Below are 57,671 nucleotides of genomic sequence, written 5' to 3'. Positions count from 1 at the left end.
GCCGACCAGGAAGGCATTGACGCCCGCGGCGCGCAGCGTGGCGACGTCCTCGCGCGTGGCGATGCCCGATTCGGTCACCGGCAGGCGGTCCGCCGGCAGCTTCGGCAGCAGATCGATGGTGGCCTGGATCGACACCTCGAAGTTGCGCAGGTTGCGGTTGTTCACGCCGATGAGCGGCGTCTTGAGCTTCAGTGCGCGATCGAGCTCGGCCGCGTCGTGCACCTCGACCAGCACCGCCATGCCCAGCCCGCGCGCGATGGCCTCGTAGTCCTTCATCTGCGCGTCGTCGAGGCAGGCAGCGATCAGGAGAATGGCGTCAGCACCCATCGCACGCGACTCGTACACCTGGTAGGCGTCGACGATGAAATCCTTGCGCAGCACGGGCAGGTCGCACGAGGCGCGCGCCTGCTTCAGGTAGTCGACGCCGCCCTGGAAGAACTGCTTGTCGGTCAGCACCGAGAGGCAGGCCGCGCTGACCGAGCCGTCACCCTCGGCATAGCTTTGCGCGATGTCGGCCGGAATGAAGTCTTCGCGCAGCACGCCCTTGCTCGGGCTGGCCTTCTTGACCTCGGCGATCACCGCCGCCTGGCCGGCCGCGATCTTGGTGCGCAAGGCGGCCTCGAAGTCGCGCGTGAGCACGCGGCTTTCGGCGTCGAAGCGCACGGCTTCGAGCGGGGCGCGCTTCAGCGCGGCGGCAACTTCCTGGCGTTTGACGGCGACGATCTTGTCGAGAATGTCTGACATGGCTTGCTCTGCTTTCGATGGCACGACGGCCTGATTCTCAGAAGGAGGTGGAGGCCTTGACCAGCTCGGCGAGCTTGGCCTTGGCCGCACCGGACGCAATGGCCTGGCGCGAACGCTCCACGCCCGCCAGCACCGAGTCGACCACGTTGGCCGCGTACAGCGCCGCGCCCGCGTTGAGGAGCACGATGTCCAGCGCCGGACCGGCCTGGTTGTCCAGCACGCCGATCAGCATGGCCTTCGACTGCTCGGGCGTCTCGACGCGCAGCGAACGGTTGCTCGCCATCTGGAAGCCGAAGTCTTCCGGGTGCAGCTCGTACTCGCGGATCTCGCCGTCCTTGAGCTCGCCGATCATGGTGGCCGCGCCCAGCGAGATCTCGTCCATGCCGTCGCGGCCGTAGACCACCACCGCATGCTCGGCACCGAGGCGCTGCAGCGCGCGCACCTGGATGCCCACGAGGTCGGGGTGGAACACGCCCATCAGGATGTTCGGCGCGCCGGCCGGGTTGGTCAGCGGGCCGAGGATGTTGAAGATCGTCTTGATGCCGAGCTCCTTGCGCACCGGCGCGACGTTCTTCATCGCGGGGTGGTGGTTCGGCGCGAACATGAAGCCGATGCCGACCTGCGCGATGCACTGCGCGATCTGCTCGGGCTTGAGGTTGATGTTGACGCCCAGCGACTCCAGCACATCGGCACTGCCCGACTTGCTCGACACGCTGCGCCCGCCATGCTTGCTCACCTTGGCGCCGGCCGCGGCCGCGACGAACATCGAGCAGGTCGAGATGTTGAAGGTGTGCGAGCCGTCGCCGCCGGTGCCGACGATGTCCACGAGGTTCGTGGTGTCGGCCACGGGCACCTTGGTCGACACCTCGCGCATCACCTGCGCGGCGGCGGTGATCTCGCCGATGGTTTCCTTCTTCACGCGCAGGCCGGTGATCAGTGCGGCCATCATCACGGGCGAGCACTCGCCGCTCATGATGAGCCGCACGATGTGCAGCATCTCGTCGTGGAAGACTTCGCGGTGTTCGATGGTGCGCTGCAGCGCTTCCTGGGGGGTGATCATGAAGGGTCTCCTCGGTGTGTGCGTATAGCCAGGCTTCAGAAGGTGTGAATGAATCCGGCGTGGCCGAGCAGCCCGCTCAGGCGCGGCCCCTCAAGGCGCAAAGCGCAGCCATAGCTCGGGCTATGGCGAGCATTTGCAACGCCGAGGGGGCGTGTCTGGGCGGGATGAGCGGACATGGCGGGTTCGTTCACACCTTCTCAAGCCTTGAAGAAGCCGCGGATCGCCGCGACGGCGCGGTCGACGCCCGCGGCATCGACATCCAGGTGCGTCACGAAGCGCAGGCGGTACAGCCCGGTCGCGAGGATGCCCTGCTCATTGAGGCTGGCGAGCAGCGCCGCGGAACGCGCCTGCGCCGCCCCCGTGAGATCGACGAACACGATGTTCGTGTGCGGCGCCTCGACCTTCAGGCCTTCAATGCCCTCGAGCCCCTGTGCGAGGCGCTGCGCCAGCGCATGGTCGTCGGCCAGGCGGTCGATGTGGTGGTCGAGCGCATGCGAGGCCGCGGCCGCCAGCAGGCCAGCCTGCCGCATGCCGCCGCCCGCCATCTTGCGGATGCGGTGGGCGCGCGCGATGAACTCGCGCGAACCGACCAGCGTCGAGCCGATGGGTGCGCCCAGGCCCTTGCTGAAGCACACCGACACGCTGTCGAAGCACTGCGCGATACGGCGGGCTTCGGCGCGGATGTCGGTTCGCTTGTTCAGCGCAGCCTGTGCGGTGGCGGCATTGAAAAGCCGCGCGCCATCGAGGTGCCGCTGCAGCCCCTTGCTTTTCGCCAGGTCGGTCGCGGCCTGCACGTAGTCGAAGGGCAGCAGCTTGCCGCCCAGCGTGTTTTCCAGCGCCAGCAGCTTCGTGCGCGCGAAGTGCGCGTCGTCGGGCTTGATGGCCGCCTCGATCTGCGCGAGCGGCAGCGTGCCGTCGGGCGCATGGTCGAGGGGCTGCGGCTGCACGCTGCCGAACACCGCGGCGCCGCCGCCTTCCCAGCGGTAGGCATGCGCCTGCTGGCCGACGATGTACTCGTCGCCGCGGCCGCAGTGCGACAGGATCGCGCACAGGTTGCTCTGCGTGCCGGTGGGCACGAACAGCGCCGCCTCGAAGCCCAGCAGCGCGGCGATCTTCTCCTGCAGCGCATTGACGCTCGGGTCGGTGCCGAAGACGTCGTCGCCCAGCGGCGCAGCCGCCATGGCCTCGCGCATCGCGGGCGTGGGCTGCGTGACGGTGTCGCTGCGCAGGTCGACGATGGGAGTGCGTTCGGTCATGGTGGGTCAGTCCAGAAAGTTCTTGAGCATGGCGTGGCCGTGCTCGGTGAGGATCGATTCAGGATGGAACTGCACGCCTTCGATGCGCACGTCGTGCGCAAAGCCGGTATGCCGCACGCCCATGATCTCGCCGTCGTCGGTCCACGCGGTGACAGCCAGTTCTTTCGGGCAACTCTCGCGCTCGATCGAGAGCGAGTGGTAGCGGTTGACGATGAACTTCTGCGGCAGCCCCGCGAACACGCCCTCCTGCGTGGTCGTGATCTCGCTGGTCTTGCCGTGCATGAGCTGCTGCGCGCGCACGATCTTGCCGCCGAAGGCCGCGCCGATGGCCTGGTGGCCCAGGCACACGCCCAGGATCGGCAGCTTGCCCGCGAAGGCCTCGATGGCCGCCACCGACACGCCCGCCTCGGCCGGCGAACATGGACCCGGCGACACCACCAGCCGCGTCACGCCCGAAGCAATCAGCGCGCCAATCTGCTCGACGGTGATCTCGTCATTGCGGTGCACCTGCACGTCCGCCCCCAGCTCGCCGAAGTACTGGACGATGTTGTAGGTGAACGAATCGTAGTTGTCGATCATCAGCAGTTTCATGGCTTGCTCACAATCCGGTGCACGCCCTTGACGACGGGGAACACGTTGAAGTTGATCAGGAGGCCCAGCTTGAGGCCCGACAGGCGCAGTGCGGCGAGCACCTGCGCGCGGTGCAGGTCGGTCAGCACATCGACCGCGCGCAGCTCGACGATGACCGACTGCTCGATCACGAAGCCCGCGCGGTACACCTCGCCCAGCGACCGGCCCTTGTAGCTGGCCGACAGCGCCACGTCGCGCGCGAAGCCGATCTCGCGCTCGGCGAGTTCGATGGCCAGTGCCGCGGCGTAGGCGCCTTCGTCGAGCCCCGTGCCGAGCACGCGCTGCACCTCGACGGCGGCGCCGATGATCTCGTGCGAGAAGTCGTTCTGGATGTCCGGTGCGTTGCTCATTCCAGGCCTTCCTCGACCAGTTCGGCGGCACGCAGGAGTGCGCGCGCCTTGGCTTCTGTTTCCTTCCACTCCAGCTCGGGCACCGAGTCGGCCACCACGCCGGCCGCGGCCTGCACGTGCAGCATCTGGTCCTTCACGATGCCGGTGCGGATCGCGATGGCCACGTCCATGTCGCCCGCGTAGCTGATGTAGCCGCAGGCGCCGCCGTACAGGCCGCGCTTGGTGGGCTCCAGCTGGTCGATGAGTTCCATCGCATGCACCTTGGGCGCGCCGGTCAGCGTGCCGGCGGGGAACGTGGCCTTGAGCACGTCGATGGCGGTCATGCCGTCCTTCAGCGTGCCTTCGACGTTGCTCACGATGTGCATCACGTGGCTGTAGCGCTCCACCGCGAAGGCCTCGGTCACCTTCACGGTGCCGGTCTTGGCGATGCGGCCGATGTCGTTGCGCGCCAGGTCGATCAGCATCACGTGCTCGGCGCGCTCCTTCGGGTCGTTGATGAGTTCCACCTCGGCCGCCTTGTCGAGCTCGATCGACGCGCCGCGCGGGCGCGTGCCGGCCAGCGGGCGGATGGTGATCTTCTGCTCGCCGTCGCCCGCGTTCTCCTGGCGCACCAGGATCTCGGGCGAGGCGCCCACCACGTGGAAGTCGCCCAGGTTGTAGTAGTACATGTAGGGCGACGGGTTCAGCGAACGCAGCGCGCGGTACAGCGACAGCGGCGATTCGGTGTAGCGCTTGCTGATGCGCTGGCCCACCTGCACCTGCATGAAGTCGCCGGCGGCGATCATCTCCTTGGCGCGCTCCACGGCCGCGAGGTAGTCGGCCTTGGCGAAGCTGCGCTCGGGCGGATGCGCCTGCGTGGGCTTCACGACGGGCGCGCTCACCGAGTACTTGAGCTTGTCCTTGAGCTCGCGCAGGCGGCGCTTGCCCACGGCATAGGCCTCGGGCTGCTTCGGATCGGCGTAGACGATGAGGTAGAGCTTGCCCGACAGGTTGTCGATGACCGCGAGTTCTTCGCACTGCAGCAGCAGGATGTCGGGGCAGCCCAGCGTGTCGGGCGGGCAGCTTTTTTCGAGCTTGCGCTCGATGTGGCGCACGGTGTCGTAGCCGAAGTAGCCGGCCAGGCCGCCACAGAAGCGCGGCAGGCCGGGCCGCAGCGCGACCTTGAAGCGCTTCTGGTAGTCGGCCACGAAGTCCAGCGGGTTGCCCTTGGCGGTCTCGACGACCTGGCCGTCGGTCACGACTTCGGTGACGGCCTCGTCGCCGAAGCCGCTGGCGCGCAGCAAGGTGCGCGCCGGCAGGCCGATGAAGCTGTAGCGCCCGAAGCGCTCGCCCCCCACCACCGATTCGAGCAGGAAGCTGTGCTTGCCGCCGCCCTGCGAATGGGCGAGTTTCAGGTAGAGGGAAAGAGGCGTTTCGAGGTCGGCAAAGGCCTCGGCCATCAGCGGGATGCGGTTGTAGCCCTGGGCGCTGAGGCTCTTGAATTCAAGTTCGGTGATCACGGATCGTTCTCCAGTTGCCTGCCGACGCTCCTTTGGCCGGTGGCAAGGTCATTCACGAGAGTGGCCCGGTGCCGGCATGCGTGCCGGCTCGGAACCGCGGGCGCACGGCGTGCGCCGCGCAATCAAACAGTCAGCGATGTATGGCGACGCCAGGGCCAGGCTCCCCGGCTGCCTTCACCTGTTTGAATGATGTGATGAACGAACATGGAGCGCCGAGTTTAGCCCACGAAAACCAGGCCTTGTGCAACCGCAGGCTTCAGGGTTCCCCCGGAGCCTCTCGGATAAAACGAAAAGATACATTCGCACGACCGTTCGCAAATTCAAGGAGACTCACTTGCTCGCACCCCTGCTCCCGGCCGTGTTCTCCCGCCTCGCGGCGCTCGCTGTCCTCTCGGCCGCGCTCTGCGGCAGTGCCTTCGCGGCGCAGGTCGAGGTGGCGGGCGTCAAGCTCGACGACCAGATGGACCTGCGCGGCGCCCCGCTGGTGCTCAACGGCGCGGGCATCCGCTACAAGACCATCATCAAGGTCTACACCGCCGGCCTGTACCTGGGCAAGAAGGCCTCGACCACCGAAGAGGCGCTGGCGGTGCCGGGCCCCAAGCGCGTGGCGATCACCATGCTGCGCGACATCGACGCCAACGAGCTCGGCAAGCTCTTCGTCAAGGGCGTGGAAGACAACTCGCCCAAGAGCGAAATGGTCAACCTGATCCCCGGGCTGCTGCGCATGGGCCAGATGTTCGCGGACCAGAAGCAGCTCAAGGCCGGCGACACCTTCACCATCGACTGGGTGCCCGGCACGGGCACGCTGATCACGGTGCGCGGCGTGCCGCAGCCCGACCCGGTGAAGGAAGTGGCGTTCTTCAATGCGCTGATGCGCATCTGGCTCGGCCCGAACCCGGCCGATTGGAAGCTGAAGGACGCGCTGCTCGGAAAGCAGTAAGGGGCAGTCCGTCCGTCAGGCCGCCGCGAGGTCGGCCAGCGACGCCACGAACCCGTCCGCATCCACGCCGCGCACCGGCTCGCCGTGGTTGTAGCCGTAGGTCACGAGCACCACGGGGCAGCCGGCGGCGCGCGCGGCACGCGCGTCGTTGCTCGAATCGCCGACCATCAGCGTGCGCGCGGGCACCGTGCCCAGCGCCTCGCAGGTCTTCAGCAGCGGCAGCGGATCGGGCTTCTTGCGCTCGAAGGCATCGCCGCCGAACACCTGCTCGAAGAAGCCGTCGAGCCCCTTCGCGGCCAGCAGCGGCTTGGCGAAGGAGGTCGGCTTGTTCGTGAGGCAGGCCAGCCGCAGCCCGCGCGCGCGCAGCGCCTTCAGGCCCTCGACCACGCCGGGGTAGGCGGCCGAGTACCGGCCGTTGATCTCGAGGTAGTGGTGCTGGTAGCGCTCCCACGCGCGATCGAACAGCGCCGCCGGGGCCGGCGCACCCACGTGCGCCAGCGCCGACAGGATCAGGTGCTCCGAGCCCTTGCCCACCATGCGCTCGATGGCGGCGGGTGTCACCGGCGGTAGGTCGAGGTCGCGCAGCATGCGGTTCAGGGCCTCGGCAAAGTCGCCGAGCGTGTCGACCATGGTGCCGTCGAGGTCGACGATGGCGGCGTCGAAGCGGGAGAGATCGGTGCGAAGAGTGTCCAAAACAGGCGGCTCCCAGGGAGCGAAGTGGGTGGTGGATGCGCGAGGCACGCATTGTCCCCCGGCCGCAAAATAGGCGCCCATGACCCCCACGACGCCCCCGCCCTCCGCCCCTCGCCCCATCCGCACCGCCGCCACGCTCGTCGTCCTGCGCGACGGCCCCGAAGGCCTCGAAGTGCTGAAGCTGCGGCGGGCAGAAAAGGCCAACGACCAGAACAGCGGCGCCAGCGTCTTCCCGGGCGGCATGGTCGATGCGCACGACCGCCTGCTGCACCCGCTGTGCGCGGGCCTGGACGACGCCGCCGCGAGCGCGCGCCTGGGCCTGCCCGAAGGCGGGCTCGACTTCCACGCAGCCGCGATCCGCGAATGCTTCGAAGAGGCCGGGCTGCTGCTCGCGAACGATGCGCAGGGCCGGCCGGTCGAGCTGCTCGCGCTCACCTCGGGCGAGCTCGACGCCATGCGCGCGGCCGCCGAGCGCAGCACCGACGCCCTGCTCGCCCTGTGCGCCGAGCGCGGCTGGTGCCTTGCCGTCGACCGCATCGCGTACTTCAGCCACTGGCTGACCCCGCCCGGCATGCCGCGCCGCTTCGACACGCGCTTCTTCGCCGCCGCGATGCCCGCCGGCCAGGACGTGCGCCCCGACGGCCGCGAGACCGTCGAGCACCTGTGGCTGAAGCCCGCCGACGCGGTCAGCCCCGAACGCGGCCTCAAGCTGCTGAACGTGACGCGGCGCGTGCTCGAGCACCTGGCCACCTTCGCCCGCGTCGACGACTTCATGGCCCATGCGCATGCACTGCGCCGCATCCCGCTGACCATGCCGCGCCTGGCCGACGGTCCCAAGGGCCGACGCCCGGTGAACATGGAAGAGCCCGCCTACGACGAGATCGGGCACCTCGATCCCGACGGCCAGGGCGGCGGACGCTACGCGCTCGAAGCGGGCCTGGTCACGCCGCTGTCCGCGCGCGTGGTGCGCGTCGTGCACGACAGCGGCCTCAACAGTTTTCTCATCGGCGGCACCGAGGGCTGGGCGCTGATCAACCGCGCGCCCGGCGATGCGGCGCACGAGGCCGCGCTGCGGACGGCGGCGCCCGGGCCGGTGCGGTGGGTGTTGTCGGCGGACGCTGCGCCGCAGTCCCTGGACCTCGGCGGCGCCACGCTCCAGGTGCTGGGCGCACAGCGCTTCCTGCTGGCCGAGGAGCGCATGCTGTTCACGGAGGACGCAACGACGCTCGCGCCCGAAACGGATCAGATCGTCGAATGGATCGTGCCCGCGCGCGGCTTCATGCGCCGCCCGGCGTCGGCGCTCGCCGACTGAGCCGCGTCTTCAGGCCTGCTGCGCTTCCGTCAGCGCCTGCGCCGCCACCACCGCCTCGGTGCGGTTGCGCACGTTGAGCGCGCGGAAGATGGCTGCCAGGTGGATCTTCACCGTGCCTTCGCTGATGCCCAGGCTGCGCCCGATCAGCTTGTTCGGCTTGCCTTGCGACAGCAGCTGCAGCACCTCGACCTGCCGCTCGGTGAGCACGCTGCGCAGATGTTCGAGGGTCTGGGTGCCGCCACCGCCGTTGCCGCCACCGCCGCGCGCAAAGGGTTCGCCCGCCGCGGCAGACGACGGCGACACGCCGGCCACGATGCCCGGCGGCAGCGCCGTGAGCATCATCGGCGGCACGTACACGCCGCCCGCCAGCACCAGGCGCACCGCCGACAGCATGACGTCGGGCGAATAGGCCTTGGGAATGAAGCCGAGCACGCCGCGTTCGAGCGCGCTGCGCATGATGGACGGGTCTTCGTAGCCCGACAGCACGATCACGGGCACGGCCGGGTGTCGTCGCCGGATCTCGTCGATGTGGGCCTGCCCGTCCGCACCGGGCATGTTGAGGTCGATCAGGGCCAGGTCGAGATCGTCGGTCGCGCCGGCAAGCAGTTCGTCGACGCTCAGCGCCAGGACGAACTCGATGCCAGCTCCCAGCTCCGACAACTTGGCTTTGACCGCCTCGATGACGAGCCGGTGGTCGTCGGCGATCAGAATTTTCATGGCATACCCCGGTGTCCCAACGTCAATGTGCATTGGATTCTTCTGCGACTGCGAAGATAACGGCGATTGCCCCGTCCAGCAAGGCCGCCGCGCCCCACCAACGGCATAGACCCCAAGCGGTATGGCGGCCCCGTGGGCCCGTTGAAAAAATGAACGCCCACTCCAACGACCGGGGACATGGGCATGTGCGATCGCTGCAGACGCCGGTGCAAGGCATGCTTCGCAATGCACGCTTGAGAAGCGGGCATCCCTCATGGCCCGCCTGCTCGACTGCTTCTCGCCCTTCATTGCCTTCGGTCTCGGCCTGGACGCATCGATCGCGGCCGGCCACCCCACCCTCACCCACGGCGACGCCCAGCGCGAGGCCCTGCGCCTGCTGGACATCGCACGCGCCGACGCCGACGTGGCGGGCGCCACCGCCACACAGATCGAATCGGCCGCCTTTGCCATGGTCGCGTGGCTCGACGAGATCCTGGCGCGCCACCCCGACGCCGTGGACGGCGCCGCGCCGCTGCAGGTGCAGCTGTTCAACTCCAACAACGCGCACAGCGAGTTCTTCCACCACCTCTCGGCGCTCGGCGCGCAGGACCATGCGGTGCGAGAGGTCTACTGGCACGCGCTGGCGCACGGCTTCAAGGGCCAGTACTACTTCGAGTCGGGCGACGAGGGCGAGCTCGGCAAGCTGAAGGACCTGCACGGCCGGCAGCTGCAACCGCCGCCGCTCGAACTCGGCAGCCTCGCGCAGGACCACATCACGCCCCAGCCCTACGGCGTGCCCGACCCGCGCGGCCCGGCCGACATGCGCCGGCGCGACCGCACCGTGCTGCGCACCGGCACCGCGCTGGCCGTGCTGGTGCCCGCGCTCTTCCTGCTGTGGCACTGGCTGGCGGGGCCGCCGACCGCCGGCACGGCGCTCACGCAGCGCATCGACCGGCAACTCGCCAGCTACGCCTGCGCCGACCTCGAGGCCTCGATCGACCCCGACGGCCGCCCGCGCGTGACCGGCTTCGTCTCGCAGCGCGACGACCTGCTCAAGGTGGCGGAGGACGTCGCGGCCATTCCCGGCGTGCGCGCGCCGCAGTTCGACATCGGGCTGCGCGTATGGCCGCACTGCGAGGTGTTCGCCATCCTCAAGCCCTCGCAGGCACGCAACCGCCAGAAGAACCACGGGCTGAGCGTGAGTGCGCCGTCCGCGCGCGACGGCCGGCTGCGCGAGGGCGACGCGGTGCGCGTGCAGGTGGTGGCGCCGCGCCACGAGAGCTACATCTGGGTCGACTACTACACCGCCGACGGCTCCGTGATGCACCTGAACACCGGGCCGGCCCCGACGCGGTTGCGCGCGGGCGAGTCGCTGGAACTCGGGTCCGACATCCCCTCGAGCTGGCTCGTGAGCCCGCCCTTCGGCAACGTGCTGATCACCGTGCTGTCGGCGCCGATGCCGTTCAGCGAAACCTCCGACCGCCCGCCGTACGAGATGGCCTCGGCCTACCTGCTGCGCCTGCGCGAGGCGCTGGCGGCCAGCAGGAACAGCGAACGGCTGATCGCCGACTTCATCTCCCTCGAAACCGTGGCGCGCTGACCTCGCCCTTCCCCACCATGTTCGACACGCTGTCACCCGTGCACCTGTTCTGGCCGCTGCTCGCGGTCTGCCTCGCCGGCCTGGCGCTGCTGTACGCCGCCGTGCGCGACGCCGGCCGCGGCGCGCGGCGACGGGGACTGCTGCGGCGCGTCGACGCCCTCGGCGCGCCCGCCGACCACGCCGCCGTCGACGCGCTGAAGGAGGCCATGGCGCAGGCGCGCACCTCGCTGCGGCAGGCGCCGCGCACGCGCGCGACGGCGCCGTGGTTCCTCTTCATCGGCGGCCCGGCCACCGGGCTGCCGGGGCTGCTCTCGGCGGCCCGCGCCGAGTGCGTGGCGCCGCCGCCGCACGAGGCACCCGGCACGCCCTGGTGGCGCTGGTGGACCACCGGCGCGCTGACGGCCATCGAGCTGCATCCCGACGCCATCGGCGACCAGGCCGGCACGGCGCCCGCGCGCGGGCTCTGGCTGCAGTCGCTGCTGGCGCTTGCCGAGCGGCGCGAACGCCTGCCGCTGCACGGCGTGGTGGTGTGCGTGGCGGCCGGCGACCTGCTGTACGGCGACCCGGCGCTGCGCAAGCGCGCTACCGCGAACATGCGCCGCCTGCTCGACGAAGCCAGCGACACGCTGCGCCTGCAGCTGCCGGTCTACCTCGTCGTGACGGGCCTCGAAGGCCTGAAGGGCTACGCCACGCTGCGCGCCGCGCTGCCGCCCGAGGTGCTCGCGCAGGCGCTCGGCCACCGCGTGGAGCACCCGTTCGCGGCGCACGCAGCGCGCGCCGCCGACCGGCTCGATGCGCTGTTCGATCCGCTCGTGGCGCAGCTGCACGGCCTGCGCATGGCCCTGTTGCGCGAGCAGCCGGGCCCCGCGGGACGGCTCGCGCTGCATGGCTTCGTGGAGAGCGTGCGTACCTTGCAGCCGGCCTTGCGGCAGGTGGCGCAGGGGCTGTTCGAGGGGCACGGCAAAGGGGTGCGCGCGCCGCGCTGGCGCGGGCTGTACCTCACGGCGACGGCGTCGGAGAACGGCACGGGCGCCGCGTTCGTGAGCGACCTGTTCGGCCGCTTCCTGCCGGCGGACCAGCCGCTGGTGCGGCCGGGGCGCTTTGCGCCCACGGTGCCGGCGGAACTGCGCTGAGGCCGCCGTGCAGCTGGCGCTACTTGGCCGCAGCGTCCACGCGGATCTGCCGCGCGCCGAAGGTCACGGTGAGCACCTGCGCCTGGCCCGGCACGACCGCGCGCACCTCGCGCCAGCGCGCGCGGTCGAGGTCGCGGAACGCGGCCATCACGCCGATGGCCTTGGCATCGGCCGGCAGGGTGAGGTCGAGCTTCTTGCTCTCGCCGGGGCGCAGCAGCATCTCTTCGCGCTGCACCAGTTCGGCGCCGAGCGTGGCCTGGTCTTTCTCGAACAGCGAGAAGAAGTCGGCGCCTTCGAAGGGCCCCGGTGTCTTGAGCGCATAGACGCGCACCGTGAGCGGCGAGGCGCGCCCGCGCGCATCGGGGTTGGCATCGGCGCCGGCCGTGAGCGTGATCGACACCGGCGTGACCACCGGTTTGCTCGCGCAGCCCGCCATCAGAAGACCCGCTGCAGCAAGGCCAAGGGCTGCGATACGGCGTCGCGATGCGACAGCAAGGAGGCCCTCATAGGACGAATGGTGTGTACCCAGCGTGCGCATGCTATTCCCTTCGTTGCATTGACCGGTCCTGACGCATCTTTGATTATCACCAGCGAACTCGAACAGGCAACATGCTGACTCCCCAACTCGTCGACGCACTGCTCACGCCCATCGGCGAGGCCTCGCCTTGCGGGGACGACCTGGAGTACGACGCGGACTTCATGGCCCTCACGACTGCGGCGCAGGGCAAGGCCGAGCAGCAGTTCGGCGACACCGTGATCCCCGCCGTCGAACCCGACTGGCGCGACGTGGCCGAGCGCGCCGATGCGCAGCTGCGCCGCAGCAAGGACGTGCGCGCCGCCGTACTGCTGCTGCGCGCCGCGACGCGCCTGCAGGGCGTGGCCGGCTTCACGGCGGGCCTGCAATTGCTCACCTCGCTGCTCGACACCTTCTGGGACGGCATACATCCAAAGCTGGATGCGGACGACGACAACGACCCCACCATGCGCCTGAACGCGCTCGCGCCCTTGAGCGACGACAGCATGGTGCCGCGCGACCTGTACGACGCCTCGGTGGGCAACGCGCCGGGCGTGGGCCCGATCCGCGTGCGCGACATCGCCATTGCGCACGGCGTGCTCAACGCCGTCGGCGGCGAGGCCTCGTATTCGCCCGCGCAGGTGCATGGCGGGCTCGAGGCCCTGCACGCCGCGCACCCCGACCAACTGCAGGCCGCCATCGGCCTGCCTGCACTGCTCGACCGCCTGCAGAAGCTGCTGGGCGAGCGCACCGGCCGCACCGATGCGGTGGACCTGGGCACGCTGCGCACCGTGTCGCGCGCGGTCGCCAAGGCCTGCACGGCGGCAGCCGGCGCGCCCGAAGCCTCTGCCGACGAGGGCGCAACAGCCGACAGCGACGCCCCCTCCGGCAACGCGGCCCGCCCGGCCGCGCCGCGCGGCGAGATCCAGAACCGCCAGGACGCGGTGCAGATGCTCGACCGCGTCATCCGCTACCTCGAACAGGCCGAGCCCGGCAACCCCGCGCCGCTCCTGATCGAACGCGCCAAGAAGCTCATCGGCGTGAGCTTCCTGGACATCATGGCCAACCTCGCGCCCAACGCGATGGACACCATCGAGACCGTGACGGGCAAACGCCAGTCCGAATGACCGCCGCCGTTTCCACCCGTCCCCTTTCATTCCCGCAAGGAGCATCGCCATGGCCAAGAGCAGTCAGAAATTCATCGCACGCAACCGCGCGCCCCGGGTCCAGATCGAATACGACGTGGAGCTCTACGGCGCCGAGAAAAAGATCCAGCTGCCCTTCGTGATGGGCGTGCTGGCCGATCTGTCGGGCAAGCCCGCCGACCCGCTCGCGCCCGTGGTCGACCGCAAGTTCCTCGAGTTCGACGTCGACAACTTCGACGCCCGCATGAAGGCCATGAAGCCGCGCGCCGCCTTCGCGGTCGAGAACTCGCTCACCGGCGAGGGCGACCTGAAGGTCGAGCTCACCTTCGACAGCATGGACGACTTCTCGCCCGCCGCCGTGGCCCGCAAGGTGGGCGCGCTCAACAAGCTGCTCGAAGCGCGCACGCAGCTGTCGAACCTCGTGACCTACATGGACGGCAAGGGCGGCGCCGAAGACCTGCTGGCCAAGGTGCTCGAAGACCCGGCCCTGCTGCAGACGCTGGCCGCCAGCAAGAAGCCCGGGGACGGCGAAGCCGCCGCCTGAGCCTCACCCCCCGATTCCTGACAGACACACACCGGTACACGAGGAGAAACCATCATGGCCGACGCACTCGAGCAGAGCGCACTGAAAGACGTTGCGTACGCGGGAAGCGACTTTTCGTCGCTGCTGCAGAAAGAATTCAAGCCGCGCAGCGACGAAGCCAAGAGCGCCGTCGAAGCCGCCGTGCTCACGCTGGCGCAGCAGGCGCTGAGCAACAGCACCGTCATCGGCAAGGACGTGACCAAGTCGATCCAGGCCATGATCGCCGCGATCGACGCCAAGCTCACCGACCAGGTGAACAAGATCATCCACCACCCCGACTACCAGAAGCTCGAAAGTGCGTGGCGCGGCCTGCACTACATGGTGAACAACACCGAGACCGACGAGAACCTGAAGATCCGGGTGATGGACATCTCCAAGCAGGAGCTGGCCAAGAACCTCAAGAAGTTCAAGGGCGCGGCCTGGGACCAGAGCCCGATGTTCAAGAAGATCTACGAGGAGGAGTACGGCCAGTTCGGCGGCGAGCCCTTCGGCGCGCTGGTGGGCGACTACCACTTCGACCAGAGCCCGCCCGACGTCGAGATGCTCGGCGAGATGGCCAAGATCGCCGCCTCGGCGCACGCGCCCTTCATCACGGGCGCGAGCCCCAACCTCATGCAGATGGAGTCGTGGCAGGAGCTGGCCAACCCGCGCGACCTGACCAAGATCTTCTCCACGCCCGAGTACGCCGGCTGGCGCAGCCTGCGCGAGTCGGACGACTCCAAGTACCTGGGCATGTGCATGCCGCGCTTTCTGGCGCGCACGCCCTATGGCGCCAACACCAACCCGGTGGAAGAGTTCGACTTCGAGGAAGACACCGCCGGCGCCGACCACAGCAAGTACGCCTGGGCCAATGCCGCCTATGCGATGGCGACCAACATCAACCGCTCGTACAAGCTGTACGGCTGGGGTTCGCGCATCCGCGGCATCGAGTCGGGCGGCGCGGTGGAAAACCTGCCGCTGCACACCTTCCCCAGCGACGACGGCGGCGTGGACCAGAAGTGCCCCACCGAAATCGCCATCAGCGACCGGCGCGAAGCCGAGCTCTCGAAGGCCGGCCTGCTGTCGATGATCCACCGCAAGAACTCCGACTTCGCCGCCTTCATTGGCGCCCAGTCGCTGAACAAGCCGGCCGAGTACGACGACCCCGACGCCACGGCCAACGCCAACCTGGCGGCGCGCCTGCCTTACCTCTTTGCCTGCAACCGCTTTGCGCACTACCTGAAGTGCATCGTGCGCGACAAGGTCGGCAGCTTCAAGGAGCGCGAGGACATGCAGCGCTGGCTCAACAAATGGATCATGAACTACGTGGACGGCGACCCCGCCAACTCGTCGGAAACCACCAAGGCCCAGAAGCCGCTGGCCGCCGCCGAGGTGATCGTGGAGGAAGTCGAGGGCAACCCGGGCTACTACACGTCCAAGTTCTTCCTGCGCCCGCACTACCAGCTCGAAGGCCTCACGGTCTCGCTGCGGCTGGTGTCCAAGCTGCCGACGGCCAAGGGCGCCGGTTGAAAAAAATCTGCGGATTCTTCTTGAATTCCCGGTTCCGTTTCGTTCTATGAGTAGCTGCCGGGCATCGGAACTTTTCTCCCACCGCCGGCAGCCATTTTTTTCGTTTCGATCATCAACCGCCCGAATGCAATCGGGTTCCAAGGAGTAGGAACATGTCATCTGACTTTCACATCAAGCTCGACGGCGTCAAGGGCGAGTCTTCTCACAAGGACCACAAGGACGAGATCGAGATTTCGTCGTGGTCCTGGAACGTGAGCAACGCATCGGGCGCGGGATCGGGTGGCGGTTCGGGCAAGGGCAAGGCCTCGCCGGGTGAATTCAACTTCACGCACGTCTACGACAAGGCATCGCCCGTGCTCGCCAAGAACTGCGTGAGCGGCAAGCACTTCAAGGACATGGTCATGACCTGCCGCAAGTCGGGCGAAGGTCAGCAGGAGTACCTGAAGGTCACGCTCAAGGAAGTCTTCATCTCCAGCGTGGGCCCCGGCGGCGCACAGGGCGGCGACGTGCACGAGCAGGTGTCCTGCAGCTTCAAGGACATCGAGTTCGCCTACAAGGGCCAGGACGACAAGGGCGCCGGCGGCGGCGAGGTGAAGTTCGGCTGGAACGTGGCCACCACCGAAACCCGCTGACGGGCGACGGACTCGCCAGCCCCGTCCGCCCCAGGCACCGCACGGTGCCGGGGCCGGTCCCTGCCCGTGTCCTCACCGGAGCAATGCCATGGCATTCAGCACCACACTCATCGGTACCAGCGGCAAGCTGCACACGACCTACAACTCCGATTGGTCGGTCGGACGGATCGGCTCCAACACGCGTGAAGACGTGATGCTGGTGCAGGCCCTGTTCAAAATCTTCTACTACGAGCTGCTCGGCTTCAACCACGACTTCGACCCGCCCCCCGGCGCGACCGAGGTGATCGTGGTGGACGGCTACTACGGGCCGGTCACGCAGAAGCACATCACGCACTTCCAGGAACAGGCGATCGCACGCGGGCGCAAGGTCCTGCCGGACGGCATCTTCGATCCGTTCCGCGAGCCCGGTGCGTCCAGCACGATCAGCAAGACGCGCTACGCGCTCGACCTGCTGAACAACGGCTGTGCCAACAGCTGCGAAGAGCAGAACATCAACAACTACAGCAACCTGCCGAACCGGGAAGACATGCCCGCGTTGCTGCGCAGCGCGCTGAAGAAAGTCAAGAAGAAGGCCAGCAAGTACAGCTGAACAGCCTCAGCGGCCCCAAGCAAAACGCCCATCCATCGGATGGGCGTTTTGCTTGAAAGATGGCGCCACGCTCAGGGGTCTGTCGACGCGACGTTCTCGGGCAGCAGCCGCGTCATGTCGTCGTCGGCGTCCTCGATCACCCACAGCGTGAGCGCCGTGTAGTTGTCGTGGCCCGGCTTGGCGTTGGCCTTGATCTGCGCGTCGAGCAGCTCGGTCCACTGGCTGGGCGTGCGCGATGCGTGCAGCGTGTCGACCAGGCACTCGTCGCCCAGCGGCTCCCACACGCCGTCGCTGCACAGGAGCAGCACGTCGCCGGGCAAGAGGCGCATGCGGTCGGACACCGCGATGTCGGGCGCCTCCTCGATCGAGCCCAGTGCCGACAGCAGCATGTTGCGCTGCGGATGCAGGCGCGCGCCCTCCTCGTCGAGCATGCCGCCCGCGACCATCTGCTGCACCAGGCTGTGGTCGGTGGTGCGCGCCACGATGGCACCGCCGCGGAACAGGTAGGCGCGGCTGTCGCCGCTGTGCACCCAGGCCAGCACCTCGCGCTCCAGATCGATCACCGCGAACACCACCGTGGAGCGCATGCCGGCGAGCTTGCCGCCTTCGGCCTGGCGCGCCACCACGTCCAGGTTGGCGCGCTCGATCAGCGCGCGCAGCGCGGCCTCGTCCAGCGACGGCGCCCCCGAGAAGCCGCCGAGCACGCTGGCGCGCACCGTGGCCGCCGCCACGTCGCCGCCGCCGTGGCCGCCCGCGCCGTCGGCCACCAGGCAGGCGACGTAGCGCTCGTCGTGCCAGTGGCCGTGCACGTCCTCGTTGTAGGTGCGCCCGCCCTGCCGGGAGAGCGTGACGATTTCGATTTCCAAGCGGGGTGCCTCGCGAGTGCTGGGGGTTGTTCTGGTTGTCTTCTCAGGTGTCGGACTTCAGGCGCGCCATCTGCTCTTCGTAGGCCGCGAGGAAGGCCTTGCCGAAGAGGCTGTGGAAGTCGTCCTCGGCCTCGCTCGCGATGCCGCCGTACAGCGCCACGAACTGGTCCCAGAGCTTGGCCTTGCGGTTGGCGGCAAAGAGCGCGTCGAGCGCGGTCTTCGCGCTGATCTTCTTCTCGAGCTCGGCCGGCTCGAAGCGCCCGATGACATGGGCCAGCGCCGCGCGCATGCCCACCATCACGCCGAACTGGTGCGCGCGCAGGTCGTCGAAGGCGTCGCGCATCGCGGCCTCGGGCAGCATGAAGCCGCGCACGCCGGGCCCCAGCAGATGCGCCAGCGCGACCTCGACGGTGGGCGAGAACTTCAGCGGGTTGTTGGCCTGCGACGCGATCATCGTGACCTCGGCGCGCACCTCGCGCTTGAATTCCTGGCGCGTGAGCAGCAGCTGCAGCGTGCCCTCGGTGGCGGTGCGCAGCATCGAGCCGATGCGCTCCATGAGCCCGGGCGTGAGCATCTCGGGCGGCTGGTGCGTGCTGGCGAGGCCGCGCAGGAAGGCGGCGAGCAGCTCGTCGTCGGAAGCGGTACGCGGGGGCGAGGCTGCTGCGGGGGCTGCCGGCGGCGCGACATGCACGGGCGGCGGCGGTGGCGGAGGGGGCGGCGGCTCGGTGACACGGCCGGCGTTCTCGGGCCCGCTGATGCGGATCGGCTGGCCGGTCACGTCGTCGAACTTCGCAAGCGGAGCCACGGGCGCAGGCGCAGGAGGGGGCGGCGGCGGTGGCGGCGTGATGGCCTTCGGCGGCTCGAAGCCGAACTGGTCGATCGGCAGATGATCGGAACGTGGCACCGGCGTGGCGGGCGCGGTGCGCTGCAAGGCGGCCAGCGGGTCGGCGTCCGACGCGGTGTTGGGCTGCAGCAGCGGATCGGCCAGCGGCGACAGCGCGAGCGGATCGCCGCCGATGCCGCCGGCGCCCGGCGAACCGCCGAACAGGTCGTCGATGCTCGCGGCCTTGCCGTGCGCGGGCGGCGCACCCAGGTCGGAAAAATCGTCGAGCGCGCCGAGTCCGGCAGAGGGCGCGGCCGACGGCGTGGGGCCCAGCAGGTTCGCGAACGGGTCGACCTGGTCGGCCTGCGCATTGCGCGAGCCGCTGGCCATCGGGTCGGGAAAGAGCAGCGACTCGGCGGGCGCGGCGGCGACGCGGGCTGCGGCAGGCGCGGGCGCGGGCGGCGATCCCAGCCCCGCGAGCAGGTCGGCGAACGGATCGTCGCTGCTGGCGGCGGGCGCGGCGGCCGGCGCCGACATCACGGTGTTGGGGATGACCGGTGCACGTGGCGCCGCCGCAGCGGCCATCACACGCACCGAGAGTTCGAAGCTCCCGATGACGAGCCGCGCGCCGTCGGTCAGCGCCGCTTCCTTGCCCGCGCCCAGCGACACGCCGTTGCATTGCATCGCGTTGCTGCCGCGGTCGACGATGAAGTACTGGCCGTCGCGGCACAGCACCTGTGCGTGCACGCGCGAGACGGTGCGGTCGGGGTCGTCGAGCACCAGCGTGTTGGTGTCGGCACGCCCGATCGTGCCCCCGCTGGGACCGAAATCGGCGGCAATGGCCGGCCCTGCCGGGGCGCCTTGCCGTGTGATGACAGCGATATGGATCATGAGTCGGCCCCCGGGGCGGTTACGCCCGAACACGGCCCGCGCGTGCGCGGGCGAAGTCCAAAGGAGTATTCATTCCGGGGGGCGGGTTGGCAATCTCGCCGGAAGAGGTATGCCGTAGCGGCGCGGTGATGCCAAGGTGCGCACGGCATGCACCTCAGGGCGCCAGCAGGAGCACCAGCGTCTGGCTCGGCACCGTGCGCACGCCGGGGCAGTTGGTGCTGTTCTGCAGCGAGGTGCTGGTCAGGCGCGTGGCGGGCATGCTGTTCAGCAGCACCGTGAAGGCGCCTGTCAGATGGCGGCTGGGCCCCATGACCGTGCCGGACGCCACCCCCAGCAACACGCCCGGGTTGTCGCCGTTGGTCATGGGAATGACCGTGCCGAGGTTGTGGGCCGGCGTGCACATGAACAGGATCGTTGGGCAGTTCGGAATGGCCATCGGCCCCATCGCGATGTTCGGATAGGGCACCGGGATCGGCGAGGGCGCGGCGGGCGTGATGCAGACATCGGGAAACCCCATGTCCGTTCCCATCATCTGGCAGTTGGCGAACATGGTGCTGCCTCAGCCAAAGTGGATTTGCGCGCCGCGCGTCTTCACCAGCTTGGCGCCGTTGATCAGCGCATGCTCGCCGCGCAGGTGCAGCAGCTCGGTTGCATCGCATTCGATGTGGGCCGCATTCACGCGGTCCAGCCCCTTGGTCGTGCGCAGGTAGTGCTGGCTGAAGTGGTTTACGCGGTCCACCACCGTGCTCAGCAGGCTGCCCACGAGCTTGACCGTGCCGGCGATCATGCGCACCCGTTCGCCGATGAACTCGGTCGAATCGAGCGACACGGTGGCGGTGGCGGCGCGCACGCCCAGGCGGTGCGACGCCAGGTGCAGTTGATCGGCCTCGATCGCGAGCTGTCCGCCCTCCACCACGAGCCGCGTGTCGCCGCTGCACCGGAGCACGCGCTCCTGCGTGCCGGCGCAGCGCTCCAGCACCGAGAGCACCCAGATGTCGCCCGGTGCCGTGCCGAAGCACAGCACGGTGTCGCCGGCCGCCGGCACCAGCAGGCAGCCCGCGGCCGTTCGCACGGCCGCGACCTGCGCGCCCTGCCGGACACACAGCGTGCCGTTGCGTCCCGCCTCCAGCAGCGCGGTCCAGCAACGCTCGGGCGATCCTGCCGGCGGCACGGGCTCGGCGTCGATCGGCCTGGCGCCGCGCGGGGCGGCGACGGGGCGGCGGACGGGGTGGTGGGCGATGGTTGTCATGGCAGGGCTTCCAATGGAAAGAAGGGGCATCGGCCGGCAGCGTCTCAGGCCGGCAGGGGGCGCCAGTCCTCGGCTTGCGCCAGCTCGGGATCGGTTTCGATCGCACGGGTGCGATCTTCGATCTGCGCCTCGTCGGTCAGGGCCCGGTGCAGGCAGGTGCGCGCGAGGGTCGCACCGCGCAGGTCTGCCTGGTGCAAGTGCGCGTGGCGCAGGTCGGCGTACGTGAGGTCCGCCCCGTTGAAGCGCGCCCGGTCCAGCACGGCGCCGGCGAAATGGGCCTGGTGCAGGCGTGCGCCACTGAAGTTCGCCTGCGGCAGCCTGGCGCCGGTGAACAGTGCCTGCGTCAGCACGGCACTGGAGAAATCGACACCGGCCCCTTCGGCCTCGCAGAACAGGGCCAGGGGCGCGTCGATGCGGTCGAAGCGCGCCTCATCGAGCGTGGCGCCCTGAAAGTTGCACTGGCGCAGCGGCGCCCCGCTGAACTGGGCACCGCGCAGGTCGGCGTTCGCGAACTGGCAGCTCTCGAGCGCGACGCCGTCGAACGACACGCCGGCCAGCTGCGTGGTGGAGAACGCCACGCGCAGCAGGTGGGCGCCGCGCCACGCCACATGGCGCAGATCGCAGCCGGCCACGGTCACGTGTGTCCAGCGCGTCGATTCGGCCCCCAGGTCGATCAGGCTGCTCTCGGTCAGCACGCAGGCGTCCAGCAGCGCACCGCGCAACATCGCGTGATCGAGGCGGGTCTTGGTGCAGGCGAGCATGCTCAGGTCGGCATCCGACAGGTTCGCATGCGGCGCCTGGCATTCGCTGAACACGGCCGCGTGCAGGCCGGCTCCGTGCAGGTCGACGTGGTCCATCAGGCACTGGTTGAAAACGGCGCGCTGCAGCCGCGCCCCGCCCAGCAGCGCGCCGCGCAGGTCGCACTGGTTGAACACGACCTCGCGCAGGTCGGCCCCGCGCAGATCGGCCTTGGCGAAGTTCACCCGGTCGAACAGCCCCCCCGCCAGCTGTGCATTCGAGAAATGACCGCCCGACAGGTCGAGCCCGGCAATCGACTCGCCGAGCAGCACGGCCAGGGTCAGCGTGGTGGTGTTCATCATGGCGCCGTCCTCCTCATGCGCCTGCGGCCTGCTGCTCGGGCGTGAGCCGCGGCCATGTGCGCGCGCGCTGCAGCAGGGCCCCATCGAAGCGTACGTCGCCGTCGAGCCGGGCGCGCGACAGGTCGGCAGCGAACAGGTTGCTGTTGCGCAAGTCGCAGCCGCGCAGGTCGGCGTGCTGCAGGATCGCCTCGCTGAAGTTCACGCCCGCCAGCCTGGCGCCCCGCAGCACGGTCCGGCGCAGCAACGCGCCCTTGGCCGAAGCCAGCCGCCAGTCGCTGTCGGGCAGCCGGGCCTCGCACAGGTTGGCGCCGTCGAGCACGCTGCCGAGCAGCCGCGCGCGCGACATGTCCGCAGCGCCGAAGTTGGCACCCTGCATCCACGCCCCGGAAAAATCCGCGTCGGCCAGGTCGCAGTGCTGGGCGAACACCATGCCCATGCCGCGTGCACCGCCGAAGCGGGCCCCCGTCAGCTTGCAGGTGATCAGGTTGGCCTGGGCCAGGTGGGCTTCGCGGAAGTCGGCCTCCGTGAGGTCGCATTCGACGAACTGGCAGCCCGCGAGATCGGCCTCGGCGAGCGAGAGACCCGGCAGCGACAGCCGGTAGAAAAGCTGCTCGGGCGCCTGCAGCCCGTGCGCATCGGTGCCGTCCCAGCGCGTGCCGATCAGCATGGCGCCCTTCATCTTGGCGCGTCGCAGCGAGAGGCCCCCCAGGTCGGCATGCGACAGCTGCGTCGCGCTGAAATCGGCCTCGTCGAACACCGCGCCTTGCCAGCGCGTGCAACCCAGGTTGGCGCCCTGAAGGATGGCCCGGATGCCGATCGCGCCGTCGAGGTTCGCATGCGCCAGCACCGCCGCCGTGAAGTTCGCGCCCGACACGTTGGATTTTCCGAAGTCCACGCTCTCGAGCCACGCGCCGGCGAAGTTGACATCGCGCAGGTCCAGCCCCGAGAAGTCGGCGCCGGTGAAGTCCATGCCGCCGAAGAACCGCAGTCCGCCGGCCAGTGCCTGCTTCATGCCGTCCTTCAGTGTCTGGGCCTGCGCCGCCTGCATCGCGGGTGCGGGCTGCTGCGCGTGTGCGCCCTGCAGATAGCCAAGCCGCTCCATCGCTTCCTGCTGCAGCAACTGGCCATGCACGGCCGCGAGGTCGAACGCACCGGTCGCGCCGGCGTTCGCGCCCTGGAGCTGCGCCAGCGCCACGTCTGCATTGAAGAGCGGCGGCCCCCGATGCTCGATGGGCTTCATGGCCGGGTTCGCCTTGCGCGCCGCCACCGCCTGCTCGAGGGCATCGAGCGCATCGTCGACGGCCGCCAGCTTCTGCGCTTCGGCCTCCTGCAGCTTCTGCTTCAGGTGGGCCACGCGCTGCGCCGGCGCTGGGGGCGCTTCGCGCGACGGCATGACGATGCCCATGGCATCCGGGTCGCGGCCGCTGGCGCGCACCTCTTCCCGCGCGAGGGCCACGTCGATCTCGGCGCGGCGGTACTGCGCCTGCGCCTGCAGGCCCTGGCTCGCGAAGGCCTCTGCGGCCCGCTCGGCCTCGGGGTCCACCGCGTCCAGTCCCTCGGGCAGCAGGTCGCTGTCGTCCAGGCATTCGACCCCGCCCCATCGCGGGTCGGCGCGTCGCGCCAGCGCATCGAGGTAGTGGGTGTCGGGCCGCGACGCATCGACGCGCTCGACGGCGCCGAGCAGCCCGTGCACGTCGGAGCCGTCGTCGGTGGCCACCTCGGCCAGCCCCTGGAACAGCAGCAGCGCCCGCTCGGCGTGCGGAAAGAACCAGACCGTCGTCAGGCGCAGCGGCACTTCGCGCAGGCGCGGCTCGGCGGCGCCGACGGCGCGGTAGTCGGCGAACACACGCGCACGCAGGCCGGGCAGCCGGCCTTCGAGCCGCGGCTTCTGCGGATGCATGTGATCGAACTGGAAAGGCTCGTCGCCGCGCAACGGGGCGTCGAACCACTGGTCCTCGGGGGCGAGATTGAAATAGCGCCAGTCCAGGTCGGGCGCGAAGCCCGGCGCATGCGCCTTGAGGTAGTCCGCGTCGTAGGTGCCGCGAAAACGCGCGCGCTCCGGATGCATCGGCCCCCGCAGGCCGAAGCCGGCGGGCGCCACGGGCTGTGCCGGATCGCGCAGGGGCTGGTCGGGCCGCTCGATGTTGGGCAGCCGATGGAACCCGCCTTCGGGCGCCGCGCCGATGCCCTCGGGGTTGGCCGGCACCGCGGCGCCCCCGTAGGCATGCGTGGCGTCGATGGGCATCGCGTCGAACGGCAGCGGCGCACTGGCCTTCGTGCCCTCCCAGTGGCGATCGCCGAAGACGAGCAGGGTCTTGCTGCGGCTGCCCAGCCGCGCGCGCACCGCGCAGGCGCTCGGGCTTTCAGCGGGAGGAAAGGCTTGGCCGTGCACGAGGAACTCGGGCGTGAGCTTGGCCACGCCCTCGTCGACCAGCGGCACCGCCATCTCGCGTCCGATGAAGTTCCAGGCCGACTGCTCGCCCCACAGCGTGCCGCCCTCGGCCTGCTCGAACGGCACGTGCAGCATGGCCGTCACGCACAGGCCGAAGCGCTTGCGGTACTCGATCGGCCGGGTGCTCAGGCAGACAGCCTGGGGTTTGACGACTTGCATGATGATTCGCGCGCTGGCCTTCTTCCCGATCAGCCGTTGGGATGGGTGGGGTTGCCGGCGTCATCGCGGCCGAGCAGCTCGCCGGCGCCGCGTTCGCTGCCCACGGCGTCGACGCCGGGGATCATGCCCAGCAGTGCCAGCACCGCGCCGCCGGTGCCCACCGTCGCGACCGTGAGGGCGCCGTCGTTGAGATTGGTGCTCACCAGATTGCGCATGCGCTCCAGCCGTCCGCGCATGCCGGGGATGCGGTCGATGTCGCTGCTCGAGAGAATTTCGTTCATCAACTTCCTCGCGTCGGCGTACTGGGAACCCAGGGACGCCGCGCCGCTGATCATGGAAACGGCACCGTACGCAAGGCTCGCGACTGCCCCCACCGTCCCGGCGGTGGCCATGGCGCCCGTCGCGGCGGTGCCCGCCCCGGCCCCGGCGCCCGGCATGATCGAATGCAGCGGGGCCTGCCGCACCGAGGTGCCGTCCCGCTCGATCTTGAGGCCGGCCACCGATTCCATGCTGATGGCCAAGGTGTTGTCGACCTTCAACCCGAGGAAGTTCGACATCGCGATGCCCAGCGCGTTGTCCATGCTCAGCCCCATGAAGGTCGAGCGGGCGACGCCGAGATTGAAGTCGGTGTTGTTGCCGATGTAGCCGCTGGTGTTGGGGCCGAGCACCGTGGTGTTCGAGCCCACCGACACGGTGTTAATGTTGCCGATGGCCACCATGTTGAGCTCGGTGTTGCTCACCAGCGTGTACTTCTGGAACGCCGCGGCATACGGTGCGGCATTGGCATCGATCTTCATCGAGTTGCCGCCGGTCACCTTGAACTCCATGTGCCCGGCCTCGAAAAGCATGGTCGGGGCCTTGTACTTCACCCCGCCCTTCACCGTGACGGTCTGCGTGCCCGTGACCGTGCGCGTCTCGTTGCCGCCCGTGATGTCGGTGCGGTTGCCGTCGGACTGGATCTTGTGATGGCCCTTCACCAGCAACGCATGGTCGATGTCGACATTCGTGGTCTGGTAGCCCACCACATGGTTGTCCTGGTTCTTGCCGACCGTGAGCTTCTGGAACTTCTGGATGATCGTGGTGTCGTTGTTCTCCACCGTCGTCTTGCGGTCCCGCACGACCGTGGAGGTCTGGTCGCGCTTCACGGTCACGGTCTGGTCGCGGTCCACCGTGGTGGAGTCGTCCAGCTCCACGCTGCGGCTCATGTTCTTCTCGGCGTGGATGTTGATGTTCTCCTCGCCCTTCTTGTCCTCGAACATGATCTCGTTGTAGTTGTTCACGCCGCCGCCCGGCGTGGACCGGGTCCGGAAGCCGCTCTGCGTGGGCGACTTGTACGGAATGGGCTGGTCGTCGTTGTAGACGCGGCCCACGATCACCGGCCGGTCGGGGTCGCCGTTGAGGAAGTCGACGATCACCTCCTGGCCGATGCGCGGCGCGAAGTAGCCGCCCCAGCCCTTGCCGCCCCAGGGCTGCGACACGCGCACCCAGCAGGTCGACTTCTCGTTGCTCTCGTCGTAGCGGTCCCAGTGAAAGTGCACCTTCACGCGGCCGTGGTCGTCCACGTGCAGCTCATCGCCCTTGGGGCCGACCACGATGGCCGTCTGCGGGCCGGGCATGGTCACGCGCGGCGTGAGGCGCGGCGCGCGGAACGGGCGGTCGACCGGCATCACGGTGAGCAGGAACAGGCTGCTGCCGGTCTGCGCGGCGGCCAGCGCGGGCGTGGCGGCGATGAGCTCTTCCAGCACCGGCAGGGTGTCGGCATTCACGGCGTCGTCGCGCAGCACCTCGGCCAGCGCGCGCTGCACGGGCTGCGCCGGTGCGCTGGCGCTCACGCCTTCGTAGCCGCGGTGGCTGGCGATGAAGGTGCAGGCGGCGATCACGTAGTCGCCATTGCGCGTGCCGTCGGGGTCGTCCTCGAACTTGAAGCTGCGCCCGGCCGCGACGTCGGGCCACGGCGTGAGCGCCCAGTGGCGGTCGCGGCGCGCATTGAGTTCGTCGCCGCGCAGCTTGGCGCGCGTCTCGGCGTCGTCGCCGCTGAAGTAGCCGCCGGGAAATTCGAACATCTCGAACTCGGCGAGCTCATGCTGGTCGGAGCTGTCGATGTCGGCGCCCAGCTTCTTCTTGATGGCCTTGAAGTCGCTGTCGCGCGACGAGTGCTTGCCGGTGTCGAACTGCCGCGCGCTGACCCAGCGCGAGATCTCGTTGAAGCGCGGTTCGGCCGCGTGGACCGCCATGTGGCGCAGCGTGTCGGTCGCGGGCAGCTTGTCGTGCGCCAGGTCGCTGGCGTCCGACAGGTGCATGGTGCCGGGCGCATCGTGCGCGTCGAACCAGTAGTAGATGCCCTCGTCCTCCAGCAGGCGCGACAGGAACTGGTAGTCGCTCTCCTGGTGCTGCACGCAGTAGCGGCGCGGGTTGTGCGTGCCGATGACGTTGGTGGCCTTGGTCTTCTTGAAGCGCTTGATCGGGCTGTCCTCGAACACCGCGTCGAGCACCTCGAGCACCTTCTTTTCCTGGTGGATGCGCGAGTTGGCGCGCTTGGTGAGCAGCCAGAACCACGAGCGCAGCGCGATGCGGTACTCGTAGTGCCGCCCGATGTGGCCCGCGCGCACGAAGCGCACCGCGTGGCCCTGGCAATGCCGCTCGTGCGCGCCGCCGTCGGCGTCCTTGAACTCGATGACCACGTCGAAGGCGTGGCCCAGGATGTCCTTGGCGGCGAGGTCCTTGTTCTTGGACAGCACGGTGAGCTCGTAGGCCGCGGGGCGCGCCAGCGCCTCGTGCCCGACGATGCGCCAGAACATCAGGTCGTCCTTGGCGGGCGAATCGCTCTCGATGCGGAACTCGTGGTCGGCCATCTTGGGTCTCTCGGAAGTGGGGCGTCGCGCTGCGGGGTCGGTCAGTCGAACGCGTAGGTGAAGTCGGCGTCCTTCACGTCGAGCGCCACGCGGCGGATCTCGCCGCCGGAGGCCAGGCGTTGCAGGTATTCGACGGAAATCGTGGGCAGCACGGTGTTGGTGAGGATCGCGTCGATCACGCGCCCGCCCGACTCCGGGTCCTGGCAGCGCGCGACGACCTGCTCGATCACCGCCTCGGTGTACTCGAAGGGCACGCCGTGGTTGGTCTCCACGCGCTTCTTGATGCGGCCCAGCTGCAGCCGCACGATCTTCTTCATCATCTCGGGCGACAGCGGGTAGTAGGGAATGGTGACGATGCGGCCCAAGAGCGCGGGCGGGAACACCTTCATGAGCGGCGCCTTCAGCGCGTCGGCCAGCGCGTTCGAATCAGGCAGCAGCTCGGGGTCGCGGCACATGCTCATCACGAGCTCGCTGCCGGCGTTGGTGGTCAGCAGGATGATCGTGTTCTTGAAATCGATCATGCGGCCCTCCCCGTCTTCCATCCAGCCCTTGTCGAAGACCTGGAAGAAGATCTCGTGCACGTCGGGGTGGGCCTTCTCCACTTCGTCGAGCAGCACCACGCTGTAGGGGCGGCGGCGCACGGCCTCGGTCAGGATGCCGCCCTCGCCGTAGCCCACGTAGCCCGGAGGAGCGCCCTTGAGCGTGGAGACGGTGTGCGCCTCCTGGAACTCGCTCATGTTGATGGTGATGATGTTCTGCTCGCCGCCGTACAGCGCCTCGGCCAGCGCGAGCGCGGTCTCGGTCTTGCCCACGCCCGAGGTGCCGCAGAGCATGAAGACGCCGATGGGTTTCTGCGGGTTGTCCAGCCGCGCGCGCGAGGTCTGGATGCGGCGCGCGATCATCTCCAGGCCGTGCTTTTGGCCGATGACGCGCTGGTTCAGCGTGTCGGCCAGCTTGAGCACCGCCTCGACTTCGTTCTTGACCATGCGGCCGACGGGAATGCCGGTCCAGTCGGCGACGACCGAGGCCACGGCCTGCTCGTCGACCGACGGCAGGATGAGCGGCGACTCGCCCTGCACCGCGTGGATCTTCGTCTGCAGTTCGTGCAGCTCGGCCAGCAGCGTGGCGCGGTCGGGGCCGGCCTCGGCGGCGGTTTCACCGGCCGCCGGTTCATCGACCGGCTTGTTGCCCGCGCGCAGCTTGCTGCGCAGTTCGAGCAGCCGATCGACCAGGCCCTTTTCTTCCTGCCAGCGCGCATTCAGCGCTTCGAGCTGCACCTTCGATTCGGCCAGCAGCGTGGCCACGAGCGCGGCGCGCTTGGTCACGTCGATGCCGATGGCTTCTTCGCGACCGATGATCTCCTGCTCGACCGTGAGGCCTTCGATGCGGCGCATGCAGTCTTCGACTTCGGGCGGCGTGGCGTGCTGCGACACGGCCACGCGCGCGCAGGCCGTGTCGAGCAGGCTCACGGCCTTGTCGGGCAACTGGCGCGCGGGGATGTAGCGGTGGCTCAACTTCACAGCCGCCTCGATCGCCTCGTCGAGCAGCTGCACGCGGTGGTGCTTCTCGAGCACGCTGGCCACGCCGCGCAGCATGAGGATCGCCTTGGTCTCGTCGGGCTCGGGCACCTGCACGACCTGGAAGCGCCGCGTGAGCGCCGGGTCTTTCTCGATGTACTTCTTGTACTCGGCCCAGGTGGTCGCGCCGATGGTGCGCAGGTTGCCGCGCGCCAGCGCCGGCTTGAGCAGATTTGCCGCATCGCCGGTGCCGGCCGCGCCGCCTGCGCCCACCAGCGTGTGGATCTCGTCGATGAACAAAATGATCGGCGTGGGCGAGCTCTGCACCTCGTCGATCACCTGGCGCAGGCGCTGCTCGAACTCGCCCTTCATGCTCGCGCCCGCTTGCAAGAGGCCGATGTCGAGCGTGAGCAGCTTCACGTCCTTCAGCTGCGGCGGCACATCGCCGCGCGCCAGGCGCTGCGCGAAGCCTTCCACCACCGCGGTCTTGCCCACACCCGCCTCACCCGTCAGCAGCGGGTTGTTCTGGCGGCGGCGCATGAGGATGTCGACGATCTGGCGGATTTCCTCGTCCCGCCCGGTCACCGGATCCATCTCTCCCTTCTTGGCTTTCTCCGTGAGGTCGACAGCAAATTTCTTGAGGGCATCGCCCTTGCCCATGGCGGCCGGCGCCATGGCGCCCGAGTCTTCGCCGGGTGCACCGCTGCCCATGCCGGTGCCGTCCTGGGCGCGCATCTGCGCTTCGGGCGAGGCGTCGCAAATCTTGGGGAAGTTGTCGGCCAGGTCTTCGACCTTGATCTTCTCGAACTGCTTCGACAGGCCGAACAGCGGGTTGCGCAGGCTTTGCGTCTTCAGCATGCCGACCAGGATGTAGCCGGTGCGCACCTGCGCCTCGCCGAACTGCAGGGTGGCGTAGGTCCAGGCGCGCTCGATGGCGTTCTCGATGTGCGGCGAAAAGTCGCTGATGGCGGTGGCGCCGCGCGGCAGGCGGTCGAGCGCGGCGGTCATGTCCTTCGCGATCACCGACACATCCAGCCCGTAGTGCTGGATCACGCGGTGCAGGTCGGAATCCTGCGCCTGCAGCAGCTGGGCAAACCAGTGCTCCAGCTCCACGTACGGGTTGCCGCGCATCTTGCAGAAGACGGTGGCGCCCTCGATGGCCTTGTAGGCCAGCGAGTTGAGTTTGCCGAAGAGGGCGGTGCGGCTGATTTCACTCATGGAGGACTCCGTATCTCTTCTGAACGAATGAAGATGGGTTTATTGAAAAGAGGCGGACTGCTTCGGCAGGCGCGCCCTCGACGGCTGGCTGGCAATGCGCACGTCGGCCGCATCGCGCGTGCGCGGGCGTTCGCCGAGCCACGAGATCCAGCCCAGGCGCGGGCCGTTGCCCCGGGCCTGGCCCAGGCGCGTGGGCGGCACCTGTACTTTCTCGAGCACCAGTTCGGCGTCCCATTCGAGGGTGTCGCCGAGCAGCTGCTGCATCCAGCGCTGCAGCACGGGCTGCGCGTCGCCGGTGGGCAGGAACATGCGGTACTGGTCGACCGTGAGCGGCCCCAGGTGCAGGCGCACGCGGTGCTGGCGGTCCCACGCGCGCGTGCCGAGCATCGCGCCCATGCCCATCGCGCGCGAACTCTCGCCCTGCCCCAGCCGCGTGACCTCGTCCGTGGGCACGCGCATCCAGTGACCGACCCAGCGCTCCAGCTTCACCGGCACGCCGAAATAACTGCACAGCACCGACTCCACGCTTTCCGCGTTGTGCACGCGGCGCGCGAGCCAGCCCGAGAAGTGCAGGCGCGCGTCGTCGTGGATCTCGTCGCGGTCGATGCGCCCCGGCGTGCCGATGCCGACCAGCGCACCCACCTGCAGGCGGAAGCGGTCTTCGCCCGGCCGGTCGAGCGCCACGGCCGGCCGCGACTGCGCCCACGCGCGATAGAAGTGCAGCGAGAAGCGGTGCGAGAAGGTGTCGAGAAAGGCCAGCCAGGTCGGGTCGCCGTGGTTCAGGCTGCGCTCGCGGATGAAGTCGCTCAGGTGCACCGGCAGTGGGCCGTTCGGGCCGATGTAGCCGAAGAAGTGCTGGCGCAGGCGCGGCGGCGAATGCGCGGTGGCCGGCTCGAAGCGGCTGAAGCTGGCGGGCGCGAACGACAGCGACGGCTCCTGCCCCACGCGCACCGGCTCGGCGCTGGGCAGCAGGGCGCGGCCCCAGCGCGGCGTGGTCTTCGCGACGGACTCGATGCGCCGCATCACGGCGAAGTAGTCGAAGTCCCACGGCTGGGCCGACCACCCGCGCAGCGCGTTGTCTACCCGCGTGCTTACAGAATCTGGCGTGTCCCGCACAGCGGCCTCCAGCGCATGGCTTCGCCCTTGCCCGCCACGCGCAGCACGGTCTCGACGAAGTGGTTCACCTCGACATGGCGCGCGAGAAACTGCGCCAGCACGGCACCGAACAGGAAGGCGCTGTGGCCGTGGAAGGCGTCCTTGTCGACCTCCAGCGTCACCTCGAGCCCGCGCCCGAAGGCGATCGGGCCCGCGAGCGGCAGGCGCCGCGCCACGGGCTTGCTCTTGACCGACAGCAGCCCGCGCACCTGGCCCTGGCGCATCTCGTCGGCATGCACGGCGTAGAGCATGAGCGTCTCGCGCAGCGCGGCGGCGCCCTGCTCCGGCGTGCTGTCGGACAGCGACAGGTAATTGAGCGCCAGGTGGTCGATGACGCGCCAGCCCAGCCCCTGGCTCACCACCGGCGACACCGGCCGCGACGGCCCGCGCACCATGCGCACGCGCTGCACGGGAAAGGAGTCGACGCAGTCGAAGTCGTTGTCGCGCCCCAGCGGCATCAAGAGCGGCAGGTCGCGGTTGGTGCACAGCGCGGTCACGGCGAGCTGGCGCAGCGTGGCGGCGTACGGCGCCTGCTGCGGGTCGACGATCTGCATGTAGACCTCGGAGCCGATGTGACTGCTGCGGTGGCCTTCGGTGCGCTGGCGCACCGAGAGCATGCGCGGCTCGCGCGTGGTCGTGAAGTAGGCCGGGTGGCTGTTGCGGCTGCCGTGGAAGGCCGAGTAGAACGGCCGGAACGGCTGCTCGGCCACCGCGGCGTCGGCCCCCGGCGCGCCGTGGCCGATCACCTCGGTGACGGTGTGCACCTCGAAGTCCTGCGGGCGCGTGCGGTCGGGCACCAGGTGGAACTGGCTCACGCCCTCGGTCACGGGCACGCGGTCGAGCCGCTTGGTGAACAGGTTGACGGCGGGCACGCAGTGCAGCTGCACGTTGTCGGCGCTCACCAGCTTCTCGAGCGCCGCATCGCCGCGCGAGAACAGCAGCACGATCTCCAGCTCGGTCACCGGCATCGTCGCGAGCAGCGCCTGCAGCCCGCCGATGCGCACGAACTGGAAGCGCTGCGGGAACGCGAAGTACTCCTGCAGCAGCCGAAAGCCCGAGAAGCCGGTGGCCGTGACCGGCAGCAGCGCCTCGTCGTCCCCGAAGCCGACCGCGCCGATGGCGCTGCCCGGCAGGCTGCGCACGGCGCCCTGCAAGGCACCACTGGCCGTGAGCGGTCGCACCCACACACCCACGGGCTGGCCCAGCGCGCATTCGTGCAGCTGCCAGGCCACGTCTTCCGCGCCGCCGAAATGCAGCACCAGGTCGTCGAGCGCGATCTGGCTGAAGTCCAGCCCCGCCGTGGCGCGCAGTGCGATGCGCAGGCCGCCGCGGATGGCGCGCGACTGCGGGTGGGTGTTCAGCGGCAGGTCGGGCGCGTAGGTGAAGTACTGGGCGCGCTGCACCTCGATCGGCCAGATGCGCAGCGCGGCGGCGGTGCGGAACTCACAATGCGTGTTCTGCCCCACGGCCTGGCGCGCGCGCAGGCCGGCGCCGCGCGGCAACGTGGGGCCGGCCGCGAGGTTGGCGTCTTCCGGGTCGGGCACGAACGACACCACCGTCATGGCCGGCGTGGGCGCCAGGAAGTGCGGGTAGACGATGTCGAGCAGGTGGCCCGTGAAGCGCGGGTATTCGGCATCGAGCTTCAGGCCCACGCGCGCCGAAAGGAAGGCCGTGGCCTCGATCAGCCGCTCCACGTACGGGTCGGCGACTTCCTGGCCCTCGATGCCCAGCCGGTGCGCGATCTTCGGGAACGCACGGGCGAACTCCGAGGCGCTTTCGCGAAAGTAGCGCAGCTCCTGCTCGTACAGGCTCAGCAGCCGAGGGTCCATGTGGACTTACCTTGGGTTTTGCGCCATGTCCACGATCTCTATGCGGCCCTCTTCCAGATCGACGCGGCTTCGCATGAGGAACTCGAGCGGCACGGGCTGCGCCCACAGCATGCCGCGGATCTGCAGGCCGATGCTGTTGTGGGACTCCAGGGCCGGGCCTTCCATGACGAGTTCGACTTCGAGTGTGCGGGACAAAATGCGCGGCTCGAACTGCAGGATTGCGTTCTTCAAAGCCTGTTCCATGCTGACACGCTGCACCGACGAGGTGAACTGGCCAGACAGCATAGGCAATCCGTAGTTGATGACGGAGCGCGCGGCATTCGGGTGCTGCTTGTCGTCCATCGACAGGCCGTGCCCCGTGGCATTGAAGAGCCAGCCGAGGTCGCGCAGCACGGCCTGGCGCAGCGCCTGCTTGGTGAGCGTGCGCTTGTCGTCGCCCTCGCGCTTCTCGTCGGGCGCGTGGTCGACGAGGCGGTCCAGCAGCGAGGGCTGCAGCCGCTCCTGCGCGGTGAGCTCAGCCACCGCCGCTGCTTTCGCCGCCTTCGGCCGCGTCGGCGGCGGCGGGCGTGAAGAGGATCTCGCGCACGTCCATCAGCGCGTACTCGCCGGCGTCGCTGCCGAGCACGCGCTGGCCGTAGCCGGCCCAGACCTCGGGGCGCAGCTCGCGCCACTCGGTCTTGCGCGCCAGGCGCAGCTCGCCGTCGTCCTGCGCCTCGGTGCCTTCGTAGCGCGTGGGAATGAGCGCCAGCGTTTCGCCGCCGTTCTCGAACTGCAGGTGCGCGGGCATCCAGACGCAGTCGCGCAGGTCTTCGGGCGGCTCGATCTTGATGTGCGCCAGGCGCGCGTAGGGAATCCAGTAGTACTTGCCGTTGACGAAGGCCTCGAGCACCGGGCCCAGGCGCATGTCGGCGTCGGCCAGCCATTCGAAGGGCGCACCGTCGATGGTGCCGGCGATGGCGGGCGCACCGTCGAAGGCGCGCTGGCGCAGGTCTTCGGCCAGCCCGCTCTCGCCGCGGCCTTGCCGCAGCAGCGATTCGATGAGCAGTGCCAGCCATTCATCGGGCTGGCCGAAGATCATCGGCGTGCGCGTGCCGGCGAACACGTCGGCGCGCAGGCCTTCGCAGCGCACGGCCTCGCCGTACACCTGCTTCATGGGCACGGCGAGCGCGTCGAGCTCGGCCGCGACGGTGAGCTGGTTGAGTGCGCGCTCCCACTGCCCGAGCACGCACAAGAGCTGCGCCATGAAGACGCGGTGCTTCGGGTCGGAGGGCTTGGCGCGCACGTCGTCGCTCAGGGCCTTGAGGGCGGCCACCGGGTCGGCGGCCTTGAGGAAGTCTGCGGCGGTCGTCGTCATGGCGGTGTGCTCCTGGGGGCGTTCGGGTTCAGGTTTCGGTTCACGTCCGGGTGAACTGGCATTCGCGCACCGCGCCGCGCGCGCCGCTGGTCTTCTGCGGGGCCGACTTGATCTTCACCGTGCGGTAGCTGATGGAGACCAGCTCCGAGGGCACGCCCCAGTGGCCGCCGGAGTTGAGCACCAGCCGGCAGATGCGCGCGTTCTCCAGCGAGATCTCGAAGGTCGCCTGCGCCTCGGGCGATTGCGGATCGCCGCCGGCCTTGTAGGCGCTGATGACCACCTTCAGGTCTTTTTCCTGCGCGCGCAGCAGGCTGGCGAGCGTGGCCGTGGCCGCGTCGCTGCGGCGCGCGACGACCAGGTTGTGGGGCACGACCTGGTTCTGCGCGGACGACTCGGGCACCTGCACCGACCAGTAGTAGCCGCCGATGTTCAGGCGCGCCTTGCCGTCGTCGAAGACGCGTTCGAGTTCGCCCTCGACGGGCGAGCCTTTGCTCTCGATCATCATGACCAGGTCGGTCTCGGCCGAGCCGGTGCCGATCAGTTCGTAGAACTGCCGTGCGTCTTCGGGGCTCCAGGAGCCGTCTTCGAGAAATGCCATGTCAACCTCCGGATTCGGACAAAGAAAACTGGACCGGGACCGCGCGCACCTGACTCATGGCCGCGCACCACCGTCTGCCATGCCAGCGCTCCTGCGCAGCAAGGCCGCGAACACCTGGCGCTCGCCGCCGGCGGCCGGCGGCTGGCCGCCGCGCACGCGCACTTCCGACACATCGGCCTGCGCCGCGGTGGCCACGCCGAACAGGCGCGGCGCGCTGTGGGGCGCGGCCGGCACGGCCATGACGAGCAGGCGCGCCTCGCCGGCCGCATCGAGCCAGGGCAGGTCGAAACGCTTGACCGCCGGCTGCTCGGGCGTGCCGCGCTTGAAGCGGTTGGTTTCGCCGGCCCCGTCGGGGTACACCGCCTGCAGCGCGCCGCGCGCGTCGATGCCGGTGATGACGAGGTCGAGCGAACGGCCGCTGGTGTTGCGCACGTTCAGGCGCACGCGCTCCCCTGCACGCAGTGCAGGCAGCACGCTCGCGGCCTCGGCGACCGGCACGCTGCGCAGCAGCCGGTCGGCGCTCCAGACTTCGAGCGCCGCATCGAAACCGTCGAGCTGGCCACCCCTGGCATGGGCCTGCAGCTGCGCCAGCCACTTGAGCTGCGCCAGCGCCTGCAGGCGGCGGCGCAGCGCGGCCACGTCGGGCACCACGACGGTCGAGGCGGCGGTGCCGAACACGGGCGCGAGCGCTTCGAGGCGATGGCCCGCGGGGCCGAGGTCGGTCCAGCGCACGTCGGCGCTCGCGGGGTCGTCGGCCAGGCGGATCGCAGCCGGGTAGTCGAGGCTCAGGCCGGCGGGCAACGGCTTGTCGGCGCGCACGCGCAGGGCCGTCGCGGCCGGCTCGGCAATGGGCGTGACGCTCCAGAACGCGCTGCCCGGCAGGTCTTTCAACGCCGCGGGCACGGCGAGCCAGGCGCCGCCGAGCTTGATCTGCGCGATGGCGGCCGGTGCGCGGCGCACGGTGCCGTCGTCGAGCGTGGCGAGCACGCGCACCTCCTGCTGCGGCGCCAGGCCGTCGAGCAGGCCGGCCTTGACGGCCAGGCTGTCGCCGCTGCGCTGCGCGCCCCACACCGGGCGCGTGGACGCGGGCGCGCCGCTGTTGGCGAACAACGGCGCATCGAGGTTGCCCTCGGCCACGGGCGACGGCAGCTCGCGCGTGGGAAAGCGCTGCGCGAGTTCGTCGATGACCGGCGGGTACAGCGCGAGCACGCCGTCGAACAGGTCGCGCCAGGTGGCGGGCTTGCGCGCCAGCGACTCGACCACGGCCCAGGTCAGGAGGCCCTGCGGCCGGGCGGTGCGCGCCTTGCGCGGCAGGCGCAGCTCGGGCGTGATCTGGTGGCTCTCGGACGCGAACAGCGCCACGTAGCGGGCGCGCGGTACGGCGTCGGTCGCGGCCGGTGGAGCCAGGGACCGTGCGGGCGACGCACCGCCCATGAGCTGCGTCGTGCGCAGGCCGCGCCAGCGCACCTCGTCGTCGGCCGGGCCCTCGGCGGTCGCGGGCGCATCGCCCGTGCCGCGTGTCATCGAGTTGGCGGAGCAGGTGTCGAACACCGAGGCGACGAACACGTTCTTCGCCAGGAAGGCCTGGATCCAGGCGTCGAAGTCGACATCGCGCAGGTCGCCGCTGAGCGCGGCATCGGCGCCGAGCGTGCCGCGCACGTCGCGCGCGAGAAAGTTCTCGGACAGGCCGTCGGGCTCCTGGTAGCGCTTGGCCACGTCGCGCAGGCGCGTGCCGTGGCCGGAGAAGTACAGCAGCACGAAGTCGCCGCTGGCCGACTGCGCGAGCAGCCGCGCCAGGGCGTCGTGGATGGCCTGCGATTCGGGCAGCGCGGCACCGGGCACGCCGTCGGCGAGCACGGCGATGTCGGGCGCGGTGAAGCCCTGCTTCAGCAAGGCGTCGCGCATGAGCATCACGTCGTTGCGCGGCGCCTGCAGCCACAGGGCCTGCGGCTGGTTGACGAGTTCGGAGACACCGACGAGGAGCGCGCGCTGCGCGGCCTGCGCGGCGACACCGCCCGCGCCCCACACCACCAGCGCGAGCAGGAACCGCAGGCTGCACGCGCGCCAGTTCATGGCGGCTCCGAGGCCGGTCCGGCCGACGCGACCAATGGCGACGTCGCGAGCACCGACAAAGCGCCGACCGGATCGGCCACGCGCAGGCGCCAGACGCCGTTCGGCCCCGGCCCGCCGACCACTTCCGCCGACATCGTGTGCAGCAGGCGATCGGCCTCGTCGATGCGCACGCCGTCCTTCCAGCGCACGACCAGGTTGGCCTGCGCCGCGACGGGTGCCGTGGGCACCGAGCGGAAACGCACGTCGTCGTCTTCGGTAGTGCCGCGCCCGCCGATGAGCCCCACGTTCTGGATCACCGCGAACAGCGCCACGGCCGCAAACGCCGGGCGCGCCCAGCCTTCAGCGCCGAACCAGCGGCGGATGCTGCCCCACCAGCCGTCCTCGGGCCGCGGCAGCGGCTGGGCGGGCGATGGCGGCGGTGCGGCTGCCGGAGCCTCGTCCTGCGGTTGCGCCAGCGCGCGGCCGAGTTGCAGGCCGGCGTCGCGGTACAGCGCCTGGTAGTCGGTGCGCGGGTCCTGCGGCCCGAGCGGCGTGCCCGAGAGCACCGAGAACGCGCCGGCCACGCCGCGCAGCGCGATGCGCCCAGGCTCGGGCGCGATGTCGGGCGCCGCGTGCGCGGCCCATTCGTCGTGCACCGCGCGGATCGCGGCGAGCCGCGTGGCCGACACCTCGCCGAGCACGCGCGCGGCCAGCTGCGGGCTGGGCTCGAGCGTGAGCACGTTCCAGGCCTGGACCACGCCGAACATGGGCTCGAAGGGCTCGTCGTCGGGCTCCAGCAGCACGTCGAAGGGGCCGGCCCAATCGGGCTCGCCCGCGGCCATCCAGCCCTGCCAGAGGTCGCCGTGGATGCAGCGGTCGAGCAGCACGCCGAGCAGACGCCCGTCGTGCACCACGCTCACGAGGCGGCCCGGCGCCCAGCGCGCGGTGAAGGCGCGCCGGGCGACAGCCTCGCGGCGCCGGGCCAATTCGGTCAAAGGGAGCAGCAGGTCCGACACCACCGGCGTGCCCGCGCCCGCGCTGTTGCCGTGCGGCATCGCGACGGGTGCGGCGTCCGGCGCGGCATCGCCGGGCGGCGCGCCGGTTTCGAACGCATGGCGGATCACGCTGAGCGGGGGCCAGAGGTCGGTGGTCATGGCGTCTGTTCCTGAATGGCTATGTCTTCAGACATAAGACGCTTCAGCCCCGAGGATTTTGAAAACCTGCAGGATCGCCGCCATGTTGTCGGCCTCGATGGCGATGCCCAGGGTCTGGCCGATCCAGCTGCCGATGCGGGTCTGCGCATAGCCGGCGCCCAGCCCTTCGCGCTTGTGCACGAGGCCCAGCCGCCCGGCGCGGTAGTGGTACGAGGCGATGGCGTGGCGCGAGGCCACGCCCGACAGCCCGCCCTCGGCCTCCTGCCCGAAACCTTCGCACAGCAAGATGCGCTCGGGCTCGGGCAGCCCGGCGATGAAGGCACGTGCCGCCAGCTGCACGGCCTGCGCGCTGAGGCCGTGCTCGGCCAGGCAGCCGTCGAGGTCTTCGCCCGGCCCGAGTTCGTCTTCGAGCTGGGCCTCGGTGATCTGGTCGCCGATGGAGACCTTGCGGCGAAACGAACTGGCGCGCGTGCAGTCGATGAGGTAGCGGCGAAAGTACGCGCACAGCGCGAAGGCGGTGGACGGCGCGCTGTGGCCGGCGCGCTCTTCCGACTCGTCGGGGTCGGCGTCGAGCCGCAGCACCTTCACGTAGATGAACTGCGCCACCAGCTCCTGCCGCCCCTCGCCCAGCACCTGCAGCTCGGGCGGGTTGCAGGCCACGAGCGCGTCGCCCACGATGCGGTACATGGTGCCCATGTCGTCCGAGGACAGCGTCTGCCGGCGCCGCCAGAGGCGGACGAGTTCAGAGCTTTCCGCGGACGAAAGGGTTTCCTGCATGAAGGGCCAAGGGGTCGAAAGAAAAGAGGTCAGTCGTCGACGCAGACGCCTTCCGTAGGCACCAGGCACTGCGGAAGATTCGCGCCGACCGGGCCACCGCGCGTGCGGATCGCACCCGACACCGCCGCCTGCGCCACGGCCAGGCCGCGCGGCAACAAGATCCACAGCTGGCCGCGTTCCTTCATGCGGCGTGCATTGGTGGCGGCCTGCTGGCCGTTGCCGAAGAAGTAGTCGGCCCGCACCGCGCCGCGGATGGCGCCGCCGGTGTCCTGCGCGATGGTCAGGCGCTGCATGGGTGCGCCGCTGCCGGGCGTGCGCGTCGACACGAACACCGGATAGCCCAGCGGCGTGCTGCGCGGATCGACCGCGATCGAGCGGCCGGCCGACAGCGGCACGCCGAAGGCGCCCACCGGGCCGCCCGCGGGCGAGGTCGACTCCTTGAAGAACACGTAGCTCGGGTCCTTGATGCCGGAGCCGGTCACCGCGCCGGCCGTGCGCCGCCCCGGCACCACCACCGCGCCGCTGGCCGTGGGCCGCGCCAGCGTGAAGCCGCGCGTGCGGATCACGCTGTTGTCGATGGCGCCCGTGTCTTCGTCGTCGCCGTCGTCCAGCGTCAGCTCGAGCGAGCCGCCGCGCACCTTGACCGCGCTGCGCGGCTTGCCGTTGGCGGCCTGCGCGATGGTCGGACGGAAGGGCTGGCCGTTCTGCTCGGCGTAGGCCACGCGCACGACTTCGCCGCTGGGCAGCTTGATGCGGCCCGAGCCCTGGATCTGCATCTCGTACAGCGCGGTGGCGCTGCTCACGAAGGCCAGCACCTTGGCGTTGGGCGCGCCCTTGGTCTCGATCTCTTCGCGCGTGTAGTACGGCAGCAGGCGCTTGCCGTCGATGCGCAGGCGCACCTTGCGGTCGAGCGTGTCGCGGGTGATGGCGGACAGGTCGAGCGCGTACAGGCCCGGTGCGCCCATGTCGCGCGTGTTCAGGCCGCTTTGCACGATCACGTTGCGGCCCTCGACCTTCGCGGCCACCGTGCCGCTGCCGGCCGGGAGCTTGCGCGCATCGACGAACAACATGTCCTCGGGCTGGCCGTAGACCGGGTAGATGAACGGCGCGACGTAGGTGCGGCTGCCCGCGATCTCGGGCTCGAAGTAGCCGGTGACCACGCCGTCGGGCTTGCGGTCGTCGTCGCGGATCTGGTAGGCCGAGAACTCACTCTCGAAGAAGCCGCGGATCGCCTGCGTGCTCTTGCCGTCGACCTTCAGCGCGCGCTCGCACACCTCTTTCCACTCGGCGCCGCGGCCGTTGAGCACCTTGCAGCTGCCGAGAAACGCCGGCCAGCTTTCCGAGAAATCGTCGCGCGCCCAGCCCGGCACGGCGTCGAAGCCGACCGAGGTGTAGGTGGCGAGCTGGGTCGAGAAGGTGCGCGCCTGCCCGGCGACGCTGCCGCCGGTGGGGCGGGCCGGTGCGGTCGCGGGATCGGCCGTGGTGGGCGCGGTGGTGGCCGTGCCCGTGGCGGTCGGCGGCGTGTTGGCGCAGGCGGCCAGCAGCACCAGCGCGACCACGGCGGCCGTTCGGCAAAGGGGAAGCGCGAAGTGCGGCGACGGTGACGTGTGCATGAAAGTCTCCTGGTCGTGTCGTGGAAAGGGGGCCGAAAGCGGCCGACGCTCTACAGACGATTACTTCTCGACGATTTTGAAATTCGCGACGCCATAGACGTCGTTGCACGGCGGGGCGCCCGGCGCGCACACCGGTTTGCCCAACAGCGGCGACGGCCCGGTGCCGCGCGTGGCTTCGAGTGCCGCGAGCACCGGCAGCGGGAACTGCGGGAACACGCCTTCGTTCTGCACGCCCGAGGCGCCGAAGTCGCGCTCGTGCTCGCTCACGAGCACCGCGAACTGGTTGGTGCCGGCCGGCCCGCCGGCGTCCATCGGCCAGGAGGCGCGCGGCAGCGCGAGCGCGGCGTTGGCGGTGATCTTGTTGTACTTGTCGAGCAGGTTCGGGAACAGCAGGAACATCTCGCCGCCGCTGGACAGCAGGAACACGTAGACGAAGCCGTCGCGCTTGCTGCGCACCTCGAAGGCCAGCTTGTCCTTGCCGATGGCGACCTCGGCCTTCTTCGGCGTGGCCGTGACTTCGAAGCCCGGGGCGGCGCCGGCGGCGAGGGATTGCAGGGATTCGGCGGGGGTGCGTGGCTTCGGAGGGGGCGGAGGTGGCGGAGGTGGTGGGGCTTCGGCGACCTGGGTGGGGGTGTCGGGTGGGGGTGCGGGCGTGGCGGTTTGCGCCGTCTTGCCGGCATCGCCTTCGCTGCCCGAGCGGCCGAGGAACCACCAGCCGCCACCCGCTGCGGCAACCAGCACGGCGGCGGCGACGGCACCGAGGACGGCCTTGTTGCTGCCGCTCTTGCTGTTGTCAGCAACAGGTGCCTTGGCGGCGATCGGCTTGGGCATGTGGGCCGTGCCGATCACGGTGGGGGCATCGGCGCCCGACTGACTGCTTCGTGCACCCGACGGCGGCACGGTGCGCGGTGTGGGCGCGATGCTGTGGCCGACCTCCAGGCCCAATGCCGCGCGCAGCTCCGCCATCGACTGCGGCCGCGCCTCGGGCCGCACGCCCAGGCCCGCATCGATCGCCGCGAGCAGCCGGTCGCTGTAGCGCTGGCGCAGGATGTCGTTGCCCGCCAGCGGCACGTAGCTGTCGGACAGCAGCCGCGCCACCGAGGGCGGCGGTGCGCGGCCGCACACGGCGACGTGCATCACGGCGGCGAGCGCGTAGACGTCGGTCCACGCGCCCTGCGACATGTCGGGCATCTCGGCGTACTGCTCGATGGGGGCGTAGCCGGGCTTGAGGATGACGGTGATCGCCTGCGTCTTGTCGGTGATCACGCGGCGCGCGGCGCCGAAGTCGAGCACCACGGGGCGGCCGGAGCCTTCGAGCAGGATGATGTTGTCGGGGGCGATGTCGCGGTGGTAGCAGTGGGCGTTGTGCATCACCGCGAGGGCCTGGGTGACGCCGTCCATGATGCGGGTGAGCCAGGCTTCGTCGACGCCTGCGGGGATCGCTACGAGAGCCTCGCGCAAGGTGTCGCCCTTGTAGAAGGGCATGACCATGTAGGTGGTGCCCTTTTCTTGCCAGAAGCGGTAGACCTTGAGGAGCGACGGGTGGTCGAACTGGGCGAGGAGGCGGGCTTCGTTGATGAAGCTGCGCATGCCTAGGTCGAAGGTTTCTCTGTGGCGTTCTGAGAGGGGGACTACGGTGCCGTCTTGCTGTCTTGTCGATAGCGATGTCGGCAGGTATTCCTTGATGGCTACTACGCGCTCCAGCGTGTGATCCCAGGCTTCGTAGACGACACCGAAGCCGCCCTGGCCTACGACTCGGGTGATTTCGAATTCGGCTAGGCGGCTGCCTACGGGGAGGAGGCCGGCTTCGTGAGGGGTTCCTGTGGCGGGGCTGGTGACGGGGGTGCCTGAGGGTGTGGTGAGGCCGCTGGCTGTGATGACGGTGGCGCCTGTGTCTGTGCTTGTGCCGTCACTGGTTGCTGTGAGGGGCACGGGGCGGGAGACGACTCGGGTGCGGTCGTCTTCCGGGGGAAGGGCGTTGTCGGTCATTGACCTGCTCCTGCTGGGCGAACGCCGCTTGGGGCTTGCTTTCCGGGGCCGGGTCTCGGCCCGGCGGCCGACCTACTTTTCTTTGCTTCGCCAAAGAAACGTAGGCAAAAGAAAGGCGACCCTACTGTCTGCGTCCCTCCGCTTCGCTGCGGGCAACCTGCGGTGCTCACGTTTCGCGGGGTCTCGCAGAACTCGCTTCGCTCAAACAGCTGCGAGCCCTTATCCGCGAAACGCTCCGCTCCTCGGCGCATACAGAAGGGGTTTGGATACCAACGGGCCATCGCTTTGCTCGGCCAGTAGGCCGCAGCAGGCGCTTCGCGCCTGCTGCGGCTTGCATGGGGCGTGGCGTTGAACTGGGCAGGGCGCTGGCGCTCGCGCAAGTGCAGACACATGTACGAGTACGAGTACGAGTACGAGTGCGAGTGCGAGTGCGAGTGCGAGTGCGAGTGCGAGTGCGAGTGCGAGTGCGAGTGCGAGTGCGAGTGCGAGCAAACCCGTGGCATCAGGCTGTTGGAAGTTCCCGGGCCGAGCGAAGCAAAGGCCCGAAGTTCCCCCTCCCCTCTGGCTGCGCCGAGGAGCGCAGCGTTTCGCGGATCAGGGCTCGCAGCTGTTTGAGCCGAAGGCGAGTTCTGCGAGACCCCGCGAAACGCGAGCACCGCAGGTTGCCCGTAGCGAAGCGCAGGGTCGCAGACAGTGGGGTCGCCTTTTCTTTGCTTACTTTCTTTTGGCGAAGCAAAAGAAAGTAAGTCCGCCGCCGGGCGGAACTCCCGGCCTCGGGAAAGAAAAGAAAGCACCGCCCTCATTCCCCACCCCCAAGAAACAAAGCCTCGAACTGCAAATCCCGAGGCAACCCGGTAGCCAACATCCGAACCCCGCCCTCCACCCCAGGCGTCTCCATCCAAAGCGAAGCCCCTGCCAAAGGCAACTGAAGCGACCGATCCTCAGCGGAAGGCTCAGCAGGAGCGGCAGCGTCGACAAACAACCGACTCAGCGCCGCATCAAACCGCAGCGCATCCAAATCCCCTTCAAGCCCTTCCAACACAGCCTGCGTCCCCAACGCCCACCACCGAAGCGCAGCAACAAGCGCCTCTCCATGCAGCGCACCAGGTACGCCTTCATCCAATTCAACGGCGAGAGTGAACGGAAAGTACCGCCCCACCCCATCCACCGAAGGCATCAACACCCCCATCCACCCTCGTTCCCCCACCACCTGCGCCCCCAGCGCAAAGCACCAAACAGGCGCCTCCAGGTAGTGAGCAGTCCAATCCGCATGCCGATCCCGCAACCGAGCCAGCCCGCGTTGCAACCACGGGTCCCAGACCGAGCGAAACGCCTCCGGCAACCGCCGATGCGCAAAGTCCCCCATCCCCGGCAACTTCCCGAACCATCCAGGAAGTTCACCGGAGACGAAGAGCGAAGAAGAGGCCAGACTCACAACCCCTCCGGACAAGAAAACTCCCGCAACTCCTTCAACCGGATCGGATGCTGCACGCTGTTCGTCGTCACCTCGAACCGCGTCTTCCGCGCCCCCACCTGGAACGTGATGAAGAACTTCTCCGGCGCATCCCCCGCTTCCAGTTGCCCGTCGTCCAACGTACGGAACAAAGCCCAAGGCCCATCCATCGCCGACCCCGAACTCCCCGTCGTCGACGGCGGACTCACCTGAACGCGCACCTGGTTGCTTCCCTTCGGCCCCGGCCACTGCACCGCCATCGGCACCACCGGCCCGTGCGCGTACTTCACGAGTTGCCCGTCCACGTCCAGGATGAACTGCGTGATGCCCGCATCCATCTCCACCGGCTTGAAGTCCAGCCGCATCGACGGCCCGCGACCGCCGCCGCGGAAGAAGATGTCCTTGATGCGCGCCGCACGCTCGAACTGCGCCAGCGCCTGTGTGGTGATCGCGCCGCGCTCGGCCACGGGCTTGTAGCGCCACGGCCGGGTGCTGGTGTCGACCAGCGCGGCCAGGCGCTTCTGGAAGAAGTCGTCCATCAGGCCGCCGGCGCCGAACATCTGGCCGAAGTCTTCGGGCAGCACATCGCGCTTGCTGCTTTGCACGAAGGGGTAGCGGCCCGCGATGGCGCGGTTGCAGAACTCGGTCACGGGGCGCAGGTCCTGGCTCAGGTTGCCGCGCTCGGCCACCTGCGCCTGCGCGGCGCCGGTCTGGCTCAGGTTCTCGATCATGCTGCGCACCGGCTCGGGCAGGCGGCCCGCGTCCGACTTGAGCTTGCCCGCCACGTCGCCCGGCGGCGGCGAGGTGCGGCCCTTCACGGCCGTGTCGACGGCGTTGAGGTACACGTACACCTCGTTGAAGAGCTTGAGCGCATCGTCGATCGGCGCCGGCTGGTTCGGGCCGCCCGCAGTGACCAGACGGCGCAGCGACTCGAAGCGGTCGTCCACGATGCTCTCGATGCGCTTGCCCGGCGCCACCTGCTTGCCGGGGTCGCTGCCGAACAGGTCTTCCAGGCCCTTGCGCGTGTTGCGCACGGTCTCGGTGGCCTTGCTGACCACGTCCTTGTTGGCATCGGCCGCGGGGATCAGCGTGGTCTGCTTGACCACCGCGCGCAAAAAGTTCGCGAGTGGCGAATCGACACCCGAGAGAATCCGCGCGGTCTCGATGTTCTTCTCCAGGCCGCTGACGCGGATCAGCCGCACGTCGGCCAGCAGCGCCTCCCACTGCTTGACGTACTCCTCGAGGTACAGGCGACGCACGCGGTCGGTGAGCGCGCCGAGCGCCGCGGCATCGCGCAGGCGCTCGCTGGCGTTGCGGTCCTGCCCGAGCACCCACGGGTCTTCGGCGGCCAGCAGGCCGGTGAGCACCACGACCTCGTTCTGGAAGCGCTTGTGGTACCCGTCGTAGGTGAACATGCCCGGCACGCCCTCGCTCAGCGGCTTGCCGCTGATGCGCTCGAACACCAGCGGGCCCGACGGGCCGGTGGCCTGCGCCACGCTGAAGCCCGGAATGTCCTTGGTGGCGCGCTGGCGCTTCAAGCGGCTGAACACGCGCTGCTCCAGCGGATAGCTCGCGAGCACGGCACGCACGCTGCGCACCAGGTTCTCGTCCATCTTCAGCGGCGAGCGCGGCGGGCCCTGGGCGATGAGCACGTCGAGCTGGTCTTCGAGCGCCTTGCGCTGGTCTTCGGGAATGCCGCGGTCGAGGTTGCGCGCCCAGTCGAGCGTGATCCAGGCCTTCAGCGCCTCGGGGTCGAAGCGCTCGGGCTGGTAGAGCATCAGATAGCTCTTGAGGGCCTCGTAGGTGAACTCGAGGTTGTCCTTCTGCGCGGTGCGCAGCTGGTCTTCGATGCGCTTGGCGATCTGCGGCAGGAAGGCGTCGTTGAGCGCGCGCTGGTGCGTGAGCATGGCGGCGGCGTCGAGCTTGTCGCCCTGGTACAGGCCCAGCGTCATCGACAGCGGCTCGTCGCCCTGGCGGTTGTCGGGCGTCTTCCAGATGTCGCGCAGGCCCTGCAGCACAGGCGCGACCTCGACCAGGTTCTGCACGCGCGTCGGCAGCGCGGCCAGCGTCTTCTGTGCGGGCTCGACGCGCGCCTCGACCGACTTCAGGTAGTTGTGGTTCTGCCAGGTGCTGTAGCCCCAGGCCGCGAGCAGGCCGACGGTGAGCAGCGTCATCGCGGCCACGCCCGCCAGGCGCAGCGTGTTGCGGCGGCGCTCCAGCTTCACGTCGGCGCCCGCGAGGCGCTGCTCGGGGAACACCACCTCGCGCAGCAGCGCGGTAAGAAAGTAGCTGCGTCCGCTCGACTTCTGCGGTGCGAGCATGGCGCGCTCGATGCCGAAGCTGCGCGCCAGGCTGCCCATCACGCGGTCGATCGGGCTACCCTCTTGCGTGCCGCTGGTGAAGTACACGCCGCGCACCCATGGCGGTTGCGCAAAGCGCGAGCCGGTGAACACCTGTTCGAGCAGGTCGGACAGCAGCGGGCCGACCGAGCCGAACTGCGCCGGAAAGCCGAAGATCGCCGCGCGGCGCGTGCCGTCGGTCTCGCGCTGCATGCGTGCGATGAGGCCGTCGTTGACGCGGTTGTGCAGCAAGGCGAACTCGCGCTGGAAGGCGGCCGACAGGCCCTTCTCTTCAAGCTGCACGTTCTCGTCCGCCGGCAGCGTGAAGCCGAAGACCTGCGCGCGCTGCTCCTTGCCGAGGTCGTCGAAGTAGTCGGTGAAGCCGTAGAGCAGGTCGCTCTTGGTGACGAGCACGTACACCGGCAGGCGCGTGGTGAGCTTGCCGTCGAGTTCGAGCAGGCGCGCACGGATCGAGGCCGCGAGCTGCGTGCGCGCCTCGGGGCCCTGGCTCAGCAGATCGCCCACGCTCACAGTGAGGAACACGCCGTTGAGCGGACGGCGCGGGCGCGCCTTCTTCAGCAGGCCCAGGAAGCCTTCCCAGGCGCTCTTGTCTTCCGACTGGTGGCTGTCCTGCGTGGTGTAGCGCCCGGCCGTGTCGATGAGCACGGCCTCGTCGGTGAACCACCAGTCGCAGTTGCGCGTGCCGCCCACGCCGCGGATCGCGCCGGGGCCGAACTTCTCGGCCAGCGGAAAGCTCAGGCCCGAGTTGACGAGCGCCGTGGTCTTGCCTGCGCCCGGTGCGCCGATGAAGACGTACCACGGCAGGTCGTACAGGTAGCTGCCGCCCGAGATCGACAGCCAGTCGCGCCAGCCCGGCTTCTTGCCGGCGGCATGCAGGCGCATCTGCTTGAGCGTGGCGACGGCTTCGCTGAAGCGCGTGTCGAGGATCTTCTGTTCGCCGTCGACCGGTGCACCGGTCTTGGCGGCCGGCGCCTTCATGAGCCCGTCGGTCAGGTGCTGGCTCGCGCGGCGCGCGCGCCAGCGGCGGTACAGCGCGCGCAGCACCACGACGAGCACGATGACGCCGATGACGATGGCACGCGTCATCTCGCCTTCGAGCGGCGCGAGCGAACCGATCTTCACCAGCGGGCCGATCCACCAGATCAGCAGCGCGACGACGATCAGCGCGAGCAGCGTCAGCAGCAGCGGGCTGAACAGGAAGCCGAAGATTTTCTTGATCATTTCGTCGCTCCTGGAACGGGAGCAGCCGGTGCAGCAGCAAGGCGCTCGGGTTCGGTCAGCAGCACGATGTCGACGCGGCGGTTGCGCGCGCGGTTGGCCGGCGTGTCGTTCGCCACCACGGGCTCGGCGTCGGCCTTGCCGTCGGAGCGCATGCGCGCGGGCTCGACCAGCGTGGAGAGCGCGCCCTTCACCGCATCGGCGCGCGCGGCCGACAGGTGCCAGTTCGACGGGTAGCGCAGCGAGCGGATCGGCTGGTTGTCGGAGTGGCCGGTGATGAGCACCTCGCCCTTCACCTCGGCCAGCGCCTGGCCGATGCGGCGCAGCACCGGCAGCGAGGCCGCCATCGGCTCGGCGCTGCCCGAACCGAAGAACGAATCGCCGCGCAGGCGCACCACGCTGCGGTCGGCCTCGTCGGTCACCGTGACCAGGCCCTGCTTGATCTCGGGTTCCAGGAAGCGCGCGAGCCGCGGCGACTTGGCCGGCGCAGCGGGCGGCGCGATCTGGATGTTGGGCACGCGCAGGCTCGACACGGCCGCGTAGGTGGTGTCCGAGCGGTGGTTGAGCGTGAGCCGCAGGCCGAACCACGCCAGCGCCAGCAGCAGCGCGAAGCCGGCCGCGAACACCCACAGCGGCAGCGACTCGCGCAGCCGCACCGTGCCCGCACCCTGCCCGCGCCAGTGCGGCGACAGCTCGGGCTCGACGGCCGGACGGTCCTTCGCGATCAGGTCGGCCAGGCGCTGGCGCACCGAGTCGAGCTGCGCGCGGCCGTTGTCGACCACGCGGTAGCGGCCCTCGAAGCCGAGCGCGAGCACGCTGTAGATCAGCTCGAGCAGCTGGCGGTGCGTGGGCACATCCTGCGCGAGCTTGGCCAGCAGCTGGAACACCTTTTCGCCGCCCCAGGTCTCGTTGTGGAACTGCACCAGCAGGCTCTGCTTGTTCCAGCCGGCCTGCACGCCCCAGGGCGTGTTGGCCACCGCCTCGTCGAGCGCGGTGCACAGCACGTAGCGCGCGGCCAGCACCGACTCGTTGCCCACGCCCGCGCGGCGCGCCGCGGCATCGAACTGGTTCACCGCATCGGCGGTGGACGCGCGCAGCGCCGGCACGTTGGGCGGCTGCGCGAGGTTGCGCAGCTTGCCGATCAGCACCAGCAGCTTGCCCGCGGCCGAGACCAGCGGATTGAGCAGGCCGATCTCGCCCACCTCGGCCACGGGCGTCGGATCGGCGCCGCCGAAGAACGGCGCGGGCGCAGCGGCCGGCGGCGTGCTGCCCGGCGTGCGCGGCTTGGGCTTGATGACCGTGCGCTCGGACTCGAAGGCGGCAAAGGGGTCGGGAGGGGTGCTCATGGTGATGTTCCGTTTCCGTCAGCCGGAGGCGGCTAGGAACGAATGGCCCAGAACGCCAAATCGAGGCCGGGGAAATCGCCCGCGATGTGCATCGCGATGCCGCCCGATTGCTCGAGCTGGCGCCACAGGTCGCTGTTGCGCGTTTCGAGTTCGAAGTAGTTGGCGCCCGTGTGGAACGGAATCTGGCGCGGCGCCACCGGCATCGGCGTCAGCGTGACGCCCGGCAGCGCGAGGTTCACGAGGTCGCGGATGCGCTCGACCGGGCCGATCTTCACCTGCGTGGGGAAGCGCGCGCGCAATGCCTCGCTCGGCATGTTCGCGCTCACCGCGAGCACGAAGGTCGCCTTGCGCTGCAGCTCCACGTCGGTCACCACCGCCACGCGCACGCCGTGCTTGCGGTCGTGCAGGTCGATGCGGATGGCCGACTGCTCGAACACCATCGACAGGCTGCGGCGCAGGTCGTCCATCACCGGACGGAAGCTCAGCGCCAAGTCGTCGTGGATGTAGGGCCCGAAGCGCGTCACGCGGCGCGTGTCGCGAAAACTCGCGAGGTCGCCAGCCAGCCCGAGCGCGTGCTCGAAGAAGTGCTGCGGGTGCAGCATCGCGCTCTTGGCCAGGTGCGCAAAGATGGCCTCGTTGCGGTTCACCGCCTGCAGCAACATGAAGTCGGCGATCTCGGCCACGCCGCCCGTGCCGCCTTGGGTCATGCGCCCAGCCAATGCCTCGCCGCGCTGGCGCAGCAGGCCCAGCAGCTCGTCGAGCCAGGCGCGGATCACCGCATGGCCGGCCACGTCGAGCAGCGGCGGCAGCATCGCGCGGTCGAGCTGCACCTGGTTGTCGACCCGGCGCTCGACCACACGGGCCACGCCCAGCGTCGCCCAGGCATCGGTCGCTTCGCTGGCGCGCATCAGGCGCGTGTGGAGCTGGCCGAGTTGCAGCATCGCGGTGCGCTCGCCGGCCGTGTTGGAGTCGGGCACGTCCGACTCCAGCACGCGGTGGCGCACCAGCTCTTCATATTCTTCAGCGTCGGCCTCGCGCGCTCCGGCGCGGCGCAGCGGCAATGCGAGCACCACCGCTTCATCGCGCATGGACGCCGGAATGTCGATGGGCTCGGGCAACGGATCGACCGCCGGCATGTCGAACACCGTGCCGTCGCCGAAGATGCCCACCGCCCGCACCAGCGCCAGCTTGCCCAGCGTGAGCGCCGCCGCGTCGATCTCGACTTCGGCGAATCCCCAGGCGTAGGGCGTGGTGGTGCGCAACAGCACATGCCGCGCATGATCGGCATGGCGCTCGCTCTGCTGCAGGTGCTGAGGCTGCAACAGCATCCCCTCGCTCCAGACCACTTTGGTTCGCCAACTCATCCGCACTCCGTCAACGGCAAGGGTGCCGGGAAGAAAGAAGAAACACGAAGTTTCCGGCGCGGGGGGCGGGAGGCAAATCCGCCTTAAGGCCTAGCTAATGGCCTAGGTGGGGCGAGAGGGGGTACGGCGAAGGGAGTAGATGCGAGGCCAGCCATGGGCTGGTCGCACTGGCGGGATGCGGCCAGGAAGCGCGCTGTCGGCTCACCGGTTCAGAACTGGGGCGACGGGCCTGTCCGCACGTCCGATCGGTATCGGAGCGCAGGTTGAACTCGTTCATCATGAACCCCTGCGAAAGATCGCCCGCCTTGTGTCTTCGCAGCGACTCATGGCTTGACAGCCCATCGCATCGGCTCCTCCGGCCCGATGCCGCTCTCTCTTCGCTTCTGGCCGCAGTCACTGCCCCACTCTTCGGGAAAAGTTGGCCAATAGCACAGCCGCTCGGCCAGACTGTTCAACGGCGCCCAAGGCATGTTGGCGGCATAGTTGGCGTAGGTTCCCGTCGATGTCCTCTCACCTGCAAGATCATCATTCGCATGCGACCGGTGCATCACAGTTTCTTCCAGGTGTTCGCTTGCGCCGCTGAATCCCTTTCGCAGCCAGTGGTCCGCACCGGGCCAGGGCACACTGCTCATGCCTTCCTCCATGTAGGTCCGGATGTACTGCCACAGCGATTCACCGGCACCTTCGTCGCCGACCCAGATGATGTCTTCGCCTTTGCGCTCGGGGTCGTTGGCATCCAGCGGCGGCCAGTACAGCAGAAGGTATCGCGTCCGACGCCCTTCCAGCGATCTCGCCTCTCGCGCTACCGGATCGTTCGCGATCTGGGAGGGTGTCCAGGAACTGGGTGGCACCCAGTTCACATGCGCTTGCACTCGGTCCCAATCCAGAACGGCATCGCCACCGTACCTCTTGGGACGCAGCACATAGACCGTTTGCCTCGTTCGGTTGAAGCGATAGCGAGCGCGCAGGGACGTAAAAAATGCAGGGGCAAAAATTGAGCCCCAAAGAAAATAGAACACCGTCAGGGAGAAGATCAAGAATCCGAACCCTATGCCCATGCCAATCAGTCGATCGCGCGTCAACTGCAAGGCGCCCTGAAGGATTCCGAAGGCGTCACCTACAAGCAAGCAGATGAGATAGATGCCAGGAACGATTGCCACCACGAACAACATCAACGCCAAGGAACGTGCCATCCCTCCTGGATTGCTCAGCTCGATGAAATGCTCATTGAAATCGAATACTGCCATTGATGAGAAGCTCGGTCGCGCGAAGGCCTCCTGCTCATCCCGCTCTTTTCTCGTTGGTTTTCGAGAGCCCTCTTCTCGCCGAGCTGCTCCCTCTTTCGGACCATAGAGTCGCTTTTCCCCGGCAACATCCGCGTGGTATTTCAATGCCGAATGAATACCTCGGCTTCGTTTTTCATGCTGAAACGCAGCCTCAAAAATAAACACGACATGAGCTCCTGAGCCAAGCCGGCAACAACGTTGGCCAACTGGATCTTCATGGAATCTAGGCCCTACGGATTTCGAAGCCCTGAAGCGCGGAACGAAAACAGAGGATCGCGAGCATGCGGCTGAACTTCCTGTGAAGAGATGTGGCAGCCCTACTCAGCCGCAATTGCGACAGAGCGCAGCTAGGAGGCATCTGCGGCGCTTTCAATTTCCTCTGGAAACCGCGCCTGCCATGTCAGGCACTGCCCGAGGAAGTTGCCGAGGAATATCAAAACGATCAGCGGAAGGATCAGCAGCGAGATGCCATCACTGATCTTCCCGATGAACCCTTTTTGCTGAAATGCTGGATACCACTGAGTCACGCTGAGCCACGCTTCTTTGATGCTGGGTCGGTAACCAATGACTGTCTTCGGTTTGGGCACCGCATCGGGTCCCTCCTCCATGTATCGACGGATGTACTCCCAGAATGTCATCCAATCGCCCACCGTCTTGAAACTGGTCCGTCGCCCGATGAACTGCATCGCACCGACCTTGCCCAGCTCCGTCTCACTTCCCCAGATCAGCACAGGCCAATGCATGAGGACGGCATTGGCGTCAGTGCTCTTGCTCAAGCTTGGGTCAGTATCAGACCAATCGAACACCATCAAGCCACCCGCGTACTTTGGGCGAAGCAAGTAAACCTTCTGGGTTTCCCGATTGAATCGAAGGCGGATCCAGCGTTGGGTGAGCAACTCGTAGCGGAAAAAATAGCGCTGCATTGCCCAAGTAAAGCCAGCCGCGAACACCGTGAATCCAATGGCATTGAGCAGCGCGACCAGTGCCGTGGTTCTGACCAGCACCGTTCCATCCGCACGATGCCCGGTCGAGTACAGAAAGATGACGTCCAACCATCCACTGGCGACAAAACTCCACACCATCCAGTAGCACCCCCACCCAAACAACGTGGTGATGCCCCGGATGTCGTTGCTCCAAGTTCTTACCTCAAGCCATTTGTCGTTCCGGGCATGCAGCAAGCCTTGGTCGTCTGCCCGCTCCACGATTCGTTCGTGCCGATCGTAGGCTTGGGTGCTCTCGAGTTGCTGTCGAGTGAGCAGGAGCCCTCCCTTTTTTGCCTTTTTGATCGTTTCATCAGGGGTATGTCTGCGCCCCGATCGAAGCTCTTCCGAGGCCATTTCTTTCGCTGCTTCATAGTCGATTTCTTCGAACCAGTACATCATTCCTCTGTCACCTTGAAAGCGATGTACAGGGCCGTCAGCTCTTCACCGGCCTTTTCATAAAGCGGTTCGGACTGGTTTCCAGTTTTTGGAGGCAACCGAAAGCTCGACCGCTTGATCCACTTTTGAATTTCGTTGTCACCGAGCTGTCCGATGATCCATGTAACGGCCAGGATCGTCAGCGTGACCCACAAATTGGCGGCCAATAGAGCGGTCCTTCCAAGCGCAAGCGCAGCGGCTCGGGCGGCAAGGACCTGCAGCGCTCTACCTCGCAACGACTCGAACCCCACGCTTCTTGCCAAATGCTCCATGAGTGGACCGGTATACGAAAACCCCAGAGCCATTCCGACAGCGAAGTTGACGCTGTGAGCAGCACCGCGTCCAAAGAACAGCCAAGTCAGTGCATATTTTTCCTCTTGTCTGGATTTTTTTCCGTCTCCGTAGTCCAGACAGGCCGACACAATCCCTGCAATTCCCGCCAACGCATTCCCTGCCAGCTTGAAACCACCGAGCCGAATTTCGGCCATGGCCAGAGTGCCACCGTAGGGAGCACTTTTCGATATCAACCACTCTTGTGTCATGGCTCCAACTTCCAAGCCCGCCGATGTGGTTGTCAAGGCCGCGGCACTGAGCTCCCAAGCTGCCTTTTGCGCCGAATCTACGTCTTTGGCGTCTGCCAACTGCTTTGCCTTGAAACTTAGAAGAATGCCTTCAACAAGAGTCATGACGCCAGTCAATCGCATCTTGAAGAAGTCGCCGCCTCTTCCTTCTGCCATGATCTTGTTGACGGCCGCATGGCTCTCGGCTTTCAGCTGTTGCTGACTCCATTTGAACTGGTAATCGGCAACGATTCGGAATTTCTCCGGCTCTATGTCCTTCAAAGCCCGTCGATAGCGCACATGCAATTCGATAGCAGCGGGGCTTCCCGTGCCCGCAACCAGGCTCATCATGAGCGATCGAGCCAGCCTCTTCTCCAATTCAATCTTTCCACTTCCCGCCTTGAAGATCGCATGACCAATCAGATTGAGGATAGGACTGAACCCGAACATCGGTATGGCTCTGCAGATACGTATGCTGGCGTCGTTTTTTCCTGCGATGAGGTCGTTGAACTTCGCGAACTTGTCGAGCTGATCCTTGAAGGACTGAACCATGCTTGCAACCGAAGTAGCGGGGGCCTGTGCAGCCGCCATGGCGGCCCTGAAGCTTTCTTGCGCATCCTCCTGATTCATCAAGTACCCGCGCCACAGAAGATTTTTTGGCTCGTCCGAGTGGTCCTTGGCCCACGCCATGAGTCGCTGTTCACAAAGTGCTCCGCCACCATTGAGGCCTTCGAGAATTCCATTGATCTGCGCAGCACACTTGGCGCCTTGTTCGATATCGCTGCGTCCCTTTCCGTTGTACAAGGCCAGCGCCCGTTGCAGTTCACCGCAATTCAGCCAGGCCAACGAATCTGGTGCGCGTTCATGGGCAGTACCCTCGAAGGCTTTTGCCTTCTCTACGTAGTCGGCCTGAACTTTCTCCATGGCATCCTGATTGATCCCCGAGGCGTATTCATCCCATCGGGAATTCACACTTTTGGCAGAGTTCTCCTTCGCGTTCTCGATCCTCTTCAGATAGGCGATGTAATCAGCACGCGAGTCGAATACGCGAGCGTTCGAGCGCGCAGAGCCGACCGACTTCGTCGGCTTGTCCTCGAGAAAAACAGGGTCCCGGGTCGCTCTTTCGCTTGCTTCGATCTCGCGCGACATGTACGCAATGCGACGCTGCTTGAAAAGCACCTCCATTCTTTTCCAGCCGTCCGCAATCTCGAAGCGCGTCTTGCGAGACTGCTTGTTGCCCGGCGGCGGCGCGCCGAATCCGGTCACAGTGGGAGCGCCTACCGCGTTGTCCACCACGTCACCCCAAATGATCAAATCTCGGTAGGGCTTGTTGCGCCAGTGATTCATTTCCTGGGCAATCCCGATGGCGTCTGGGCATGCCGCAACTACGCCCAGGGGCTTCTTCGGATCGGAAGGATCTCCGGCCAACACTCTGGCGATCTCTTGGAGACGCTCTCGATGCACGTCGGCGTAGGACGGCAATGTGCCCGGCCCCATGCGCTCAGTCCTGCGCCAATGCCCCCACGGATTGTCTGCGCTGAAGATATCCCCGGAAGGGGGATCGGTGCGACTCTGCTTTAGGGCAGCATTCACGTAGATCGGGACTTGCCCTTCGCCATAACCCTGCTCCACAGTTTCAATACCCATCACTCCATAGAGCTGTTCATTGAGGCCCGCCAGCATCGCCCCATCGTTCAGAGCAGCCCATTCAGCAATCCTGATTGGCAGTTCGCTGGGCGCGCAGGTGTGAGATTGGGGAACAGGTTTCCTAGCCCACGCAGCGATGTCCAGCCGCGGTAGATCAGCCGGGCTCTCCTCCAATTTCTGGAGCACATCCAGCAACACCGCATCAGGATGGAAGAAGTACCAAAGATTGGTAACGCTGGCCGGGTCCGAAACCCAGACCAAGCTCTTGCTGGCGCCACGAATGACAACTTCGCAGGCTGGTGAGGATGGCTCGGCCGGCACCGGTGTCAGAAGAGGATTGAAGGGACTCAGGTAGCCGTGCGAATGCACCATGTAGCCCATCCATTTTTTTCTACCTTCGCGTTCGACCAGAACATACAGGACCCCTTCACGGAGCATGCGCACGGCATAGCTCGCAGTTTTCAGAGGAATGGGCGGTGCCTTGAATTCGCCAACAGGCTTGAGCTTCTTCAGCGCAGCCGCACGGGTCGCATCGGCACTGAAAGTGGCAGCGTAGCGGGTGAACAGGATCGGCAAATCGCCCGGTTTGCAGGCATCGCAGGGTGTTTTGCAGGCCATCGATGGGAGTATTCGAAGTTCAGAGAAACAAAAAGAGAGAGAGGAACGGCGCACGACGAGGACTACAGACCTTGACCGACCGTCCGCCACGCATCCGAAAAACCGAGGCCCGCGTGCTCTTTCTGCATATCGAGTGCGGCACGGGACTGACGCTGGCCCGCTGCGCTCTCCCAGTAGTCCTGTCCGACGCCCCACTGGCACAGTACCCAGTCAGCTTGATCATTGCCATTCAGACCGTTCGCAGCCGCGTCGCTGAGCCAATGACGCAGGGCTCCAATACTTGGATAGGGTGAGGTAAGACCTGAAGTCGATCTCAGGCTGACGACTTGCCAGAAGCTGTTCTCCGCAGGAGCGCTGTGAGCCAATCGCCATTGCCCCAGGTCGAGCAAGTGATGCACGCGGGAATGCGGCTGCACGTCTGCAGATGTCGGTTCAGCGTGCCAAAGAATGGGCGAAGTGGCCGTTCGTGCCACGATGGGGCCGATGGGCTGCGTGATGGCGTACCAGTGCCGGACCGGGCCGAGCCATGCCCGCCTCTGGCCTTCGCTCAGGATGGGCCATACCCGTTGCATGACGCGCGGATCCTGGTAGCGCAGCACACAAGAAGGCTCGACTTCCTCAGTGGGGTCGTGCTGCAAGCTCAAGGTGCCGAAATGCGTCAGCAACGCTGCGAGGTCACCTGAGACCAGGAGCAGGGCCGAAACTCTTTGAGGGTGAAGGCGTTGGGATGCAGTCAAGATGGCCGATGCCAAGGCCTCCTGCAAGATCGCATGATCGGCAGGAAGCATCAAGGGCAGCAGGTGGGGGGCTCGCCACGGTTCATCCTTGAAATAGGAATCGAGGGTTGGTCGAAAGCGGGTCTTTTCGACGGGAAGGAAGTCTGCTTCGCCGTGGTCCAGCAGGAGATAGGGGACGAAATTCGAGGACTCACTCAACGCCGTGAAGGCATCGATTTGCAACGTAATTGCGCGGCAAATGTGGGGGTCGAGCGTTTTCCATATCGTCATGACTGACCACCACTTAGTGCTTGATGGAGCCGGCACCGGTCGCCGAAGCATCACGAATTTGTTGGCCGCATGACTTGAAATCGGGTTTGGGAATTCGCCGTGAATCCTGTCCCGCCTTGACATGACTCGCCGCATGCTCGATCCACCCACCCGGCGTTCCGTGCAAGATGCTTGTGCTGCTCCACTCCGTGAAACTTCCACCGCCGTTGACCACCACCTTGATCGGCGCGGTGATGCGGATCTCGCTGGTGGTGCTTGTGATGCGGACGGCCTTCTTGGCGGTCAGATTCATCGCGTCCTTGTGCGCTTCGATCTGGAACTTGCCGTTGCCAGCGATCCACTTCATGCCGCCTCGGAGCGCAAACAGGCGGATGCCGTTCTTGGCGCTGACGAGCAGCCGCCTGGCAGCGCTGATGCTGGTGTGGCCCTGGCTGCTGATCGCGATGTGTTCGCCGGCTTGCAAATGAAAGCTGCCGGGCGTGGTGGCGGCGAGGCCTGCGGCACTGGCGAGTACCAATTGGGCTTCTGTGAGTTCGGGGAATTGGCCTTGGGCCTTGTCACCACCGCTGCCCTTGATGACGTCGTTCTGCGCTTTGAGCGCCTGGACCACCAGAGCTTGGTCTTCACCGCCGCTTTGAGCTTTGGCTGTCGCCGCAGCTTCCGCAAGACCTTCGTGCTGATCCTGCGCTGTCTTCAACCGCTGAGTGGTCTCTCCCATGTCCTTGGCATGGTTCGCCGCGTTGCCCCTTGCTTCGGTCGTGATGAGCATGCCGTCCTGTGCCCTGAGCACGCCATGAGCATCCGTCCTCAACTCGAAGCCCTCACCCCTGGGGTCCTTTCTGCCCGCGTTGTCCTCGATGC

General features: G+C 68.0%; 45 protein-coding genes (1 of these 45 running past the window's edge). 9 read left to right on the top strand and 36 right to left on the bottom strand.

Going from position 1 to position 57,671, the window contains the following annotated elements; all coding sequences use genetic code 11:
• The 6 genes from trpC to trpE all read right to left on the bottom strand — a co-directional run.
• Nucleotides 1-744: the 5' portion of an indole-3-glycerol phosphate synthase TrpC gene (gene trpC / locus AC1RGU_RS31170; RefSeq protein ID WP_492700324.1), read on the bottom strand. Its footprint begins 57 nt before the window's first position; the window shows 744 of its 801 coding nt (coding positions 1-744); it begins with the start codon at nt 742-744; its stop codon lies off the left edge, out of view.
• Nucleotides 745-781: 37 nt separating this feature from the next.
• Nucleotides 782-1,804 (bottom strand): anthranilate phosphoribosyltransferase, encoded by a 1,023-nt coding sequence (trpD, locus tag AC1RGU_RS31165; protein WP_492700326.1) that lies wholly within the window; start codon nt 1,802-1,804, stop codon nt 782-784.
• A 197-nt stretch (nt 1,805-2,001) separates the two neighbouring features.
• Nucleotides 2,002-3,060: a low-specificity L-threonine aldolase gene (ltaE, locus tag AC1RGU_RS31160; RefSeq protein ID WP_492700328.1), complete on the bottom strand. Its 1,059-nt coding sequence runs from the start codon at nt 3,058-3,060 to the stop codon at nt 2,002-2,004.
• Between the two features lie 6 nt (nt 3,061-3,066).
• Nucleotides 3,067-3,651 (bottom strand): aminodeoxychorismate/anthranilate synthase component II, encoded by a 585-nt coding sequence (locus AC1RGU_RS31155; protein ID WP_070063896.1) that lies wholly within the window; start codon nt 3,649-3,651, stop codon nt 3,067-3,069.
• The gene (locus AC1RGU_RS31150; RefSeq protein ID WP_070063895.1) at nt 3,648-4,040 is read right to left on the bottom strand and encodes a GxxExxY protein; all 393 of its coding nucleotides are present in this window, start codon (nt 4,038-4,040) and stop codon (nt 3,648-3,650) included. Before AC1RGU_RS31150 ends, AC1RGU_RS31155 begins: the two co-directional genes overlap by 4 nt.
• Nucleotides 4,037-5,539, bottom strand: a complete 1,503-nt coding sequence (gene trpE, locus AC1RGU_RS31145; protein ID WP_492700331.1) for an anthranilate synthase component I — start codon at nt 5,537-5,539, stop codon at nt 4,037-4,039. The genes AC1RGU_RS31150 and trpE overlap by 4 nt, the downstream gene beginning before the upstream one ends.
• Nucleotides 5,540-5,873: 334 nt before the next feature.
• On the opposite strand from trpE, the gene AC1RGU_RS31140 reads away from it, so the two are divergent.
• A complete protein-coding gene (locus AC1RGU_RS31140) occupies nt 5,874-6,479 on the top strand; it encodes a chalcone isomerase family protein (RefSeq protein ID WP_095743420.1) in 606 nt (201 codons plus the stop codon).
• A 15-nt stretch (nt 6,480-6,494) separates the two neighbouring features.
• On the opposite strand, the gene AC1RGU_RS31135 is transcribed toward AC1RGU_RS31140, so the two are convergent.
• Nucleotides 6,495-7,172: a phosphoglycolate phosphatase gene (locus tag AC1RGU_RS31135; protein WP_492700333.1), complete on the bottom strand. Its 678-nt coding sequence runs from the start codon at nt 7,170-7,172 to the stop codon at nt 6,495-6,497.
• A gap of 79 nt (nt 7,173-7,251) precedes the next feature.
• On the opposite strand from AC1RGU_RS31135, the gene AC1RGU_RS31130 reads away from it, so the two are divergent.
• Nucleotides 7,252-8,484, top strand: a complete 1,233-nt coding sequence (locus tag AC1RGU_RS31130; RefSeq protein WP_492700335.1) for an NUDIX hydrolase — start codon at nt 7,252-7,254, stop codon at nt 8,482-8,484.
• 9 nt (nt 8,485-8,493) lie between these two features.
• Here AC1RGU_RS31130 and AC1RGU_RS31125 read toward each other — a convergent pair whose 3' ends face one another.
• Nucleotides 8,494-9,201 (bottom strand): LuxR C-terminal-related transcriptional regulator, encoded by a 708-nt coding sequence (locus AC1RGU_RS31125; RefSeq protein WP_492700337.1) that lies wholly within the window; start codon nt 9,199-9,201, stop codon nt 8,494-8,496.
• Between the two features lie 253 nt (nt 9,202-9,454).
• Between AC1RGU_RS31125 and AC1RGU_RS31120 the strand changes: the two genes are divergently transcribed.
• Together AC1RGU_RS31120 and AC1RGU_RS31115 are read left to right on the top strand one after the other, a co-directional pair.
• Complete coding sequence (locus AC1RGU_RS31120) at nt 9,455-10,780, top strand: DotU family type IV/VI secretion system protein (protein ID WP_492700339.1); 1,326 nt, start codon at nt 9,455-9,457, stop codon at nt 10,778-10,780.
• A gap of 17 nt (nt 10,781-10,797) precedes the next feature.
• The gene (locus tag AC1RGU_RS31115) at nt 10,798-11,913 is read left to right on the top strand and encodes a type VI secretion system protein (protein ID WP_095743415.1); all 1,116 of its coding nucleotides are present in this window, start codon (nt 10,798-10,800) and stop codon (nt 11,911-11,913) included.
• Between the two features lie 19 nt (nt 11,914-11,932).
• Here the strand turns inward: AC1RGU_RS31115 and tssJ are convergent, their stop codons facing one another.
• Nucleotides 11,933-12,451: a type VI secretion system lipoprotein TssJ gene (tssJ, locus tag AC1RGU_RS31110; RefSeq protein WP_492700342.1), complete on the bottom strand. Its 519-nt coding sequence runs from the start codon at nt 12,449-12,451 to the stop codon at nt 11,933-11,935.
• A gap of 71 nt (nt 12,452-12,522) precedes the next feature.
• Between tssJ and tssA the strand changes: the two genes are divergently transcribed.
• The 5 genes from tssA to AC1RGU_RS31085 all read left to right on the top strand — a co-directional run bounded on the left by tssA (nt 12,523) and on the right by AC1RGU_RS31085 (nt 16,885).
• Nucleotides 12,523-13,554 carry a type VI secretion system protein TssA gene (gene tssA / locus AC1RGU_RS31105; RefSeq protein WP_492700344.1) on the top strand — a complete coding sequence of 344 codons (1,032 nt, stop codon included), beginning with the start codon at nt 12,523-12,525 and terminating at the stop codon, nt 13,552-13,554.
• Between the two features lie 49 nt (nt 13,555-13,603).
• A complete protein-coding gene (gene tssB, locus AC1RGU_RS31100) occupies nt 13,604-14,116 on the top strand; it encodes a type VI secretion system contractile sheath small subunit (RefSeq protein WP_062482197.1) in 513 nt (170 codons plus the stop codon).
• 54 nt (nt 14,117-14,170) lie between these two features.
• Nucleotides 14,171-15,664 (top strand): type VI secretion system contractile sheath large subunit, encoded by a 1,494-nt coding sequence (gene tssC / locus AC1RGU_RS31095; protein ID WP_062482199.1) that lies wholly within the window; start codon nt 14,171-14,173, stop codon nt 15,662-15,664.
• A gap of 152 nt (nt 15,665-15,816) precedes the next feature.
• Nucleotides 15,817-16,296: an Hcp family type VI secretion system effector gene (locus tag AC1RGU_RS31090; protein WP_095743412.1), complete on the top strand. Its 480-nt coding sequence runs from the start codon at nt 15,817-15,819 to the stop codon at nt 16,294-16,296.
• Nucleotides 16,297-16,384: 88 nt separating this feature from the next.
• Nucleotides 16,385-16,885 (top strand): peptidoglycan-binding domain-containing protein, encoded by a 501-nt coding sequence (locus AC1RGU_RS31085; protein ID WP_095743411.1) that lies wholly within the window; start codon nt 16,385-16,387, stop codon nt 16,883-16,885.
• A 71-nt stretch (nt 16,886-16,956) separates the two neighbouring features.
• Here AC1RGU_RS31085 and AC1RGU_RS31080 read toward each other — a convergent pair whose 3' ends face one another.
• The 27 genes from AC1RGU_RS31080 to AC1RGU_RS30950 form a co-directional block, all read right to left on the bottom strand.
• The gene (locus AC1RGU_RS31080; protein ID WP_056584571.1) at nt 16,957-17,751 is read right to left on the bottom strand and encodes a PP2C family protein-serine/threonine phosphatase; all 795 of its coding nucleotides are present in this window, start codon (nt 17,749-17,751) and stop codon (nt 16,957-16,959) included.
• 43 nt (nt 17,752-17,794) lie between these two features.
• The gene (gene tagH / locus AC1RGU_RS31075) at nt 17,795-19,465 is read right to left on the bottom strand and encodes a type VI secretion system-associated FHA domain protein TagH (protein ID WP_492700347.1); all 1,671 of its coding nucleotides are present in this window, start codon (nt 19,463-19,465) and stop codon (nt 17,795-17,797) included.
• 154 nt (nt 19,466-19,619) lie between these two features.
• On the bottom strand, nt 19,620-20,015 hold the full coding sequence (locus tag AC1RGU_RS31070) for a DUF4150 domain-containing protein (RefSeq protein WP_056584565.1): 396 nt from the start codon (nt 20,013-20,015) through the stop codon (nt 19,620-19,622).
• Nucleotides 20,016-20,024: 9 nt separating this feature from the next.
• The gene (locus tag AC1RGU_RS31065) at nt 20,025-20,714 is read right to left on the bottom strand and encodes a DUF3540 domain-containing protein (protein WP_492700349.1); all 690 of its coding nucleotides are present in this window, start codon (nt 20,712-20,714) and stop codon (nt 20,025-20,027) included.
• Between the two features lie 44 nt (nt 20,715-20,758).
• Nucleotides 20,759-21,814, bottom strand: a complete 1,056-nt coding sequence (locus AC1RGU_RS31060) for a pentapeptide repeat-containing protein (RefSeq protein ID WP_492687342.1) — start codon at nt 21,812-21,814, stop codon at nt 20,759-20,761.
• A 13-nt stretch (nt 21,815-21,827) separates the two neighbouring features.
• Nucleotides 21,828-24,425, bottom strand: coding sequence for a DUF2169 family type VI secretion system accessory protein (locus tag AC1RGU_RS31055; RefSeq protein WP_492700351.1), 2,598 nt, complete (start codon nt 24,423-24,425; stop codon nt 21,828-21,830).
• A 29-nt stretch (nt 24,426-24,454) separates the two neighbouring features.
• Nucleotides 24,455-27,277: a type VI secretion system Vgr family protein gene (locus tag AC1RGU_RS31050; protein WP_492700353.1), complete on the bottom strand. Its 2,823-nt coding sequence runs from the start codon at nt 27,275-27,277 to the stop codon at nt 24,455-24,457.
• Between the two features lie 41 nt (nt 27,278-27,318).
• Nucleotides 27,319-30,012: a type VI secretion system ATPase TssH gene (tssH, locus tag AC1RGU_RS31045; protein ID WP_070063879.1), complete on the bottom strand. Its 2,694-nt coding sequence runs from the start codon at nt 30,010-30,012 to the stop codon at nt 27,319-27,321.
• 39 nt (nt 30,013-30,051) lie between these two features.
• Entirely contained in the window at nt 30,052-31,128 is a 1,077-nt protein-coding gene (tssG, locus tag AC1RGU_RS31040; RefSeq protein ID WP_492700356.1) for a type VI secretion system baseplate subunit TssG, read from the bottom strand.
• Entirely contained in the window at nt 31,104-32,996 is a 1,893-nt protein-coding gene (gene tssF / locus AC1RGU_RS31035; RefSeq protein ID WP_492700358.1) for a type VI secretion system baseplate subunit TssF, read from the bottom strand. Before tssF ends, tssG begins: the two co-directional genes overlap by 25 nt.
• Nucleotides 32,997-33,002: 6 nt before the next feature.
• Complete coding sequence (gene tssE / locus AC1RGU_RS31030) at nt 33,003-33,518, bottom strand: type VI secretion system baseplate subunit TssE (protein ID WP_062481207.1); 516 nt, start codon at nt 33,516-33,518, stop codon at nt 33,003-33,005.
• The gene (locus AC1RGU_RS31025) at nt 33,511-34,350 is read right to left on the bottom strand and encodes a type VI secretion system accessory protein TagJ (protein WP_492700360.1); all 840 of its coding nucleotides are present in this window, start codon (nt 34,348-34,350) and stop codon (nt 33,511-33,513) included. Before AC1RGU_RS31025 ends, tssE begins: the two co-directional genes overlap by 8 nt.
• A gap of 40 nt (nt 34,351-34,390) precedes the next feature.
• On the bottom strand, nt 34,391-34,948 hold the full coding sequence (locus AC1RGU_RS31020; RefSeq protein ID WP_056584544.1) for a type VI secretion system tube protein Hcp: 558 nt from the start codon (nt 34,946-34,948) through the stop codon (nt 34,391-34,393).
• Between the two features lie 54 nt (nt 34,949-35,002).
• Complete coding sequence (locus tag AC1RGU_RS31015) at nt 35,003-37,021, bottom strand: caspase family protein (RefSeq protein WP_492700362.1); 2,019 nt, start codon at nt 37,019-37,021, stop codon at nt 35,003-35,005.
• A complete protein-coding gene (locus tag AC1RGU_RS31010) occupies nt 37,018-38,154 on the bottom strand; it encodes a hypothetical protein (RefSeq protein WP_492700364.1) in 1,137 nt (378 codons plus the stop codon). Before AC1RGU_RS31010 ends, AC1RGU_RS31015 begins: the two co-directional genes overlap by 4 nt.
• Nucleotides 38,155-38,181: 27 nt before the next feature.
• Nucleotides 38,182-38,931: a hypothetical protein gene (locus tag AC1RGU_RS31005; protein WP_062482983.1), complete on the bottom strand. Its 750-nt coding sequence runs from the start codon at nt 38,929-38,931 to the stop codon at nt 38,182-38,184.
• A 29-nt stretch (nt 38,932-38,960) separates the two neighbouring features.
• Nucleotides 38,961-40,544 carry a murein transglycosylase A gene (gene mltA / locus AC1RGU_RS31000; protein WP_492700366.1) on the bottom strand — a complete coding sequence of 528 codons (1,584 nt, stop codon included), beginning with the start codon at nt 40,542-40,544 and terminating at the stop codon, nt 38,961-38,963.
• Between the two features lie 60 nt (nt 40,545-40,604).
• The gene (locus tag AC1RGU_RS30995; RefSeq protein WP_492700368.1) at nt 40,605-42,533 is read right to left on the bottom strand and encodes a protein kinase domain-containing protein; all 1,929 of its coding nucleotides are present in this window, start codon (nt 42,531-42,533) and stop codon (nt 40,605-40,607) included.
• 799 nt (nt 42,534-43,332) lie between these two features.
• Nucleotides 43,333-43,968, bottom strand: coding sequence for a type VI secretion system-associated protein TagF (gene tagF / locus AC1RGU_RS30990; RefSeq protein ID WP_492700370.1), 636 nt, complete (start codon nt 43,966-43,968; stop codon nt 43,333-43,335).
• Nucleotides 43,965-47,567 carry a type VI secretion system membrane subunit TssM gene (tssM, locus tag AC1RGU_RS30985; protein ID WP_492700372.1) on the bottom strand — a complete coding sequence of 1,201 codons (3,603 nt, stop codon included), beginning with the start codon at nt 47,565-47,567 and terminating at the stop codon, nt 43,965-43,967. The genes tagF and tssM overlap by 4 nt, the downstream gene beginning before the upstream one ends.
• Nucleotides 47,564-48,910 carry a DotU family type VI secretion system protein gene (locus AC1RGU_RS30980; RefSeq protein WP_492700373.1) on the bottom strand — a complete coding sequence of 449 codons (1,347 nt, stop codon included), beginning with the start codon at nt 48,908-48,910 and terminating at the stop codon, nt 47,564-47,566. Before AC1RGU_RS30980 ends, tssM begins: the two co-directional genes overlap by 4 nt.
• Nucleotides 48,911-48,942: 32 nt before the next feature.
• Entirely contained in the window at nt 48,943-50,274 is a 1,332-nt protein-coding gene (gene tssK / locus AC1RGU_RS30975) for a type VI secretion system baseplate subunit TssK (RefSeq protein ID WP_159273670.1), read from the bottom strand.
• Between the two features lie 323 nt (nt 50,275-50,597).
• Nucleotides 50,598-51,725: an MFS transporter gene (locus tag AC1RGU_RS30970; protein WP_492700375.1), complete on the bottom strand. Its 1,128-nt coding sequence runs from the start codon at nt 51,723-51,725 to the stop codon at nt 50,598-50,600.
• Between the two features lie 182 nt (nt 51,726-51,907).
• Entirely contained in the window at nt 51,908-52,942 is a 1,035-nt protein-coding gene (locus tag AC1RGU_RS30965; protein ID WP_492700377.1) for a DUF6708 domain-containing protein, read from the bottom strand.
• Nucleotides 52,939-55,803, bottom strand: coding sequence for a T6SS effector BTH_I2691 family protein (locus tag AC1RGU_RS30960; protein ID WP_492700379.1), 2,865 nt, complete (start codon nt 55,801-55,803; stop codon nt 52,939-52,941). Before AC1RGU_RS30960 ends, AC1RGU_RS30965 begins: the two co-directional genes overlap by 4 nt.
• Before the next feature lie 62 nt (nt 55,804-55,865).
• Nucleotides 55,866-56,810, bottom strand: a complete 945-nt coding sequence (locus tag AC1RGU_RS30955; RefSeq protein ID WP_492700381.1) for a DUF4123 domain-containing protein — start codon at nt 56,808-56,810, stop codon at nt 55,866-55,868.
• Between the two features lie 13 nt (nt 56,811-56,823).
• Nucleotides 56,824-57,671 (bottom strand): DUF2345 domain-containing protein (locus AC1RGU_RS30950; protein ID WP_492700383.1); only part of this gene is annotated, 848 nt, incomplete at its 5' end.

It is taken from the genome of Variovorax sp. GW823-FHT02B07 (assembly GCF_058797695.1).
This window is presented reverse-complemented; position numbering and strand designations above follow the sequence as displayed.

Coding starts and splice junctions, on each gene's coding strand:
- trpD (WP_492700326.1), bottom strand. CDS start 1,804: ATGATCACCCCCCAGGAAGCGCTGCAGCGCACCATCGAACACCGCGAA.
- ltaE (WP_492700328.1), bottom strand. CDS start 3,060: ATGACCGAACGCACTCCCATCGTCGACCTGCGCAGCGACACCGTCACG.
- AC1RGU_RS31155 (WP_070063896.1), bottom strand. CDS start 3,651: ATGAAACTGCTGATGATCGACAACTACGATTCGTTCACCTACAACATC.
- AC1RGU_RS31150 (WP_070063895.1), bottom strand. CDS start 4,040: ATGAGCAACGCACCGGACATCCAGAACGACTTCTCGCACGAGATCATC.
- AC1RGU_RS31130 (WP_492700335.1), top strand. CDS start 7,252: ATGACCCCCACGACGCCCCCGCCCTCCGCCCCTCGCCCCATCCGCACC.
- AC1RGU_RS31125 (WP_492700337.1), bottom strand. CDS start 9,201: ATGAAAATTCTGATCGCCGACGACCACCGGCTCGTCATCGAGGCGGTC.
- AC1RGU_RS31120 (WP_492700339.1), top strand. CDS start 9,455: ATGGCCCGCCTGCTCGACTGCTTCTCGCCCTTCATTGCCTTCGGTCTC.
- AC1RGU_RS31115 (WP_095743415.1), top strand. CDS start 10,798: ATGTTCGACACGCTGTCACCCGTGCACCTGTTCTGGCCGCTGCTCGCG.
- tssJ (WP_492700342.1), bottom strand. CDS start 12,451: ATGCGCACGCTGGGTACACACCATTCGTCCTATGAGGGCCTCCTTGCT.
- tssA (WP_492700344.1), top strand. CDS start 12,523: ATGCTGACTCCCCAACTCGTCGACGCACTGCTCACGCCCATCGGCGAG.
- tssB (WP_062482197.1), top strand. CDS start 13,604: ATGGCCAAGAGCAGTCAGAAATTCATCGCACGCAACCGCGCGCCCCGG.
- tssC (WP_062482199.1), top strand. CDS start 14,171: ATGGCCGACGCACTCGAGCAGAGCGCACTGAAAGACGTTGCGTACGCG.
- AC1RGU_RS31090 (WP_095743412.1), top strand. CDS start 15,817: ATGTCATCTGACTTTCACATCAAGCTCGACGGCGTCAAGGGCGAGTCT.
- AC1RGU_RS31085 (WP_095743411.1), top strand. CDS start 16,385: ATGGCATTCAGCACCACACTCATCGGTACCAGCGGCAAGCTGCACACG.
- tagH (WP_492700347.1), bottom strand. CDS start 19,465: ATGATCCATATCGCTGTCATCACACGGCAAGGCGCCCCGGCAGGGCCG.
- AC1RGU_RS31070 (WP_056584565.1), bottom strand. CDS start 20,015: ATGTTCGCCAACTGCCAGATGATGGGAACGGACATGGGGTTTCCCGAT.
- AC1RGU_RS31065 (WP_492700349.1), bottom strand. CDS start 20,714: ATGACAACCATCGCCCACCACCCCGTCCGCCGCCCCGTCGCCGCCCCG.
- AC1RGU_RS31060 (WP_492687342.1), bottom strand. CDS start 21,814: ATGATGAACACCACCACGCTGACCCTGGCCGTGCTGCTCGGCGAGTCG.
- AC1RGU_RS31055 (WP_492700351.1), bottom strand. CDS start 24,425: ATGCAAGTCGTCAAACCCCAGGCTGTCTGCCTGAGCACCCGGCCGATC.
- AC1RGU_RS31050 (WP_492700353.1), bottom strand. CDS start 27,277: ATGGCCGACCACGAGTTCCGCATCGAGAGCGATTCGCCCGCCAAGGAC.
- tssH (WP_070063879.1), bottom strand. CDS start 30,012: ATGAGTGAAATCAGCCGCACCGCCCTCTTCGGCAAACTCAACTCGCTG.
- tssF (WP_492700358.1), bottom strand. CDS start 32,996: ATGGACCCTCGGCTGCTGAGCCTGTACGAGCAGGAGCTGCGCTACTTT.
- AC1RGU_RS31025 (WP_492700360.1), bottom strand. CDS start 34,350: ATGACGACGACCGCCGCAGACTTCCTCAAGGCCGCCGACCCGGTGGCC.
- AC1RGU_RS31020 (WP_056584544.1), bottom strand. CDS start 34,948: ATGGCATTTCTCGAAGACGGCTCCTGGAGCCCCGAAGACGCACGGCAG.
- AC1RGU_RS31015 (WP_492700362.1), bottom strand. CDS start 37,021: ATGAACTGGCGCGCGTGCAGCCTGCGGTTCCTGCTCGCGCTGGTGGTG.
- AC1RGU_RS31010 (WP_492700364.1), bottom strand. CDS start 38,154: ATGACCACCGACCTCTGGCCCCCGCTCAGCGTGATCCGCCATGCGTTC.
- AC1RGU_RS31005 (WP_062482983.1), bottom strand. CDS start 38,931: ATGCAGGAAACCCTTTCGTCCGCGGAAAGCTCTGAACTCGTCCGCCTC.
- mltA (WP_492700366.1), bottom strand. CDS start 40,544: ATGCACACGTCACCGTCGCCGCACTTCGCGCTTCCCCTTTGCCGAACG.
- AC1RGU_RS30995 (WP_492700368.1), bottom strand. CDS start 42,533: ATGACCGACAACGCCCTTCCCCCGGAAGACGACCGCACCCGAGTCGTC.
- tssM (WP_492700372.1), bottom strand. CDS start 47,567: ATGATCAAGAAAATCTTCGGCTTCCTGTTCAGCCCGCTGCTGCTGACG.
- AC1RGU_RS30980 (WP_492700373.1), bottom strand. CDS start 48,910: ATGAGCACCCCTCCCGACCCCTTTGCCGCCTTCGAGTCCGAGCGCACG.
- tssK (WP_159273670.1), bottom strand. CDS start 50,274: ATGAGTTGGCGAACCAAAGTGGTCTGGAGCGAGGGGATGCTGTTGCAG.
- AC1RGU_RS30965 (WP_492700377.1), bottom strand. CDS start 52,942: ATGATGTACTGGTTCGAAGAAATCGACTATGAAGCAGCGAAAGAAATG.
- AC1RGU_RS30960 (WP_492700379.1), bottom strand. CDS start 55,803: ATGGCCTGCAAAACACCCTGCGATGCCTGCAAACCGGGCGATTTGCCG.
- AC1RGU_RS30955 (WP_492700381.1), bottom strand. CDS start 56,810: ATGACGATATGGAAAACGCTCGACCCCCACATTTGCCGCGCAATTACG.